This window comes from Streptomyces chattanoogensis, from assembly GCF_001294335.1.
In the GTDB taxonomy this organism is placed as follows: domain Bacteria; phylum Actinomycetota; class Actinomycetes; order Streptomycetales; family Streptomycetaceae; genus Streptomyces; species Streptomyces chattanoogensis.
On the sequence record NZ_LGKG01000168.1, the window covers coordinates 1 to 40,409 of the forward strand.

The following is a 40,409-nucleotide window of genomic DNA, read 5'->3' on the forward strand; positions in this document are numbered from 1 at the left end:
GGCGCGCCCCCGCCCCCACCCCCCGTCACCCTGCCCTCCCCCCTTCGGGGGGAGGGCAGGGTGGGGGCGGGGGAGGGTGTGTGGGTGGGGTGGGGGGCGGAAGCTGCGATTCCGATCCGCATTCAGGCGGAAGCCACCGGTTCCCCGCATTCAGCCGCGGTTCCCCCCCCCGCCCCCGCCCTCAGCCGCTGCGCCGCCTCCGTACCGCGGCGGCGCCGCACAGGCCGAGGGCCAGCAGGGCGGCGGCGCCCGCGACGGTGGAGGCGGCGGTGACCGGGAGGCCGCCGCCCGCCACCGCACCGGCCTCGGCCGGGTCCTTGCGGGCACCCGCCTTCACCGAGGCGCCCTCCTGGACGGCGGCCTGTGGCCCGTATCCCCCGGCTTCGCCGCGCCTGTCGTACGCGGAACCGGGGAGCTTGTCGCCGTACGCCTTCGCCACCCGCTTCTGATAGGCGGCGACGGTGCTGCCGTGCGCGCCGACGGCCTTCCGGGCGTCCGCGTCCAGCGGCTCGACACGGTCGCCGCGCTGTACGTACCAGGCGTCGATCTGCGGCTCGTGGAAAACCGTCCCGGTCCCGCCCTTCGCGGCTCCGGCGGCGGCGTAACGGGTCTCGTCGTCACCGCTCGCGATGTTGACGACCTTCCAGGCGGCGCCCCGCCGCACCGTCCACACCGAGGCCGTCCGCCCGTCGGCGGCGACCGCCTTGCTGGCGAGGAACTCGAGGCGGGCGACGGGGACGCCGGCCTTGCCGCGGACGAAGTCCGGGGAGAGGACGTACACGGGGACCGCGGCGCCCTCGATGCGCGGTTTCCCGGGTGCGGCGGCACGGGCTCCACCGCGTTCGCGGGCGCCACCGGGCTCATGGGCGAAGAACCGGGCGAGCGTGTCCAGGGTCGCGGGGGCGCCGGCCGCCTCCCGGGCCGCGGTGATGCTTGCGCGGGGCGGGGCCTTGGGGGTCACGGGAGCGTCGGCGGCCTCGGCGGCGTACGGGGCGAGGCCGGTGAGAGCGGTGGCGAGCACCCCGGTGGCGGCGGCGCGGAGGATGCGCTTGGGCATGGCCTCAGGCTCCTATCCGGTAGAGGGAGTGCGTCCAGGAGAAGGAGCTGCCGTTCACGTAGTAGTCGTAGTCGCCCCAGTTGTAGCGGTTGTTGGAGCCCCAGGGGTCGCCCCAGTAGACCCGGTTGTCGGCCGTGTCGAAGCCGTAGATGACGTGCATGTGGCCGCCGCCGGAGGACCACTCGATGCGGGTCTCGATGGGCCGGTCGGCGTTGATCTCGGTCTGCACGGTGTCGTAGCGCAGATAGCCGGACACATAGGAGCCGGAGTTGATGCCCATCCAGTCGAAGGCGTTCTGCACATTGCCGAGCGTGGCCTGGTTGTTGGGGCAGGCGGTGTTCTGCGGGCGGCCGAAGGCGGCGTTGCAGAACTGGTTCTGGCTGTAGTTCCTGCCGTACCAGGACGCGATGGTGTTCCCGGAGCCGGCCCAGCACCAGTTGGTCTCTTCCTGGGCCTGCATCGAGATGTCGAGGCGGTTGGCGGCGGCCGCCTTGGTGGCGTGCGCCGGGGGCGTGTGCGCCGAGGCGGCAGCCTCGGGGAGCGTGGTGAGCGCCGTGAACGCGGCGAGGGTGAGCGCCGCTGCCGACAGCCGTCTGCGGCGCGCACGATGCGCATGGGGTGCACGGGTCATGGCGTTCCTCCCGATGAGGGGGGTGAGGGGGGTGAGAGGAGCGCATCCGGATGCTGATGAGGAGCATCAGGTGTTGTCGCCCGCAGGTCAACACGCTTCAATGCGAGGTGACATGGGGGTGTGGACGGACGGGCCCGGATGTGAACGGCCGGTGCCCGGCGTACTGCAGTGAACAGGCAGTCAGCGCGTGAGGCGTGCGATCCGGTTGTGAACGTTCACCCGCGCGCCGGAGGAATGAGGCAATGGCACAGAACACTCCCGGGACGCCCCCGCTCACCCCCGAGTCGGCCGAGCTGGCGCAGTTGCTGCGCACCGGCCCGTTCCATCTCGCCCTGCGCTGCGCGCTCACCGCCCGCGGGCTCGCGCTCACCCGCGTCCAGCACAAGCTCGCCCAGCGCGGCATCAAGGTCGGCGTGACCAGTCTGAGCTACTGGCAGCAGGGCGCCCGGCGCCCGCAGCGCCCCGAGTCGCTGCGGGCGGTGCGTGCCCTGGAGGAGGTCCTGGAGCTGCCCGCGGGCTCGCTGCACCGCCTCCTGGTGCCCGAGGGCGGCACCCGCCCCGAGGCCGAGCGCCCGGCCGCGCGCTCGTACCGCTCCCTGATGGCGCCCGCCGGCGTGCTGCAGCAGCTGTTCGCCGAGCTGGAGACCCCCGCGGACGGCGGGCTGCACACCGTCGGCCATCACGAACGCGTCCTGATCGGGCCGCGCCGCGAGCTGAGCGCCCGTGAATCGCTGCAGGTGGTCCGGGCGCACCGGGACGGCGTCGACCGTTATGTCGCCATCCACCGGGGCGACAAGGGCTGCGATCCCTCGCGGGTGCGGGTGGAGGCGGCGGAGAACTGCCGGCTGGGGCGGGTGCGCGGGGACGCGGACGCCGGGGTGGTGGTCGCCGAGCTGCTCTTCGACGTCCGGCTCCGGGCCGGTGACACCCATGTCTTCGGGTACGCCTTCGAGGACGGCAGCGGCGGCTCCAGCACGGAGTACGTCCGCGGCTTCAGCTTCGCGGGCGGCCAGTACGTCCTTCAGGTGCGCTTCGACGAGGCGGCGCTGCCGGTGCGCTGCCGCCGCTTCGCCCAGACCTCGGCACACGCCCCGCGCAGCGCCCAGCAGGAGCTCACGCTCAGCGGTACGCACCGGGGCGTCCACCTGGTGGAACAGGGCGTACGGCCCGGGATACTCGGCATCGGGTGGGATTGGGGATGAGGCAGTATCGGGTGGGATGGGGGATAAGACAGGCATCGGGTGGGACGGGGGATGAGGCGGCATCGGGTGGGACAGGGTGACGGGGCGGGCTCGGTGCCGGCTCAGCCCGCCATCAGCTTGCCGTCCTTGACCCGGACGGGGACCTCCTCCAGCGGGCGGGTCGCCGGGCCCTGGACGACCTTCCCGGTGGCCACCTCGAAGCGGCTGCCGTGCTGCGGGCAGACGCCCTGCTTCTTCTCGATCTTGTTCAGTACCGCGCCCATGTGCGTGCACACGGTGCTGAAGCACTTGAACTCGCCCTTGACGGGCTGCGAGACCAGCAGCCGCTGCTCGGCGTAGAGCCTGGCGCCGCCGACCGGCACGTCCGAGGCCGGGCCCAGTTCGGTGGGCGCGTCCGAGGCGGGCCGGGTGCCCGGCTTCTGCTGTCCCGTGCCACAGGCGGCGGCGAAGCAGACGGCACCCGCGAGCGCGGCCCCGCGCAGCACGGTCCGGCGGTCGGGGGACGCACTCATGTCGTAACTCCTGATCAGTGGGCGGCGCCGGCCCCCGACGATACCGGGGCGGCGTGCTCGCCGTGGCGGCGGTCCGCCCTGCCCCGCAGCAGCTCCTGCTCGAACTCCTCCAGGCTGCGTCCCTTGGCCTCCGGCGGCAGCCGCCGGACATCGCCGCACACATCCCCGGCGCACCGGTCAGCAGCAGCGGCTTGCGCCCCTTGCGGCCGTTCAGCCTCCCCAAGCTCTCGGCTCCGCTCGAGCGGGGCGGTACCCCCACCGCGGGCAGCGTCATCAGCATGTTCAGCAGGCCGATGCCGACATGGGCGAGGATCGCGCCGTCGGAGCCGAAGCCGATGTCCGTGAGCAGGGTCGGCGCGTAGGAGATGATCGTGTTGATGCCGACGAAGTTCTGGAAGAGGACCGGCAGCGTCCCGATCACGAACACCGCCCGCAGCCGGGGCGGGAGCAGCCGCCGCAGGGTCAGCGGCTCACGTTCCGCCCGCTCCGCGCGCTCGGTCTCGGCCAGCTCCTCGCCCGCCGCCCCGGCGTCGCCGCGCAGCCGCGTCACTACCGTGCGGGCCTGTGCGCTGCGGCCCTTGGCCACCAGCCGGCGCGGGCTCTGAGGCTGGGCGACGATGCCCAGCGCCAGGACGGCGGCCGGGACGGCGGCCAGGACGGCGGCCGGGACGGCGCCGAGGCCGATCATCCAGCGCCAGGCCTGTGCGTCGGCGAGCAGGTAGTCGGTGACCTACGCGACGAATATGCCGGCCGTGACCAGGAGCTGCATCAGGGACGTCAGACCGCCGCGGAGGTGCTTGGGTGCGAGTTCGGTCAGGCTCCTCACGACGTCGTGCGGGTGCGGCGTGCCGCGAAGGTAGCGTGTACGTAAACGCTTACGCAAGCGTTTACGCGTAGCCCTGGATGCTCGTACTGTGGTGGACTCGCGGGACGGCGGCCACAGGTGCCGCCGGCGACCGGCGCCATGGCGGCGCGGCGGCCCGGGGGAGGAAGAGACCGGATGACGACGATGGTGGACGTGGCACGGCGCGCGGGCGTCTCCGTGGCCACGGTCTCGCATGTGCTGAACGGGACCCGGCCGGTGCGCCCCGGCACCCGCGCCGCGGTGCTCGCCGCCATCGACGAACTGGGCTACACCCACAACACCCTCGCCCGGTCGCTGGTCACCGCCCGCACCCGCTCCATCGGCCTCGCGGTCTCCGCGATCAGCAACCCGTACTTCACCGAGATCCTCCAGGGCGTCGAGGCCGGCGCCCTGGAGGCCGGCTACAGCCTGCTGATCGCCGATCCGCACGACGACCCGCGGCATGAGCGCAGGGTCGTCCAGCTGCTCCACGAGCGGAGGGTGGACGGCATGATCGTCGCACCGTCCGCGGAGCCCGCGGAGACGGTCGGCTATCTGGCCCGGCGCGGGGTGCCCACCGTCTTCCTGGACCGGCTGGTCGACGACGCGCAGGGACAGGCGGGCGACGGCCGGGCGGGCCACGACCAGGTGTGCGCCGAGAGCACCGGCCCGGTACGCCAACTGGTAGGGCATCTCGCCGACTTGGGGCACACCCGGATCGGCCTGGTGGCCGGGCTGCCGGGCCTGAGTACGACCACCGAACGGGTCCGGGGCTATCGCGAGGGCCTGCGCGCCCGGGGCCTGGCGTTCGCCCCCGAGCTGCTGGCCGGCGGCAGCTCCGAGGCGGAGGGCGCCCAGGACGCCACCGGCCGTCTGCTCGCCGCGCCCGAGCCGCCCACCGCGGTCATCACCGCCAACAACGCGATGACCATCGGCGCCCTCCGGGCCCTGCGCGAGCGCGGTCTGGAGGTCCCCCGCGACATCGCGCTGGCCTGCTTCGACGACTTCTCCTGGGCCGATCTCTTCGCGCCCCGGCTGACCGCGATCGCCCAGCCCAGCAAGGAGATCGGGGCCACGGCGGTCCGGCTGCTGCTGGAGCGCCTGGAGGAGCCGGACCGGCCGTCCCGTACCGTCCGGCTGCCCTGCACCTTTGTGCACCGTACGTCGTGCGGCTGCCCCGAACCCGTGCCGGCCACCGCCCCGGCCGCCTCCCCAGCTGCCCAGGAAAGGAACCACACCCCGTGATCGTCGTCGCCGGCGAGGCGCTGATCGACCTCGTCCCCAGCCCCCAGGAACCTTCCGGAAACGGCGGGCTGCCCGCCCTGCTGCCGCGGCGCGGCGGCGGTCCGTACAACACCGCGGTCGCCCTGGGGCGGCTGGGCTCGCCCACCGCCTTCTGCTCACGGATCTCGACCGACACCTTCGGCGAGGCGCTGCTGGACGGGCTGCGGACCGGCGGCGTGGACATCTCTCTGGTGCAGCGCGGGGGCGAGCCGACCACGCTCGCGGTGGCGGACATCAGCCCCGACGGTTCGGCCGGATACGGCTTCTATGCGGACGGCACGGCCGACCGGCTCTTCGCCCTGCCGGACGCGCTGCCGGACGCGGCCCGCGCGCTCTCGCTGGGCACCTGTTCGCTGGTGCTGGAGCCGGGGGCGAGCGCGTACGAGGCGCTGCTGCGGCGGGAGGCCGGGCGCGGGGTGTGCACGGCGCTCGATCCCAACATCCGGCCCGGTCTGATCCCGGACGCGGAGGCCTACCGGGACCGTTTCCGCTCGTGGCTGCCGTATCTGACGCTGCTGAAGCTGTCGGAGGAGGACGCGGGGTGGCTGGCGGGTGCGGAGCCGGACGCCGGCCGGGCGGTGGTCACCGCCGCGGCCAGGGGATGGCTGGGGCAGGGCCCCGCGGCGATCGTGATCACCCGGGGCGGCGACGGTCTGACGGTGCTGACGCCGGACGGCGGTGAGGTGACCGTGCCGGGGCGCCGGGTCGAGGTGGTCGACACCATCGGCGCGGGCGACACGGTCAATGCCGCGCTGCTGCACCGGCTGGACGTCCATGACGCCCTCACCCGCGAGGCCGTCGCCGCGCTCGGCCCGGACGACTGGCGCGACATCCTCGGCTTCGCCGCCCGCGCCGCCGCCGTCACCTGCTCCCGCGCGGGCGCCGAGCCGCCGTACGCCGCGGAGGTCACCGGCTAGGCCTGCCCGGCGGATCGGGGCCGGAAAGGCCGCGGCGTCCGGTGCTCCCCCACGCCTTGAGGGCACGGGGAGGTCCCCCCTCGCGTCGCTCCGTCCCGGCTCGTTCCTTGATCCCCGGAAGCCGAGCCGCATCGGCAGGCGCCGGAGCGGCCTGACAGCGGAGCTATGGGGACAGGCCTGGCCGGGCGCCTCCGGCTGCGGCGGGCGCGGAGGCACGGACGGCCGGATTTCCGCCGTACGCCCCTCCGCGCCGCTCGGCGTCAGGACGCCCCTCGCGTCAGGACAGCCGACGGGCCCGCGCCGCCGCCTTCTTGGCCACGGCCTTCTTCGCCGCTGCCGTCTTGGCGGCGTTGACATCGGTCGAATTCGCCTTGGCGACGGTCTTCTTCGCGGTCTTCCGCGCCCCTGCCTTCCTCGCCGGCGCGGGGATCTTGACCGATCCCACGACCGGCGCGGCATCGCTGACCCGGTCGCCGAGGATCTCCCGCAGGAACTTGCCGGTGTGGCTGGCGGGAACCGACGCGATCTCCTCCGGCGTGCCCTCGGCGACGACCAGGCCGCCGCCGCTGCCGCCCTCGGGGCCCATGTCGATGATCCAGTCGGCGGTCTTGATCACATCGAGGTTGTGCTCGATGACGATCACGGAGTTGCCCTTGTCGACCAGCCCGGACAGCACGGAGATCAGCTTGCTGATGTCCTCGAAGTGCAGACCGGTGGTCGGCTCGTCCAGGACGTAGACGGTCCGCCCCGTCGACCGCTTCTGCAGCTCACTGGCCAGCTTCACCCGCTGTGCCTCGCCGCCGGAGAGGGTCGGCGCGGACTGGCCGAGGCGGACGTATCCGAGGCCGACCTCGTGCAGGGTCTTCAGATGCCGGGAGATGGTGGGCACCGCCTCGAAGAACTCCAGCGCCTCCTCGATCGGCATGTCCAGCACCTCGGCGATGGACTTGCCCTTGTAGTGCACCTCGAGCGTTTCGCGGTTGTAGCGCGCGCCGTGGCAGACCTCGCACGGGACGTACACATCCGGCAGGAAGTTCATCTCGATCTTGATGGTGCCGTCGCCGGAGCAGTTCTCGCAGCGGCCGCCCTTGACGTTGAAGGAGAAGCGCCCCGGCAGATAGCCGCGGACCTTGGCCTCCATCGTCTCCGCGAACAGCTTGCGGACATGGTCGAAGACGCCGGTGTACGTCGCCGGGTTGGAGCGCGGGGTACGGCCGATGGGCGACTGGTCGACGTGGACGACCTTGTCGACGAGGTCGTCGCCGTCGACGCGGGTGTGCCGTCCGGGGACCGACTTGGCGCCGTTCAGCTCGCGCGCCAGGTGGGTGTAGAGGATGTCGTTGACCAGCGTCGACTTGCCGGAGCCGGAGACGCCGGTGACGGCGGTGAGCACCCCGAGCGGGAAGGAGACGTCGATGTCCTGGAGGTTGTTCTCCTTCGCGCCGTGCACCGTCAGCCGGCGGGCGGGGTCGGCGGGCCGGCGGATGTCGGGCGTCGCGATGGCCCGCTTGCCGGCCAGATACTGCCCGGTGACGGACTCCTTGTTGGCGAGCAGCTCCTTCAGCGGGCCGCTGTGGACGACCTTGCCGCCGTGCTCACCGGCGCCGGGGCCGATGTCGACGACCCAGTCGGCGGTCTTGATGGTGTCCTCGTCGTGCTCGACCACGATCAGGGTGTTGCCGAGGTCGCGCAGCCGGACCAGGGTTTCGATCAGCCGGTGGTTGTCGCGCTGGTGCAGGCCGATCGAGGGCTCGTCCAGGACGTAGAGCACGCCCACCAGGCCGGAGCCGATCTGGGTGGCAAGCCGGATGCGCTGGGCCTCGCCGCCGGAGAGGGTGCCCGCGGCACGGTTGAGCGAGAGGTAGTCCAGGCCGACGTCGACCAGGAACTTCAGCCGTTCGTTGACCTCCTTGAGGACCCGCTCGGCGATCTTCTTCTCGCGGGCGTTGAGGGTGAGCTGCCGCAGGAAGTCGGCGCAGTCGCTGATCGACATGGCCGCGACCTCGGCGATGGAGCGCTCCTGCACCGTGACCGCGAGCACGATCGGCTTGAGCCGGGTGCCCTCACAGGTGGGGCAGGGCACCTCGCGCATATAGCCCTCGAAGCGCTCCCGGCTGCTGTCGCTCTCGGCCTCGCTGTGCCGCCGCTTGACGAACGGCACGGCGCCCTCGAAGGGGGTGGTGTAGGCGCGCTGGCGGCCGTAGCGGTTGCGGTAGCGCACCTCGATCTGGGTCTTGTGGCCGTGCAGCAGGGCCTTCTTGGCGCGGGCGGGGAGGCCGGCCCAGGGGATGTCCGTACGGAATCCGAGGGCGTCGGCCAGGGCGTCGACCAGGCGGCCGAAGTAGTCCTTGGTGTGGCCGCCGGACCAGGGGTGGATGGCGCCGTCGTCGAGGGAGCGCTCCTCGTCGGGGACGATCAGCTCGGGGTCGACCTCCATGCGCGTGCCGATGCCGGTGCAGTCCGGGCAGGCGCCGAAGGGGGAGTTGAAGGAGAACGAGCGCGGCTCGAGCTCCTCGAAGGAGAGGTCGTCGTGGGCGCAGTACAGATGCTCGGAGTACATCCGCTCGCGCTGCGGGTCGTCCGGGTCGAGGTCGACGAAGTCGAGGATGACCATGCCGCCGGACAGGCCCAGGGCGGTCTCGACGGAGTCGGTCAGCCGCCGCTTGGCGCTCTCCTTGACGGTGAGGCGGTCGACGACCACCTCGATGGTGTGCTTCTCCTGCTTCTTCAGCTTCGGCGGCTCGGTGAGATGGACGGTCTCGCCGTCCACCCGGGCGCGGCTGTAGCCCTTGGTCTGGAGGTCGGCGAAGAGGTCGACGAATTCGCCCTTGCGCTCGCGCACCAGCGGGGAGAGCACCTGGAAGCGGCTGCCCTCGGGCAGCTCGAGGACCTTGTCGACGATGGCCTGCGGCGACTGCCGGGCGATCGGCCGCCCGCACGCGGGACAGTGCGGCTTGCCGATACGGGCGAAGAGGAGGCGGAGATAGTCGTAGACCTCGGTGATCGTGCCGACCGTGGAGCGGGGGTTGCGGGACGTCGACTTCTGGTCGATCGAGACCGCGGGGGACAGGCCCTCGATGAAGTCCACATCGGGCTTGTCCATCTGCCCGAGGAACTGCCGGGCGTAGGAGGAGAGCGACTCGACATAGCGCCGCTGCCCCTCGGCGAAGATCGTGTCGAAGGCGAGCGAGGACTTGCCCGACCCGGAGAGCCCCGTGAAGACGATGAGGGAGTCGCGGGGGAGGTCGAGCGAGACGTTGCGGAGGTTGTGCTCGCGAGCGCCACGGACGATGAGACGGTCGGCCACGCCGGTCGGCACCTTTCTTGGAGAGGGGCGGGAGCCGCGGCTCTGCGTCCGCCGCTCGGTGCGAGCAGAGGCGGCGGAGCGGAGCGGAGCCCCCGCCCCAGGGTATGGGGACCGCCGCGGCACTGTCTTTGTGATGCCATAACGAGCCTATAGCACGTGCATTCGATTTACGGTACGCGCAAGCTCTCTTCACCCGAACGTGTGGCGGCCCCGCAGCCTTCCCGCCCTGGGCCCGGCCCCGCCCCGGCCCTGGCGCGGCTAGCTCTCCTCGCTCTCCTCGCCGCCGGCTTCCGCCGCCCCGGCCGCAGGCGCCCCGTCGGCCGGAGCCGGGGCCCTCGAGGCGCCGTCCTCTGCCGCCGCGGGCTTCTCGCGGCGCTTGCGCGCCAGCTCCGCGGCGCGCCGGTCGGAATACAGCCGCATATCCGCTTCCGCCTTGAGTTCGAAGTCCCGCACCGTGACCTCCCGGAGTCTCGTGGCCACTCCGGCGCTCCCCGGAGCCGCCGGACGCCCGCGCCCGGCCCCATCCCGCCGAGGCCGTCGAAGGAGCCGCCGGCGGTTGCCCGGACCCGTACGCATCAGGCTACTGCGCGCGGCGCCGCACCACCCGGCTCGCACCCGCCCGCCCTCAGCCCCCGCCCGGCAGCGCCCGTTCCAGCGCATCGAAGGTCCGCCGCAGCACCGCTTCCTGGTCGGCGGCCACCTCGTCGGCCGGGTCGCCCGCGAGCTGCCGGACCGCGGCACCGGCGTAGGCGACGCGGTACGCCGCGACGATCAGCGCGGCCGCCAGCCGGGCGCCCCCTGGGTAGCCCTCCTCCCCCGCGGCCTCGCCGAGCAGCCCGGCCAGGGTGTTCTCGATCTCCTCGACCGCCTCGCGGCCCCGCGCGCGCAGCGCCGGCGAATCCAGGACGGTCTGCCAGAAGTACGCGAACCCCTCCCCCACCCCGCCCAGCGGATGCCGCCGGGCCAGCAGACCGAAGGCGAGCCGGCGGAGCGCGGCGAGCGGCGTCTCGTCCGCCCCGCGCTCCCGGACCGCGCGGGTGACCAGCTCGTGGGCCTCCGGGATCCGGTCGAGGAAGAGGTCCTCCTTGCGCGGGAAGTAGTTGAACACCGTCATCGTGGACACCTCGGCGGCGCGCGCGACCTCGGCGACGGTGACGTTGTCGAAGCCGCGCTCGATGAACAGCAGCGTGGCCTCGCCGGAGATCCGCTGCCGGGTCCGCAGCTTCTTGCGCTCACGCAGCGTCAGCCGCCCGTCCTCCTCGCCGTACCCGGTGTCCTCGGCGTATCCGGTGCCCTCGGCGTATCCGGTCCCCTCCCCCGCACGCCCGGCCTCCCGGGCGCCCCCGGTCCCTTCGCCGCCCCGCCCGTTCTTTCCCATGCCAGTTCCGCTCCTCCTCATGCCAGGATTTTATCCGCAACAAATTTTTAGTGACTACATTTATGTGTCACACTCCCTCCCATGAGCCATGACGCAGACGTAGTGGTGGCAGGGGGCGGCCCGGTGGGGCTGATGCTCGCCTGCGAACTCGCACTGGCAGACGTGACGGTCGTCGTCCTGGAGCGGCTGACCGAGGTGGATACGACGATCAAGGCGGGGGCGATCAACTCCCCCAGCGCGGAGGCCTTCTACCGGCGCGGGATGCTGCCCGACCTGGTGGAGGTGCAGAGCACCGCCATCGAGAAGTTCAGCGCGTTCCTGCGGCAGCGGCAGGCCGCGGGCGCCTCCGGGGTGAAACCGCCGCCGAAGTTCGCCGGTCATTTCGCGGGGATCATGCTGCGCGGCGACCTCCTGGACGAGTCGGACCCGGACTTCGGCGACACCGGCCCGGCCGGGGACGTCGGCCTGATACCCCAGGAGGCCCTGGAGCGGCTGCTCGCCGCCCGCGCCGCCCGCCTGGGCGTCGAGCTGCGCCGCGGTGTGACGCTGACCGGCTTCGACGCGGGCGAGGACGGCGTGGCGGTCCACACCTCGGACGGCACGCTGCACACCGGCTGGCTGGTGGGCTGCGACGGCGGCCGCAGCACGGTCCGCCGGCTCGCCGGTTTCCCGTTCCCCGGTACGGACCCCGAGATCACCGGCCACCAGGCCATCGTCGAGCTGACCGGCGCCGAGGCCCTGGGGGCGGGCTGGAACTGGACGGACACCGGGACCTATGTACACGGCCCGATGCCGGGCCGGATCCTCACCGTGGAGTTCGACGGGCCGCCCGCGGACCGCCAGGCGCCCATCACCGCAGAGGATTTGCAGGCCTCGCTGCGCCGGGTCTCCGGCGTCCCGGACGTCACCGTCACCAAGGTGCTCTCGGCGACCCGCTTCACGGACAACGCCCGCCAGGTGCCCGACTACCGCCGGGGCCGGGTGCTGCTGGCCGGTGACGCGGCGCATGTGCACTCGCCGTTCGGCGGCCAGGGGGTCAACCTCGGCATCGGCGACGCGATGAACCTGGGCTGGAAGCTGGCCGCCACCGTCAAGGGCTGGGCGCCGGAGGGCCTGCTGGACACCTACACCGCCGAGCGGCACCCCATCGGCGCATGGGTGCTGGAGTGGACCCGCGCCCAAGTGGCGCTGATGCGTCCGGAGTCGCATGCCCGCGCGCTGCGCACGGTGATCTCGGAGCTGGCCGGCACGGCCGACGCCACCACCTTCTTCGCCAAGAAGATCTCCGGAGTCTGGCAGCGCTACGACCTGCCGGGCAGCCATCCGCTGACCGGCGCCAGCGCGCCCGACCTGGAACTGTCCGACGGCACCCGGCTGGGCGGCCGACTGCAGGGCGGAGGAGGCCTGTTGCTCGATCTCGCCGACGATCGCGGGCTGCGCGAACGCGCCGCCGGGTACGGCGGCCGGGTACGGGTGCACACTGCCGCCTGCCCGGAGCGGCCCGGCCTCCGCGCGCTGCTGGTGCGCCCGGACGGCTGCACCGCCTGGGCGGCCGACGACGGGGACACGCCGGCCGGGCTGGACGCCGCGCTGCGCCGGTGGTTCGGGGCCCCGGACGGCGCGGCAGCCTGACACCAGGGGCGGGCGGCGCGCATATCCCGGTCGCCCGCCCGCCCCTCCCCCTTCACCCGCGTACGCCCCGGACAGCGCCGGCCGACTCCCCAACCGCGCCCGGTGGCGCTAGCTTCGGAGCATGACCCACACCCCGCCGGACTTCCCGCGCGACACCGCCGCCGTCCGTGAGGCCACCGACCGGCTCCTGGTCTCGGCCGGCAAACTGGACGACGAGGCGATCGCCGAACCGTCCCTGCTCCCCGGCTGGACCCGCGGCCACGTCCTCGCCCATCTCGCCCGTAACGCGGACGCCCTGAGCAATCTCCTCACCTGGGCGCGTACGGACGTGCGCACACCCATGTACGCGAGCGACACCGCCCGCGACGCCGACATCGAGCGGGACGCCGACCGCCCGCTGGCGGATCACGTCAAGGACCTGCAGGAGAGCGCCGCCCGCTTCGACGCGGCGGCCGGGGCACTGCCGGACGGCCGGTGGGCGTACCGGGTCGAGATGCGCAACGGCGTCACCGAGCGCGCCGACCGCCTGGCGCTGCGCCGGCTGGCCGAGATCGAGCTGCACCACATCGACCTCGGTGTCGGCTACACCCTCGACCGGCTGCCGGCCTTCTTCACCGAGGCCTATCTGGACTTCCTGGCCGCGGTGAAGTTCGCCGGGCACCGGGATCTGCCCGCCCTGGAGCTGGTGACCCCCGACGGCAGCCGCAGGCGCACGGGGCGTACGGACGGCGACGCCGCGCCGGTGGTGGTGACGGGTGCCGCGGCGGACCTGGTCGGCTGGCTGACCGGACGCGCCGACGGCGGCGGACTCGACACCGCGGGCTCCCCCCTGCCCGGCGTCCCGCCGCTCTAGAGTGATCCCATGATGGCCTACAGCGGAGCAGTCAAGGTCGGCGGACCGGCCGACGTGCACGAGCTGACCGACCTGATGATCTCGAAGGTCGCGGTCGGCCCGATGAACAACAACGCCTATCTGCTGCGGTGCCGGGCCACCGACGAGCAGCTGCTGATCGACGCCGCCGCCGAACCGCACACTCTTCTGTCGCTGATCGGCGACAGCGGCATCGCCTCCGTGGTCACCACGCACCGGCACGGTGACCACTGGGGCGCGCTGCGCGAGGTGGTCGATGCGACGGGCGCGCGGACGTACGCGGGGCGCCACGACGCCGAGGGGATCCCCGTCCCCACGGACGTCCTGGTCGAGGACGGCGACACGATCACGGTCGGCCGCGTCGAACTGACCGCTCGCCACCTGGTCGGCCACACCCCGGGCAGCATCGCCCTGGTCTACGACGACCCGCACGGCGCCCCGCATCTGTTCACCGGCGACTGCCTCTTCCCCGGGGGCGTCGGCAACACCTGGGGCGATGCGGAGAACTTCGCCAGCCTGATCGACGGTGTCCAGACCAAGCTCTTCGACCGGCTGCCGGACGAGACCTGGGTCTATCCGGGCCACGGCGACGACACCACGCTCGGCGCGGAGCGTCCGCATCTCGCGGAATGGCGCGAGCGCGGCTGGTAGCCCGGCAGCCGTACGGGGCCGGCGGCGGCCTCAGACGCGCACGTCCTCCCCGGCCGCCGCCTCCGCCGCCGCCTGCTTCTTCGACGCGAGCAGGCTGGTGACCGTCGTGACGACGAGGACGGCGCAGATCACACCCAGCGACACCGGAATGCTGATTTCCGGAACGGCCACACCGGATTCGTGCAGCGCGTGCAGTACCAGCTTCACGCCGATGAACCCCAGGATGACCGACAGGCCGTACGAGAGGTGCACCAGCTTCTTGAGCAGCCCGCCGATGAGGAAGTAGAGCTGCCGCAGGCCCATCAGGGCGAAGGCGTTGGCGGTGAAGACGATGTACGGGTCCTGGGTGAGGCCGAAGATCGCCGGGATGGAGTCCAGGGCGAAGAGGACGTCGGTGGTGCCGATCGCCAGCATGACGATCAGCATCGGCGTCATCAGCCGCCTGCCGTTCTCCACGATGAACAGCTTGGTGCCGTGGTACGTGCCGGTCGACGGGAAGCGCTTCTCGACCAGCTTCAGGAAGCGGTTCTCCTCGAACTCCTCGTCCTGGTCCTCGGCGCGCGCCTCCTGGATGAGCTTCCACGCGGTCCAGATCAGGAACGCGCCGAAGAGGTAGAACGCCCAGGAGAAGTTGGCGATGATCGCGGCGCCCGCGCCGATGAACCCGGCCCGCAGGACCAGCGCGATCAGCACCCCGACCATCAGCACCCGCTGCTGGTACTTCGCCGGGACCGCGAACTTGCCCATGATCAGCACGAAGACGAAGAGGTTGTCGACGCTCAGCGACTTCTCGGTGATGAAGCCCGCGAAGAATTCGCCGGCGGGCGCGCCGCCGCCGAAGACCAGCAGTCCGAGGCCGAACAGCGCGGCGAGCGCGATCCAGACGCCGGTCCAGATACCGGCCTCCTTGAGGGAGACCTCGTGCGGTTTACGGCCGCCGATGAAGAAATCGGCGGTGATCAGGGCGCACAGACCGAGGATGGTCAGCACCCACAGGGTCAGGGAAACGTCCACTGCTCCTCCGGCAGAGTCGTACGGCACTCACAGCGTCGTCGCTGCCGGAGGTCTCTTCCGCCCGGCGGACGCCGGGCCGGCGCCCCGGGACCGGGTCGGGCCGATCGGTCCGTGATGACGGGTACGCCGCAGCGGGAATACTCCCCTCCGCACCAAGAAGCGTAAAGGAAAGCCAAGGAATAGTAAAGGAAAGGGTAAAACTCCTGGTCTGACAGGGAGCGAAGAGGGGCGATGGGGGTGACGGGCAAGGGACCGGGGCGGCGGGGTGCGCGGGTGACGGATCAGTGGCGGTGCGCGGGGCGGGCCTGGGCGAGGCGGCCGAGGACCTCGCGCAGGACCCGGCTGCCCTGGGGGGCGAGCGACGGCTCATAGGTCCAGGCGTGGCCGACCCAGGGGTCGGCGAGGTGCGCGTCGGGCACCGGGGTGATCCGCAGCAGGGACCGCCACAGCGGGTCGAGGACCGGGCCGTACTCCTGGGCCTGGGCGCGGTCGGCGACCATCAGCAGATGCACCCCGACCGCGGGGCCCTCGTCGGCGAGGTAGCGCAGCCGGGTGACGGCGCGGTCGTCGAAGCCGTGCGGGAAGTCGTGCACGATCAGCAGCTGTTCGGCGGTGTCGATGTCCGGCGGCAGGGAATCGGCCGCGCGGTTGCGCACCGCCATCTGGACGAGATCCACCCGCCGGGTCAGCGCCTCCAGGACCTGGGTGACCCCCTGGGCACCGGCCGCCGGGGGCTCGCGCAGGGCGCCGGTCTCCAGCAGCGGGGCGAGCGCGGACACGGCCGTGCCGCCGGGATCCACGACCTGGACGGCGAACGTGCCGGCCGGGTGGACGGCGAGCAGCCGGGCGGCGACCGCGACGGCGGTGTCCAGGGCGAGACGGCGCACCTCCGCCTCGTCCGGCGGGCCGTCGGTGAGCGCGCTGCCCAGCTCGCGGCGGCCGAACTCCCGCTCGGGGCCGGGGCCATGGGCGTAGCCGGCCGGTCCGCTGTCGATCCACAGCCCGCGCTCCAGGGGGAGCCGGACGAGCATGGGGATGCGCAGGTCCAGGACCTCCGGGAGATGCAGATCGCCCAGGCGGAGCCCCATCGGGGGCTCCAGCGGGACGTGGTAGCCCTGCCATACGGGGGCGCTCCAGCGGGCGAAGGCGGGCGGCAGCGCGGGCTCGACGACCTCCGACTCGGCAGCGAGCTGGGCGAGGTCGCGGTCGAGGGCGGCACGGGCCTGGGTGATCAGCGCGGCGTGCTTGTCGCGGGCGGTGGCGCGGGCGACGTCGGCGGCCGTGCCGAGGCGGTCGCGCGGATCGGCGAGGGCCTTGTCGAGCTCCTGCTCCAGGCGCGACTCGGCGAAGTCGCAGGCACTGCGGTAGGCGGCCACCGAGCGGGCCAGGTCCTCGAACATCCCCCAGACCTGGTTGTAGAGCCGCTCCTCCATGCTCCACCCGGCGGCGTCGCCCGCAACGGGGGCCGGCGGGGCATCCGACGGGGCGGCCGCGGGGGCCGGGGCCTTCGCCGTACGCCGCTTGGGGTGGCGGTAGTCGATGGGGCCGCCGGCCGCCGGGGCGGCAGTGTCCGCAGGGGCGGCGGTGTCAGGGGTGTGGGAGTCCGCCGGGGCGGCGGCGTCCGCGGGGGCCGTCGCGGGCCCCTCGGCGCGGCCGGCCGCCACAGGGGACTGCACCGCCCGGGCCTGCCCGAGGCTGACCGCCTCCTCGATCTCCGCCGCCAGCTCGGCGGCCTGCGCCAGCCCCTGGTCGCGCAGCATCGCCGCCAGGCCGTCGGCGTAGCCCTGGCCCACCGCGCGCACCTTCCAGGCGCCCTGCCGCCGGTACAGCTCGACGGCGACGACGGCGGTCTCGGCGCCCAGTCCGGTGATGGTGTAGCCGGCGAGCTGGGTGCCGTCGAGGCCGGTGACCGCGACCCTCGGCGCGGCCGCCGCGCCGAACCCGGTCAGGGAGCCGGTCCCGGTGGCCAGCGCCAGCAGCACGCTCACCCGGTGGACGGATTCGGCCAGCGCGTCGAGGTCCACCGCGACGCGGTGCTCGGAGGCGGCCTGGCGGGGGACCTCGATGCCGGTGCGGCGGGGCGCCCCCGGGTGGGCCACCGCCTCGGTGCCGGACAGCCTGCCCTGGTCGTCGCCGAGGGTGACCCCGGCCATGACGGGCCCGCCCGCGCTGATACGGATCTCCACACGGGTTCGGTCCAGTGGATGGTTCTGCCCACGGACCAGCTCGGCCGTCATCGTTGTTCCCCCTGGTTGGCGTACGTCCGGGCCGGCCCCGGGCGCGGTGCCCGGGGGACGGCGGCGGCGCGGCCCGGTGCGCGCTGCCGCTGCGGTGCGGTGGTTACAGGTGCGGCACCATGGCGGGCACCAGGTCCTGGAAGGTGCGGCCGTTGGTGGGCGCGCCGATGGCGGTCATCGCCCAGCCGTTGCCCGCGCGGTGCACCTTGGTCATGACCTGTGCGGTGTACTGGCCGCCGCCCGTGAGGGTGTAGCGGGCCAGCTCCTGGCCGTTGGTCTCGTCGACCAGCCGGCAGAAGGCGTCCTGGACCTCGGCGAAGGTCTGCCCGGTGAAGGAGTTGACGGTGAACACGATCTGGTCGATGTGCACCGGCACCCGTGCCAGGTCGACCAGGATCGCCTCGTCGTCGCCGCCCTGCCCGGCGCCGCCGACCCGGTTGTCGCCGGTGTGCCGCACCGAGCCGTCGTCGCTGACCAGGTGCTGGAAGAACACCACGTCGACGGGCTTCTTGTCGGCGAACAGCACGGCCGAGGCGTCGAGGTCGATCTCGTTGGTGCGCCGCCCGAACAGCCCGCGCCGCGGGGCCGAACGCCAGCCCAGCCCCATCCGCACCGCGGTCAGGGTGCCTCCGTCGGACTTCTGCAGGCTGATTCCCTGCCCCTTGGACAAATTGACCGACACGCGCCGTCCCCTCTCCGTACTTCTCCGCCCGCTTTTCCGGCGGTGCCCCCGACCCTACGCACGACGGCCCGCCAAGGGCGCGTCAGCCCCGCCTTTTGTGGCGTTTCTGCAACACACCGCGCCCGCGCCGACGTGCGGCGACGCCCGTCACTTCACCCCGGCCTCCCTCATCTGCCGCAGCTCCTTCTTCAGTTCACCGACCTCGTCGCGGAGCCGGGCGGCGACCTCGAACTGCAGCTCCGCCGCGGCAGCCCGCATCCGCTCCGTCATCTCCTCGATGAGCTCGGCCAGTTCGGCGGCCGGCCGGTCCGTCGGCACCGCTGCGGCCCTGCCGCCCTTGCCGGCCTTGCCCTTCGCCCCGAGCGCGGGAACGGGCGCCTTGGCGCCCTTGCCGCCGGCGCCCTCCGGGGGCTTGCGGTAGTCCGTGCCGAGCAGCTCCTGGGTGTCGATCTCCTCCCGGACGATCGTCGCCACGATGTCGCCGATCTTCTTGCGCAGCGGCTGCGGGTCGATGCCGTTCGCCTTGTTGTACGCGAGCTGCTTCTCCCGGCGGCGGTTGGTCTCCTCGATGGCCTTCTCCATCGCCCGAGTGGTCTTGTCGGCGTACATGTGCACCTGGCCGGAGACGTTACGGGCGGCGCGTCCGATCGTCTGGATCAGGGACGTACCGGAGCGCAGGAAGCCCTCCTTGTCGGCGTCGAGAATGGCCACCAGGGACACCTCGGGGAGGTCGAGGCCCTCCCTCAGCAGGTTGATGCCGACCAGGACGTCGTACTCACCCGACCGCAGCTCGCGCAGCAGCTCCACGCGCCGCAGGGTGTCCACGTCGCTGTGCAGGTAGCGGACCTGGATGCCGAGCTCGAGGAAGTAGTCCGTGAGGTCCTCGGCCATCTTCTTGGTGAGCGTGGTGACCAGGACGCGCTCGTCCTTCTCCGTGCGCGTGCGGATCTCGTGCACCAGATCGTCGATCTGCCCCTCGGTGGGCTTGACCACCACTTCCGGGTCGACCAGGCCGGTCGGGCGGATGATCTGCTCCACGAAGCCGTCGCCGCGGGAGAGCTCGTAGGGGCCCGGGGTCGCGGAGAGATAGACGGTCTGGCCGATGCGCTCGAGGAACTCCTCCCACTTCAGCGGCCGGTTGTCCAGGGCCGACGGCAGGCGGAAGCCGTGATCCACGAGGGTGCGCTTGCGGGAGGCGTCGCCCTCGTACATGGCGCCGATCTGCGGGACGGTGACATGCGACTCGTCGATGACCAGCAGGAAGTCGTCCGGGAAGTAGTCGATGAGGGTGTTGGGCGCCGAGCCGGGCTCGCGGCCGTCCATGTGCATCGAGTAGTTCTCGATGCCCGAGCAGGAGCCGATCTGCCGCATCATCTCGATGTCGTACGTGGTGCGCATGCGCAGCCGCTGGGCCTCCAGCTGCTTGCCCTGCTTCTCCAGCTCGGCGAGGCGGTCCGCCAGCTCGGCCTCGATCCCGGTGATGGCCCGCTCCATGCGCTCCGGGCCGGCGATGTAGTGGCTGGCCGGGAAGACGTACAGCTCCTGGTCCTCGCTGATCACCTCGCCGGTGAGCGGGTGGAGCGTGGACAGCGCCTCGATCTCGTCGCCGAACATCTCGATCCGGACGGCCAGCTCCTCGTAGACCGGGAAGATCTCGATGGTGTCGCCGCGGACCCGGAAGGTGCCGCGGGTGAAGGCGACGTCGTTGCGGGTGTACTGGATGTCGACGAAGCGGCGCAGCAGCTGGTCGCGGTCGAATTCGTCGCCGACCTTCAGCGGCACCATCCGGTCGACGTACTCCTGCGGCGTGCCCAGGCCGTAGATGCAGGACACCGAGGCGACCACGACGACGTCCCGCCGGGTGAGCAGGGAGTTCGTCGCGGAGTGGCGCAGCCGTTCGACCTCCTCGTTGATGGAGGAGTCCTTCTCGATGTAGGTGTCGGACTGCGGGACGTACGCCTCGGGCTGGTAGTAGTCGTAGTAGGAGACGAAGTACTCGACGGCGTTGTTCGGCAGCAGCTCGCGGAATTCGTTGGCGAGCTGGGCCGCGAGGGTCTTGTTGGGCGCCATGACGAGTGTGGGGCGCTGCAGCTTCTCGATCATCCACGCGGTGGTCGCCGACTTGCCGGTGCCGGTCGCGCCCAGCAGGACGACGTCCTTCTCACCCCCGCGGATGCGCCGTTCCAGCTCGGCGATGGCCGTCGGCTGGTCGCCACTGGGCTGGTAGGAGCTGACGACCTCGAAAGGCGCCACCGTGCGTTCGATCTTCGATACGGGCCGCATGAGACCCACCGTACGACCCCGCACTGACAACCGGCGGACAAACCCTCCGACCAGCGGATTCGCGCGAATGGCCGCAGCCCGGCCGGGAAGCTCCCGGACCGGCTCCGGCCGGTCCGCCGCGGGCGCCGCCGGTCCCCGGCGGGCCGGGGTCCGGGGCCGGGTCCGGCGGGTCTGACCTCGTCCGGTCCGCCGCGGAGCCCGGACGCCGGGCCGGGCCGGGCCGGGACAGGTCCGGCAGCGCGGGGCAAAACCGGTCACCAGCACGACGGGTGACACGGCATCGGCCGAGATGCGCACCGGCCAGGGCTCCGGCAAGTTGGACGCGTCGGGCGCACGTCTGCTGCACGGCAGTTACGGGCATCCTGCATCTACGGCGCTCACACGGAATACCGGCCACTTCTCCTTCAGTCCCCGGCCATCCTCCGACCACCTCCCGCTACGGCCCGGCTGCGAGCCTCCTGCCCGTATGACCGGTGCACGTCATTTCAGGTCAGCACACGTCCCCGACGTCACGAGGAGTCCGTATGCGTATTCGCCCCGTCGCCACCGCGCTCGCCGGTGCGTTCCTCGGTCTGTCCGCGGTCGTTCTCCCCGGCACGCCCGCGCAGGCCGCGGCCAACGGGCACCGGACCGTGGCCGTCGCCCACCGCGGCGCCCCGACACACGCCCCCGAGAACACCCTGGCCTCCATCGACGCGGCCCGCCGCCTCGGCGACCTCTGGGTCGAGAACGACGTCCAGCGCACCAAGGACGGCGAGCTGGTCATCCTGCACGACAACTCACTGGCCCGGACCACCGACGTCGAGCAGGTCTTCCCCGACCGCAAACCCTGGAACGTCAAGGACTTCACCCTCGACGAGATCGAGAAGCTGGACGCGGGCAGCTGGTTCAGCCCGGAGTTCGAGGGCGAACGGGTGCCGACCCTCGAGGAGTACATGGACGAGGTCGAGGAGAACGGCCAGCGGCTCCTGCTGGAGCTCAAATCGCCGGAGCTCTACCCCGGCATCGAGCTGCAGACCCTGACGGAGCTGCGCCGCGACGGCTGGCTGGACCGGAGCCACGTCAAGCGCCGGCTGATCGTCCAGAGCTTCAACGCCGACGCCGTCAGGACCGTCCACGCCCTCCGGCCGGACGTCAAGACGGGCTTCCTCGGCACTCCGGCGGTCGCCGACCTCCCCACGTACGCCGAGTTCTGCGACCAGATCAACCCCAACTACACGACGGTGACGCCCGGCTACGTCGAGGCCGTCCACGGGCTGAAGGGCCCGCACGACCGGCGGCTGCAGCTCTACACCTGGACCGTCGACGACGGCGCCAAGGCGGTCAGCCTCGCCCGAATGGGTGCCGACGGCATCATCAGCAACAAGGCCGACGAGATCCGCGACGCGCTGGAGACCAGCGGCGGCTGAGCGTTCCGGACGGCGGGCGGGCAGGGCGGACGGCTTCGGCGGCGGCGCCCTGCCCGCCCGCCGTCCCCCGGCCGGGCCGTGATCCGGCCGCATTGTCGGTGGCGGGTCCTACTCTGATCGTGTGACGAATTCTGCGCAGGACGCCGCCCCCGCGGAGGGCACGGCCCGCCGCGACTGGGCCTGGACGCGGACGCCGGCCCCCATCGGTCCGCTGCTGCTCGCCGCGACCCGCGAGGGTCTGGTCCAGGTGGTCTTCCATGCCGACGAGCGGACGAGCCGCCGCGCGCTGACCCGACTGGAGCAGTGCTTCGGCGGGCCGCCGGTCCCGGAGATACCTCATCTGGCGACGGCCACCGCCGAGCTCGCCGCCTATTTCGCCGGGGAGCTGCGGTCCTTCACGGTCCCGCTGGACTGGTCGCTGTCGTCCGGCTTCAACGCCCGGGTGCTGCACGCCCTGGCCGACGGCGTCCCGTACGGCAGCGTGGCCGGCTATCAGGACCTCGCGGACCGCGTCGGGGAGCCCGGCGCCGCCCGCGCGGTGGGCGCGGCGATGGGCTCCAATCCGCTGCCGGTCGTGGTTCCGTGCCATCGGGTCGTGGCCAGCGACGGCGGTATCGGGGGCTTCGGCGGCGGCCTGGAGACCAAACGGCTGCTGCTGGCCTTGGAGGGTGTGCTGCCCGCACCGCTGTTCTGACCGCGTTCCGCGCGGATCCCCGTCCCCCACGTCCCCTCCCCCGCCGGCTCACCGCCGGCGTCCGGCTCCTCGAAGGGCAGTGCCATGTCCCGTCAGATCGCCCTGCTCCGCGGCATCAACGTCGGCGGCCACAACTCCTTCCCCAAGGCGAAGCAGCTGGCGCTGGCCGAGTCGCTGGGTTTCCGGGACGTCTCCGTCCTGCTGGGGACCGGCAACCTCGTCTTCACGGACCCCGGGACGCCGCCCGAGGAGACTGCGCGGCTGCTGCACCACCGGATCGCCGCCGATCTCGGCCTGGACGTGCCGGTCGTCGTCCGCACCCGCGACGAGCTGGCCGCCGCCATCGCCGCCAACCCGTTCCCACAGGCCGTGCCGGATCCCAAGAGCCTGCACGTCACGTTCCTGTCAGCGGCGCCGACGGACACCTCACGGCTGGCTGCCCTCGACGAGGCCGCGTTCGCGCCCGACCGGTTCCGGCTGATCGGGCGCGAACTGTACCTGTGGTGCCCGGGCGGCATCGGCCGCTCCAAGCTCGCCGAGCGGGTGAGCCGCGCCCCGCTCGGGGTGACGGCGACGGCCCGTAACTGGAACACCGTCACCAAGCTGCTCGCGCTGGCGGACGGCTGACGGCACCGGCGAGCCCGGTGGTCAGCGCCAGCCGTAGCGCTCGCGCAGCCGGTTGACGACCAGGTTGAAGCGGCCCCGGTCCAGTGCGCAGGCCTCGCGCCGCATCCCGGCCGGGTGCACCCGCAGCACCCGGTCCACCGCCACCCACGAGTCACGCCCCGCACGGTCCCAGGGGCCCGCCCCGATGGGGACCCACTCCCGGTCGTTGTTGTGCCGCTTGCTGGACAGCTGCACGGCCAGCAGGGTGCCGGCGCGCTCGCGGGCGACGACGAGCACCGGCCGGTCCTTGCCGCGGCCGTCGTTCTCCTCGTAGGGCACCCAGGTCCACACGATCTCGCCGGGGTCCGGGTCGCCGTCGTGGTCGGGGGCGTAGGTGGTCGTGACGGTGCCGACGGAGCGCGGCGGGGCCTCCACGGTCGCGGTGGGGCCGTGGCGGCCGGGCAGCGCGGCGGAGTCGTCGGATGCGGGGACAGGGGTGGATGACGTGGTCATGACCTCACGCTATCCGCCCTCGTCAGCGGGGTGGGAGGCGGTCCCCGACCGGCGCCCGGCGGTCCGTTGTCAGTGGTGGGCCCTACGGTTTTCAGCAGCGGGGAAACGGTCGCAGGGACCGTCCCGGGGAGGGGAGTTCGCCATGTCCGAGACGACGTCCGGGACGCTGCCGGGAGCGGCATCCGACAGCACGACGTATCTGGAGCTGTCCCAGGACGGCGGCGGCGCCCACAAGTTCTACGAGGTGACGGTTTCGGGCACGGCCGTCTCGGTGCGCTACGGCCGGATCGGCGCGGCCGGCCAGCAGCAGACCTCGGCCTTCCCCACGCGGGAGAAGGCGCAGGCCGCGGCCGCCAGGAAGATCGGCGAGAAGGTGCGCAAGGGCTATGCGCCGGCGGTCCGCGGGCAGCGCGCCGCCCGGCCTGTGACGCACCGTCAGGTCACCTCCGCCCCGTCGACGGCGCGCGCCGTCGCACCGGTGCTGTGGCGGTTCCGTACGGGCGCCTCGGCGTTCGGCATCCATGTCGCCGAGGACCGCTGCTGGGTGGGGAACCAGAACGGCGATGTCTTCACCCTCGGCCACGACGGCGAGGTGCTCGCCCGCTATCAGCTCCCCGACGGCGTCAAGTGCCTGGTGGCGGACGATTTCTGGATCTACGCCGGCTGCGACGACGGCACGGTCTACGACCTGTCCTCGAAACTGCCGTTCGCCGCCTACGACATCGCGCCCGATGTCGACATCTTCTGGCTCGACATCCGCGAGGGAATCCTCAACGTCGCGGACCGCAGCGGCGGACTGACCGTCATCGACCACGAGGACGAGTACCAGTGGTCGCGGCGCAGCGCGGGCCGGCACGCCTGGATGGTGCGGCGCGACGAGCACGCCGTCTACCACGGCCATCACCGCGGCGTGACCGCCTATCGCGCCGACGGCAGCGGCGAGTTGTGGCACACCCCGACCACGGGCGCGGTGCTGTTCGGCTGGCAGGAGGACCACGCGGTGTACGCCGGCACGGACAAGCGGGTCGTCCAGCGGCTGGCGAAGGACACCGGCGCCGTGGAGGCCACCTACGCCTGCGACACGGTCGTCTACTCCTGTGCCACCGCACTCGACGGCCGCTATGTCTTCGCCGGGGACTCGGCCTCCTCGGTGTACTGCTTCGCCGCCGACGGCACCCGGCTGTGGAAGCTGGGCACGGGCGGCGGCTCGGCGCTGTCGATGCAGTATCTGGACGAGAAGCTGTACATGGTGACCACCGACGGCTCCCTGGTGTGCGTGGATGCGAGCGATGCGGCCATCGCCGCCGCCCGTTCGGGAACGGTCCCGGTCGCCCGGGACGTCAAGTCGGCCGCCGCGCTGCCCACCTACACCCCGTCCGCGACGGTGCGGACGGTGACGTCGGCCGCGGCCTCCGGCATCGTGGTGGAGTGCGTCCAGGAGGGCGGCCGGCTGCGGGTCCATGTGGTCTCCGAGGGCTATGAGCCGTCCTGGAACGTCCAGTTCCCCCGCCACATACGCCGCGCCGGCGCGCGCTATGCCGTCGAGGACCTGTCGCCGGCCGCGGGCGGTTTCTACCGCGTCCGCGGCGAGATCCGGCAGATCGTCTGACGCCCCGGGACGCATCCGGCAGCGGTCAGCCCAGCCCGGACCAGGCGGGCCGGCGGGGGTCATCGGCCCGTACGACGACATCCGCCGTCTCCTCGGGCCGCGTCTCGTCCTCGTAGCGCGCGAACGCGGGCAGTGTCCAGCGCTGGTCCTGCGGCGTACGGCGGGCCAGCGCGGCGGGCGACAGTTTCAGGTGCACACAGAGATCGAGGGGGAACCAGTGGCCGAGCAGGAAAGGGCCGTGCAGCAACAGGACGCCGCCGGGCGGCAGTTCCACGTATCCGCTGCGGGTGGCGCGGTCCGCGACCGGGTCCCACAGGTCCGGGAGCACCCGCCCGGTGCCGCCCGGGTCCAGCGGCTGGAACACCTCGCGCCACAGGGCCCGCCGGTCGAACCACTCGTCGTGGAAGGCGTCGGGGTCCTCGCGGCCGTACTCCAGCCGCAGGGAGGCGGGGCGCAGAAAGCCGAAGGCGCCGGCCTTGTGCACCGCCCGCCCCCGGATCCGCAGCGCCTCGGCGAGCCGCCCGGCCAGTGCGTCCGGCGCGGCGGCCGGAGCCCCGTCGACGGCGATCCGCAGCCAGGGGCTCCCGTCCTTCGCCGTCATCGCGGCGATGTGCCCGGCGAGCGCGTCGGTCAGCCGTTCCCAGGTGATCGCTTCGAGCCGCACCCTGCCATTGTGCCCGGCCGGGGGTCAGGCTCCGTCCGCGGACGGGCGGGCGGCTCCGCGGCGGCTGAGTTCTGCCGCCGCCTCCTTCGTCGCCTCGACGACGCCCTCCGGCGGCTGCGGCATCACGGACTTGGGCTTGAGCAGCAGGGCCGAGCCCATGATGGAGCCGTCCCATATGATCGGCGCCGCGCAGGAGTTCCAGCCGGCCATGCATTCCTCGTAGCCGAGGGCATGGCCGAGGTCGCGGACCTCCGCCAGGGATGCCAGCAGCGCGTCGTTGTCCCGGTAGACGCCGGGTCCCGCCTGGTCGGGCACGGGCTCGGCAAGCACCCGCTGCTGCAGCACCTGCGGCAGGTAGGCGAGGATCGTCCGGCCCGAGGCACCGGTGCGCAGCGATCGGGTCACGGACAGCACATCGCGGGGCGTCATCCCCAGCTCCGCGAGGTCGGAGTCGCCGACGGCCATGTCGACGCACTGACGCTGCGCGCCGGAGAACGGCGCCACCATGTAGAGGAACGCCAGCCCGCCGTCGGTGGCCTCGCGCAGCCGGCGCAGCACCGTCTGCGTGATGTCGCCGTCGAGGCGGTGGTCGAGCGCGGTGAAGGCGAGCTGGGCGGCCGAGGTCCGCAGCCGGTAGAGGCCGCGGTCCACCCGTTCGAAGATGCGCTGGTAGATGCCGGACTGCAGGATGCGGTAGACGACGGAGTCGTCCAGGCCGGTGAACTCCGCTATCTCGCCCGGCCCGTGGGCGTATCCGCCCAGTTCGGCGAAGGCCGTCTGGACGAGGAAGACCCGCTCGGCATGGCCGGATCCCGACGTCCTCGGCGCCGCGGCCGGCGTGCCGTCGGCGGCCTGGCGCGGCTTCCTGGCGCGGCCGGGGGTGCGCTGCGTCCGGGCCGGGGTGCCCGGTGCGGAGGGGGAGGCGGCCGAAGCCACGGCTCCCGACGCTGTGGTGCTCTTGCCCGTCATGTGCTCTCTCCCCTGGCAGTGATCCGCGCCCGTAGGCGCACGGCATATGTGCGAGCCGGGCCTGCGGCCGCTCGCGGTCCCCGCTGCTGCCCGGGCGGACGGCTCCGGGGTGCCCTCCCGGAGCCGTGGTGCCCGCCGTGCGCCCTGGACTACCGGGTGACGTCCAGGGTGAGCTTCCCGGTCGGGGTGCGCGCGGCCAGATCGTGGTGCGCCCGAGCCGCCTCACCGAGAGCGTAGGCGGTGCCGGTCAGCGGCCGCAGCCGGCCGTCGGCCACCGCGTCGAACAGCGCCCGCATGGAGGTGGGCAGGGCCGTCCGGTCCGCGTAGAGCTGCGGCAGCCAGAAGCCCGAGAGCGTGATGGAGCGCTCCATCAGGTCCCGGGCCGGGACGCTCGTCTGCTCGCCGCCGGCGAAGCCGTACACCGCCAGCCGGCCGCGCGGGGCGACGGCGGCGAGGGTCCGCGTGAAGGTCACCCCGCCGGTCATCTCCAGCGCCGCTTGCACGGGGCCGCCCGCCGCTGCCACGATGCGCTCCGTCAGGTCCTCTGCCGTGGAGTCGACCACCGCGTGGGCACCCAGTTCCGCCGCCAGCTTGCGCTTGTCCTCGGAACCGGCGAGGGCGATGACCCTGGCCCCGGCGTGCGCGGCGAGCTGGACGGCGAGCGAGCCGACACCGCCGGCCGCGGCCGGGACGACGACGCTCTCGCCCTCGGTGATGCGCAGCGAGGTGAACAGCAGATGCCAGGCGCTGTTGCCCTGGAGGGCGAGCGCGACGGCCTGTTCGTCGGTGACGGCGTCGGGCACGTCCCAGGTGACCCGGCGGTGCAGCAGCGCCCGTTCCGCGTAGCCGCCGCCGCGGGTCAGCCCGACGACGCGGCGTCCGCCGTCCACGGTGCCCACGACCTCGTTGCCCGGGATGTAGGGCAGTTCGACGGGCGCGAGGTAGGTGTTGTCCCGTACGTGCACATCCGCATAGTTGATGCCGGCCAGCGTCACGTCCACCAGCGAGTGGCCGCCGCGGGGTCCGGGCTCGGGCACGTCCTCCAGCCGCAGCACGTCCGGGCCGCCGAATTCTCGCATCACGATCGCGCGCACGACTCTCCCTCGGATTCTTCGGTGCGGTGCCCGCACAGGGTAGGCACGGCACCCGCCGCCCCGGGATCACCCGATCAATTCGCGCCAACCATCCGGCCGTTCGCGCGCCGTCCCACCGCCCCCGGCGCCGCATATCCGGCGGTTTTCTCGCGACACGAGAAGGCGATGGCACACTTTCCACCGGTTGTGTCGTTTTTACGCGAGATCTACCCAGCGGTATCCCCGGGGTGGCTCCTACTCATCTCTTGTTCCAAACCCGCTACCGGAAGTGATCGCCGCCGCCTACGATCCGGAAATGTGCCCGCCGTCGGCCGGATACGACGGCCGCGCCCCACGGACGGCGCGCGTTGTGCGAGGCAGTCGCGCCAGTCCGCCCCACCTGGTGACACGGGCGGGTGGCGGAAGGTGCGGCCCTGTGTGCGGCGGGGCGGGCACGGCCTGAGGGGGAGTCATGATGGGGAAATCGGGGGGCGGCAGGCCGGCGTCCGCGCCGGCCTGCCGGGACCTTCAACGGGCACTGCCGCCGCTGCCGGCACCACTGCGCCTCCTGCGGGCCGCCTGCGCCACCCTGCCCGCTTCGGTGACGGCCTCGCTCACGGCCGCCACCGACGCGGTTGTCGCCGCCGCCCGCCGGCACTCCCGTATGCACGCGGCACCGCCCTTTCTCGAGGCGACCCGCTACCGCCGGGACACCGCACGCCCCCGCCGAGAAAGGCATTGCCCATGAACGCGCCGAGCAGTACGGGCCCCGCGGGGCTCCAGTTCACCCACCCGTATCTCGCCGTCGTCCTGGGCGGGGGGTTCTCGGGGATGCTCGCGGCCGCGGCGCTGTCCGGGTACGCCGATGTCGTCGTCGTCGAGCGGGACCGGCTGCCGCGCACCCCCGCGCTGCCCACCGACCTGCCGCAGGCCCGGCACGCCCATCTGCTCTCGGCGGACGGCGCCCGCACCGTGGAGGCGCTGCTGCCCGGGGTGATCGAGGGGTGGCTGGCCGGGGGCGCGCGGCCCATGCCGCTGCCGTCCGCGCCCGCGGGCCCCGCCCCGCAGGGCCGGTTATCCCAACGGTCCGCGCAGTGTGTGATCGCCTGTTCCCGGGATCTGCTCGACCGGGTCGTCCGCGAGCAGGTGCCGGCCCTCGAGGGGGTCGGGGTCCTCGACGGGACGGAGGCCGAGGAGCTGACCGGCACGGCGGAGCACATCACCGGGGTGCGCGTCCGGGACACCGTCACCGGCCGGGCCCGCCGGCTGGACGCCGACCTGGTCATCGACGCCACCGGCCGGCACTCCACCACGCCCGCCCGGCTGGCCGCGCTGGGCCTGCCCGAGGTCCGCGAGGAGATCGCCGACTGCGGCATCGTCGCCGCCACCCGTATCTTCCGGGCCCCGCCGGGCACGGAGAACTGCCCGGTGATCACCGCCCGTTCGCACCCCGGGGGCCACCGGGACCCCGGCCGGACGGCGACGCTGATCCCCATCGAGGGCGGCCGCTGGCTGGTCACGCTCACCGGCGCCGGAGCCGGCCGGCCCTCCGAACACGCCGACCGGTTCGTGCCGTTCGCCCGTGGCATACCCCACTCCGTCATCGGCGACCTGATAGCCGACGCCGAGCCGCTGAGCGAGGTCCGGCTGACCCGCGACACCGCAGGCCGGCTGCGGCGCTACGACCAGCTGCGGTCCTGGCCCACCGGTTTCGCCGTGCTGGGCGGCGCGGTGGCCGGGTTCACGCCCGACTACGGCCAGAGCATGGCCGTCGCCGCCCACGGCGCCCTCGCGCTGCGCGAGGCGCTGCACCGGCGGGGGCTGGACGATCCGGGGCTCGCCCGTGCCGTGCAGCAGTCCCTCGCGCGTATCACCCAGGCGCCCTGGGAACAGACCGCGGACCAGGCACAGCCCGCCGCCGGGCGCCGGCCGTCCGCGGCCGGGCGGTTCGTCCGCGACGCCGTCAACGGCGTGTTCGGCACCGCCCTCGGCCGCCCCCCGGTCTGCCGCGCCTATGTCGATGCGGTCCGGCCCGCCACGTCCACCGCCCGCTTCACGCGCCGGTCCGCCTCGGTCCCCCTGCCGGCGGCGCCGCCGGCCGGCCCCCGCAAACCGGCCGACCGCTGACGGATCCGGGGGCGGCCCTCCGCCCCCGGGAAAATCCGTTCGCCCGGCGCTCCTGCCTCGATCACAGTGGTGACGGAGCGCCGCACCGGGCGGCGCGGTACCACCGCCGTGCCACCACGGTGAAGAGGAACGGGGATTTTGCATGTCGACGCTGCGCGTCACGGTCGAGCACGTGACGGTTCATGAGCATCCCAACGCCGATGCGCTGGAGCTCGCCCAGGTCGGTCTCTATCGCGCCGTGGTCGCCAAGGGGGCCTACCGCACCGGCGACTTCGCCCTGTACATCCCCGAGCAGGCCGTTCTCCCGCAGGAGTTGGTGGCCGAGCTGGGGCTGACCGGCAAGCTGGCCGGCTCCGCGGCCGACCGGGTCAAGGCGATCCGGCTGCGCGGCGAGCTGTCGCAGGGCGTCGTCTGCCGGCCCCGGGCACTGGACGGTACGGACCTGGCGCGCGCGGCCGCGGACGGCACCGACTTCGCCGGGGTGCTCGGGATCGTGAAATGGGTGCCGCCGGTGCCGGTTTCGATGGGCGGCGAGGTGGAGCCGGCGCCCGGTCTGCTGCCGTGGATCGACATCGAGAACCTCAAGCGCTATCCGGAGGTGTTCCCCGAGGGCGAGCCGGTGGCGGTCACGGAGAAGGTGCACGGCACCGCGTGCTGTCTGACCTACAGCGCCGGGGACGGCCGCGTCCAGGTGACGTCCAAGGGGCTGGGGGCGCAGCGGCTGGCCCTGGTGGAGGATCCGAAGAACCTGTACTGGCGGGCGGTGCGCGCCCATGGCGCGGCCGGGGTCGCGGCGGAGCTGGCCCGGGAGCTGGGGGCGTCGCGGGTCGGTGTCTTCGGCGAGGTGTACGGCGACGGCGTACAGGATCTGGGCTATGGCGCGGACAGCCGGCGCGGTGAGCCCGCGTACGCCGTGTTCGATGTCGCGGTGGAGGCCGGCGGGCAGGTGCGCTGGCTGGCGCCGGAGGAGCTGGCGCAGGTGCTGGACGGGCGGCTTCCGGTGGTGCCGACGCTGTTCACCGGTCCGTACGACGCGCGGCGGGTGATGGAGCTGGCCGAGGGGCGCGAGACGGTGTCCGGGCGTGCGGTGCACATCCGGGAGGGGGTGGTGGTGCGTCCGCTCGCCGACCGCTACAGCCCGGTGGTGGGCGGCCGCGCCATCGCCAAGGTGGTCGGCGGCGCGTATCTGACGCGCAAGGGCGGCACGGAGTACGAGTAGCGGCGCGCCGCCCGGGCCGCCGGGGTCTCAGGCCTCGGCGGCCCGGCCCAGGAGGCGTTGGGCGAGGACGAGAGGGGCTCCGGGGTCCCGGGTCGGCGCGGGGGTCTTGGTCCGGTGGGTGGGCAGGCGCTCGACCGTCGTCGCGCCGCTGCCGGATTCCAGGGCGGGGGCGTAGCCCGCCGCGCGCAGGGCCGCCAGGGTGTCGGCGGGCGGGCGGGCGCTGACCAGGACGGTGGGGGCGATGGCCCGCAGTCCGAGGTCGCGCAGGGTGCGGTGGGCGGCCAGCTCCTTGACCAGGGTTTCGTCGTCGGAGCGGACGCAGCAGGCGGCGGGCACGACGCGCATCCGGCCGTGGGTGCGGGCGGTGTCCTGGACGAGGTAGCGGAGCGGCTGCGGCAGGGCGCCGGCTGCCGAGGCGGCGGCGAGGTCGTCCAGGAGGGTGTCGGCGGTGCGGCCGGTGTCCAGGGCGCGGCGCACGGAGGCGGGGGTGAAGCGCCAGGTGACGGCGTGGCCTTCGGACTCCCGGTCGGCCGCGGCGGCGAGGAGTCCGTCGAGCGCGGCGGAGGGGCGGCCGGGGACGACGGCGGTCAGGTCGGCCTGGAAGTGGGCCTGTTCGAGGAGCGGCGGCAGCAGGTCCCGCAGTGGTTCGCCGAGGGTCTGGGGGTCGGCGAGGAGGGCGCGGCCCAGGGGCGTGAGGGTGCCGTGGGCGGTGAGGCCCAGGCAGGCGGCTTCGTGGAGGGTGTGGGCGGCGCGGTCCTCGGCCGGCGGCTGCCGGGTGACGGCGAGGGGGCGGTACCAGTCCGCTGCGGCGAGCAGGTCCCGTAGCTCTTCCTGCTCGGGGGAGGGCAGGGACGGCAGTGGTGCCCCGGCACCGAGGGGGACGGTGGCCAGCGCGGCCAGAAGGGCGTGCCGCAGGGCGGGGGCGTGCCGGTCGTGGCCCCGTACGAGCGCGGTCGGGGTCTCGCCGAAGGGGGTGTGGGTGGGGATGGCCCACAGGGCGGACCAGGCGGCCAGTACGGGGGCGAGACGCTCGCCCGGCGGACGGGCGAGCCAGTCGTCGTAGGCGGCGGTGGGGAGGGCGGTGATGCCCGACGGGGTGCGGGTCAGCGCGATCAGACCGGCGGCGAGGGCGAGGTCGAGGAGGAGCCGGGTGTGGGGTTCGGTGGCGCCGGCCGCCTTGGCCAGCCGTTTGATCTCACGGATCGTCAGCCCGCCCGATTTGCGCAGCGCGGCGGGCTGCGTCGCCAGGGAGGCCAGGAGGCGCTCCAGGGTGGCGGCGAGGGTGGCGGCGGCGGCTCGTGATTCGTCGAGCAGGGACTGTGCGGTGAGCGTCGTTCGCCCGGTGCCGGGCGCGGGGCCGGGGGCGGCCGGCGGGGCGGGCTGCGGCGCGCTCCCGGCGAAGGGGCCGAGGTCGTGTGCGGCCAGGAGCTGCGGGGTCCGCGGCGGGACCACGATGGCGCCGTCGTCGGCCGGCGCGGCCAGGCCGTCGTCGTACAGGGCGTGCAGGGCACGCTCGGCGGCCGTCCGCTCGGGGCCGGGGCCGGTGGCGCCGAGGGCGGCGTAGACGTCCTCGGGCGGGACGGGTTCGCTGGCCAGGTGGGCGAAGGACAGCCGGTGGGCCATCAGGGACTGGTAGTCGGCGCCCGGGGCGGGGGCGGCGGGGCCCGCGGCGGCGCGTCCGGCGCGCTCCTGGCTGATCCGGGCCGCGGCGGCGAGCACCTGCAGCCGGGGGTGGTCGAGGTGGATCACCAGCTGGTGGAGGACCTCGTACGACCACAACGCGCTCGCCAGGCCGCGGAGTTCGGTGGGTGCGGGGCGGCGGGCGAGCGGCTCGGCGTGGCGGGTGAGGAGAACGGCGAGCTGCTCCGGGGTGCGCCGGGCGAGGGACCGGGTGAGTGTGTCGAGGCCTTCCACGGGGTTGAGGTTAGTCATGGGTCGTGAGGCCGGTCGTCGGTCCTGGGGTTGGTCGTCCGTCGTGGAGTTCGTCATCGGTCTTGGGGTGGTCATCGCGCGAGCAGGGTGGTCAGGGCGCCCACGGGATCGGGGTCGGCCGGCCCGGTGGGCCACCAGTCCTCGGCGCCCGGTTCGGATTCGTAGGGATACCAGCGGTGGTCGTGGCCGAAGCGCAGCTGGATGCCGCGCTCGGGGTCGGTGAGGTGGTTGTGGCGCGGGCGCAGGGCCGGGAGGTCCGCGGCGATCAGGGCGCTGCGGGCCCGGTCGAAGTCGCCGGCCGGGGGGTTCCAGGTGGTGTCGAGGAGGGCGAGGCCTTCGGGGCCGCCCTGCCGCCAGGCGGCGACGGAACGGGCAACGTCGGTCGCCGTACGGCCGGTGGCGGCGGCCAGGTCGCGGAACAAGGCCCGGGTGGCGGCGGTCAGGCCCGCGGTGGGGTGGGCGGTGGCCGCCAGGCGGATGGCGTCGTCCCAGGGGGGCAGCTCCGGGAACGGGCCGCGGAGGGGCGCCCGTTCGCCGCCGGGGGCGGGAGTCCTGGCGGCGGATACGCAGGCGTGGGCGCGGGCCGCGGCGTCGGCGGCCAGGAATTCCAGGGCGGCCGGGTCGAAGGGGAGGCCGTCGGCATCCGGGAGGGCCGGCGGGCGGCCGGGGTGGTCCGGCAGCGGCGGGGGCGGCGGCAGCGGCGGGCGGAGCCGGTCGGCGAGGGCGTCCCGGGCGGGGACACCACGGGGAGCCGGGGGTGCCGCCGCGGTGGGCCCGCCGGTGGCGGGAGCCTCGGGGCCCGGGCTGCCGGTGCGGCTCTCCCTGGCCGTATGCGTGGCGTTGCGGCGGGAGAGTTCGTCCAGCAGCTCCCGTTCGCCGCGGCCGCGCATCAGCAGCAGGACGAAGGGGTCCGTGTCCAGGAGGCGGGCCACCTGGAAGCAGAGCGCGGCGGCGTGTTTGCAGGGCCGGCCGTGGTCGGGGCAGGAGCAGCGGGGGACGAGATCGCCCGGCCCCGGGAGGAGGCGTACGTCCCCTTCGGCGAGGGCGCTGGGCAGCTTTTTGGCCAGCAGGGCGGCGAGCCGTCCGGGGTCCGCGGCGATGGCGCCGAGCAGGGTCTCCCATTCCTGGTCGGAGAGGGTCCGCAGGCGGATTTCGGCGCTGTAGGGGCGGGGGCGGCTGCCCCGTACGGTGGCGATGATGCGGCCCGGCGTGACGTTGATGGTGTCGACATGGCCGTCGCGCGCATAGGTGCGGCCGCGGGCGAGCCGGGCGCTGTCGAGGGCGGTGGTCTCCAGCGCGTCCAGCCAGGCGCTGCCCCACCAGGATTCGGCGAACAGCCCGCGGGCTCCGCTGCGGGGCGGCAGCGGCGGGAACGTCCGCGAGCGGTCCGCCCGCGCGCTCCGGTCGGCGGCGGCGCGCCCGGAGGCCGCGGGCCGTCCCCGGAGGCCGGATGTGCTCATACGGCCCTCCTCAGGGAGACCAGGTCGGCCAGCTCGGCATCGGACAGTTCGGTGAGCGCGGTCTCGCCGCCGGAGAGCACCGCGTCGGCGAGGGCCCTCTTGGCGGTGAGGAGCTGGGCGATGTTGTCCTCGACGGTGCCCTCGGCGATCAGCCGGTGCACCTGGACGGGCTGGGTCTGGCCGATGCGGTAGGCGCGGTCGGTGGCCTGCTCCTCCACCGCCGGGTTCCACCAGCGGTCGTAGTGGATCACATGTCCCGCGCGGGTGAGGTTGAGGCCGGTGCCCGCCGCCTTGAGGGACAGCAGGAAGACCGGGGCGTGGCCGGACTGGAACCGGTCGACCATCCTGTCCCGTTCGGCGACCGGCGTGCCGCCGTGCAGCAGCTGGGCCTTGATGCCGCGGTTGGCCAGGTGCCGTTCGAGCAGCCGGGCCATCCCCACGTACTGGGTGAACACCAGGGTGGCGCCGCCCTCGGCCAGGATGGTGTCCAGGAGTTCGTCGAGGAGTTCCAGCTTCCCGGAGCGGGCGGCGAGGCCGGGCGCGGTCTCCTTGAGGTACTGCGCGGGGTGGTTGCAGATCTGTTTGAGGGCCGTGAGCAGCTTCATCACCAGGCCGCGCCGTGCGATGCCCTCGGCGGTTCCGATCCGGTCGAGCGCCTCGCGGACCACGGCCTGGTACAGCGCGGCCTGTTCGCGTCCGAGCGCCACCGGGTGGTCGGTCTCCGTCTTGGGCGGCAGTTCCGGTGCGATGCCCGGGTCGGATTTCCTGCGGCGCAGGATGAACGGCCGCACCAGCCTGGCCAGGCGCTCGGCCGCCGCCGGGTCCTCCCCGCCCTCGACCTCGCGGGCATGCAGCGCGCGGAAGGTCTTGAGGGGGCCCAGGAGGCCCGGGGTCGTCCAGTCCAGGAGGGCCCACAGCTCGGAGAGGTTGTTCTCCACCGGTGTGCCGGTGAGGGCGATCCGGGCCGGTGCCTTGATGCTGCGCAGCGCCCTGGCCGTGGAGGAGCGCGGATTCTTCACATGCTGTGCCTCGTCGGCGACCACCCATGCCCAGTCGTGCGCGGCCAGCCGTCCGGCGCTGCTGCGCATCGTCCCGTAGGTCGTCAGGACGAAGCCGCCGTCCAGGCCGTCGAGGCTGCGGCCGGTGCCGTGGAAGCGGTGTACGGGTGTGCCGGGGGCGAAACGCTCGATCTCGCGCTGCCAGTTGCCGAGCAGGGACGCCGGGCAGACGACGAGGACCGGCGCGGCGGGCCTCCGGTGCCGGTGGAGGGCGATGACCGTGAGGGTCTTGCCCAGCCCCATGTCGTCGGCGAGGCAGCCGCCGAGGCCGAGCGAGATCATGGTGTCGAGCCAGGCCGTGCCCCGTAGCTGGTAGTCGCGCAGGGTCGCGCGCAGGCCCGGCGGCTGGGGCAGCGGCGCCGCCGGGGCGGTGAGGCGGCCGCGCAGCGCCGCGAGGGCGCCCAGGGGCACCACCTCGACCTCTTCGCCGTCCACCTCCGCGGTGCCGCCCAGCGTCGCGGCGAGGGCGTCGGCCGGTTCCAGGTAGCCCAGTTCGCGCTTACGGGCCTTGCGTACGAGGGCGGGATCGACCAGGACCCACTGGTCGCGCAGCCGGACGACGGGGCGGTGGGCCTCGGCGAGGGCGTCCATCTCCGCCTCGGTCAGCGGTTCGCCGTCCATCGCCATCTGCCAGCGGAACTCCAGGAGCTGGCCGGTGTCGAAGAATCCGAAGCCGTCCGCCGCCGGACCGGGCGCTGGGCGCAGCACCGCCGCGGCGGTCAGGCCGCGGGCCAGTTCCCTGGGCCAGTGGACGGCGACCCCGGCGGCGGCCAGCCGGGGCGCGGCCGGACCGAGCAGGTCGTACAACTCGTCCTCGGCGACGGGCAGGACGTCGGGGACCGGCCGGTCCAGGAGGCGGGTGAGCGGGTCCCAGACGCGGGCCGCCCGGCGCAGCGCGAGCAGGGTGTCGACGCGGGACCGCGGCCCGAAGTGGTCGGGGCCCTCGTCCTCCCACAGCAGACGGGCGTCGGCGACGAGCGTGGGGTCGGTGAGGCTGTGCACCTGGAGGACGGCGGCCGCCGCACTGCGCTCCTCGGCGCCTTCCCCGGCGTCCTCCCTGCGGTCGAAGACCGTGTGCGGGGAGAGGTCGAGGCGCAGGGAGAGCCGTACGCCCGCGTCGATACCGGCCGCGGCCTCGGCAGCCCACTCCCGGGCGCCGGGCAGCCGCTGCGGCGCGCTCGCCGCGAACGGGGCGCCGGCCACGAGCTCGGCCCCGGCCGTACGGGGCAGGGTGTCGGCGACCGCGTCGACGAAGAGCCGGACCAGCGCCGCCGGGTCGGGCAGGCGGAGCGGGCGGCTGCCGGGGACCGGGACCGCGTACGCCTCGCCGGGCATGGCCGCGGCGATGGCCCGGAGGTGCGCGATGTCGTCGGGATCCAGGGGACCGGCGCGCCATGCGTCGGTGTCGTCGGCCGTCAGGCCGGGCAGGAGCCTGCCGCGCGCGGCGAGATGCAGGGCGTGCAGTGCGGCTGCGCCCCAGCAGGCGGCGGCAGGATGGGCGGCCGGGTCGTGCCGGGCCCGGACCAGCCGCGGCACCGCCTCGGCAAGGGGCAGCAGCACCGCGGGAACCGTACGGCTGCGGGCGCCGTTGCCGTGCCGCCGGGCGACGGTCAGCTCCGAGGGCTCGCCGCCCCGTGCTTCGTCCCCGTCGGGGAGCGGGCCGCCATCGGGCCGCCAGAGCGCCACCTTCCCGGCACGCGGCGGCAGACCGGGAAGGAAGGTCACCGCACAGCGGGCCGGGCCGGCATCTTCGCCCGGCCCGGCCGCGGCCGGCGCCGCGGCGTCCGCCCGCGCCGCCGCCCCCGTCTCCCACCGCCTCGCCATGCCGTCCTCTCGTCCCGTCGTTCGACTGCCCTGTCGTACCGCCGCGCGCTTGCCCCGCGCACGCCGCCGCAACTGCCCGGCCGCCCGCGCCCGGCTCGTTTCCAAGCCCCCGACCTGCGAGTCTACGATCGCGCCCGGTGCGCCTCCCCCGCCGCCGTACCGGCTCCGCCAGTCCCGCGGCGGTTGCCCGCGCGGTGCCGGCGTGCTGATGAAGGTGTCGTGCTGCGGGCTGATGCCCCATGCCGACGTGAAGCTCATAACTCTCCGCTCCCCCGTGATGAGCCGACCGCCGCCGGATGCACCCCGCCGACGCTGCCTGAGACCGATGGAAACACACGGCACTGACAACGCGGTCGGCCGCGCGCTCTCCCCACTTCTCTCGCAGGTCAAGGCCCTTGCACCCGCCCGGACCCGGCAGTCGGGCGGCGTCTGCCGACCTCCCGGACCAGCCCCGGACGAAAGTTATCCACAGGCGGGAAATCACTTCCCCACCCCGCCGCGAAAGCCGCTACAGTCAGTCACGTCATCACGCTCAGTGATCGACTGATCTCATCGAGGAGGCCTCATGCACACCCCCACTCCCGAGCAGACCGCCGCGGCCGACGCCTTCCGCGCCGGCACGCATCTCGTGATGCAGGCCGGCGCCGGTACGGGCAAGACCACCACCCTCGCGATGCTCGCGCACGCGGCACAGCGGCGGGGGCGGCTCGGCCGGTACATCGCCTTCAACAGAGCCATCGCGCGCGACGCCGCCAGGAAATTCCCCGCCCAGGTGACCTGCGGGACCGCCCACTCCCTCGCCTACACCGCAGTCGGCAGGAACTACCGGGCACGGGTGAACGCCCCCAGGCAAGCCGGCTGGCGGACGGGCGCGGCCCTCGGGATCGACGACGGCATGACGGTGCGCATCGGCGCACGCAAGGTCAACAACAAGGCACTCTCCTATACGGCCCTGCGCACGGTCACCCGTTTCTGCCAGTCGGCCGACAGCGCCATCGCACGCCACCACGTCCCGCCCTTACGCGGTGCCGAATCCGAAGCCCTGCACGATCAGCTCGCCGACCTCGTCCTGCCGTACGCCCGCAAGGCCTGGGCCGATCTTCAGCACCGGGACCGCGGAGTGGTCCGCTTCGAACACGACCACTACCTCAAGATGTGGGCGCTGCAAGAGCCCGTGATCCCGGCGGACTTCCTGCTCCTCGACGAAGCGCAGGACACCAACCCCGTCGTCGAGCAGGTCTTCTCGGCCCAGCGCGACCACGCCCAGCTGGTGCTGGTGGGCGACTCCGCCCAGGCCATCTACGGCTGGCGCGGGGCACACGATGTCATGACGGGATTCGACGGAGAACAGCTCACCCTCTCCCGCTCCTTCCGCTTCGGGCCCGCGCTGGCGGCGGAGGCCAACCGCTGGCTGGCCATCGTCGGCGCACCCATCAGGCTGACGGGATCACCACAGCTGGCGACGGAGTTGCGGACGCTGCCCGCCCCGGAGGCGATTCTGTGCAGGTCGAACGCCGGGGCCATGGTGGAGGTGATACGGCAGCTGGCGGCACACCGCAGGGTCGCCCTCGCCGGTGGCGACGAGGCCTTGAGCGCACTGGCACGGGCCGCGCACGACCTCGAGGCGGGACGGCGTACGGCGCATCCCGAGCTGATGCTCTTCGAGTCCTGGCCGGAGCTCCGCGAATACGCGGAACACGACCCCGCCGGACGGGACCTGCTCCCGCTGGTGGAGCTCGTCGACGAGCACGGCACGGCCGCCCTCCGGCGCGCCCTGGGCCGGCTCTCCCCCGAGGATTCCGCCGAAGTGACGGTGTCCACGGCCCACCGGGCCAAAGGCCGGGAATGGCCGGGCGTGCGCATCGCGGACGATTTCACGGGCCCCGACGATCTCGACGACCACGCCGAGGACGGGACCCCGCTCCCCGGCCCGATCGATACCGACGAGGCTCGCCTGGCGTACGTGGCGGTGACCCGCGCCCGCCTCCGGCTCGACATCGGCGGCCTCTCCTGGATCAACGGCCATCCGGCAGGCGACCCGTGCCCCGGCCCGGCAAAGCCTCCCGGACGCCGGACATCCGGCCCCCGGGAGGAGTGACTGGCCTGTCGATCGGGAGGATCCTGGAGGTGGGAGATGGGCACCGATGCGTACGGGAAATGAGCCGGTTCAGGCACGCAGTCCGCTGAAGATCCGCTGTGGGCTGGCGTTGTGGGGGCTGCTGTGGGCCACCGCCGGAGCCGTCGCCTTCGTCGCGGCCGGCCGGCCGGAGTGGGCAGCGGCGTGCGCGGCCGTGGCGGCGCTGGCCGCCGCGGACCTGGCCATCGTGATACGGCACATCCGCCAGGGACCGCATTACCAGCCGGGCAAGGACATACCGCCCTACGAGCCCGACCACGGCCGGAACGACGTCTTGCGCCGCTGGAACAGCAACGGCCGCAAGCGCGACATCCGGCCGTAGCTCCACCGCGGGCAGAGGCCCGGGCGGCGCCTCGGTGGCGCGCGGCGCCGCGGCCGTGCGGTGCACCCGGTGCGGGGCCGTAGACGGACGGCTCGGAATGCGGTGCGGGTCCGTACGCGGCACGAGTCCGTACGCGGCGCGCATCCATACGCGGCGCGCATCCGTACATGGTGCGGCCCCGCGCGCGGTGACAGTCGAGCCGTACGGCGGGACGGCATGAGGCGCGCCTGACCGTGTTCACGAGCGGCGGCGAGGGGGAGGGGCGGGGGCTGTCTCTTATACACATCTCCG

The 40,409-nt window shown here is 73.4% G+C and carries 32 protein-coding genes and 1 pseudogene; 14 read left to right on the forward strand and 19 right to left on the reverse strand.

Annotated features, from left to right (window positions below):
* Positions 1-181: 181 nt before the first annotated feature.
* Positions 182-1,057, reverse strand: a complete 876-nt coding sequence (locus tag ADL29_RS31695; RefSeq protein ID WP_053926991.1) for a hypothetical protein — start codon at positions 1,055-1,057, stop codon at positions 182-184.
* Positions 1,058-1,061: 4 nt separating this feature from the next.
* Positions 1,062-1,688, reverse strand: coding sequence for a papain-like cysteine protease family protein (locus ADL29_RS31700; RefSeq protein ID WP_053926992.1), 627 nt, complete (start codon positions 1,686-1,688; stop codon positions 1,062-1,064).
* Positions 1,689-1,930: 242 nt separating this feature from the next.
* Here ADL29_RS31700 and ADL29_RS31705 point away from each other — a divergent pair, with 242 nt between their 5' ends.
* A complete protein-coding gene (locus ADL29_RS31705) occupies positions 1,931-2,890 on the forward strand; it encodes a hypothetical protein (protein ID WP_053926993.1) in 960 nt (319 codons plus the stop codon).
* Positions 2,891-2,991: 101 nt separating this feature from the next.
* Here ADL29_RS31705 and ADL29_RS31710 read toward each other — a convergent pair whose 3' ends face one another.
* From ADL29_RS31710 to ADL29_RS45660, 3 genes and pseudogenes are all read right to left on the reverse strand, one after another.
* Entirely contained in the window at positions 2,992-3,402 is a 411-nt protein-coding gene (locus tag ADL29_RS31710; protein WP_053926994.1) for a Rieske (2Fe-2S) protein, read from the reverse strand.
* Positions 3,403-3,416: 14 nt separating this feature from the next.
* Positions 3,417-3,563, reverse strand: a complete 147-nt coding sequence (locus ADL29_RS43790) for a hypothetical protein (protein ID WP_157878622.1) — start codon at positions 3,561-3,563, stop codon at positions 3,417-3,419.
* Positions 3,564-3,610: 47 nt separating this feature from the next.
* Positions 3,611-4,090, reverse strand: a pseudogene (locus tag ADL29_RS45660) (MFS transporter); the annotation flags it as partial.
* A gap of 312 nt (positions 4,091-4,402) precedes the next feature.
* Here ADL29_RS45660 and ADL29_RS31720 point away from each other — a divergent pair.
* A complete protein-coding gene (locus ADL29_RS31720; RefSeq protein ID WP_053926996.1) occupies positions 4,403-5,491 on the forward strand; it encodes a LacI family DNA-binding transcriptional regulator in 1,089 nt (362 codons plus the stop codon).
* Positions 5,488-6,447, forward strand: a complete 960-nt coding sequence (locus ADL29_RS31725) for a carbohydrate kinase family protein (RefSeq protein ID WP_053926997.1) — start codon at positions 5,488-5,490, stop codon at positions 6,445-6,447. Before ADL29_RS31720 ends, ADL29_RS31725 begins: the two co-directional genes overlap by 4 nt.
* A 277-nt stretch (positions 6,448-6,724) precedes the next feature.
* On the opposite strand, the gene uvrA is transcribed toward ADL29_RS31725, so the two are convergent.
* From uvrA to ADL29_RS31740, 3 genes are all read right to left on the reverse strand, one after another.
* Positions 6,725-9,754, reverse strand: coding sequence for an excinuclease ABC subunit UvrA (uvrA, locus tag ADL29_RS31730; protein ID WP_053927014.1), 3,030 nt, complete (start codon positions 9,752-9,754; stop codon positions 6,725-6,727).
* A 258-nt stretch (positions 9,755-10,012) separates the two neighbouring features.
* Positions 10,013-10,234 carry a hypothetical protein gene (locus ADL29_RS31735; RefSeq protein WP_053926998.1) on the reverse strand — a complete coding sequence of 74 codons (222 nt, stop codon included), beginning with the start codon at positions 10,232-10,234 and terminating at the stop codon, positions 10,013-10,015.
* A 145-nt stretch (positions 10,235-10,379) separates the two neighbouring features.
* Entirely contained in the window at positions 10,380-11,132 is a 753-nt protein-coding gene (locus ADL29_RS31740) for a TetR/AcrR family transcriptional regulator (RefSeq protein ID WP_078971437.1), read from the reverse strand.
* Between the two features lie 81 nt (positions 11,133-11,213).
* Here ADL29_RS31740 and ADL29_RS31745 point away from each other — a divergent pair, with 81 nt between their 5' ends.
* From ADL29_RS31745 to ADL29_RS31755, 3 genes are all read left to right on the forward strand, one after another.
* The gene (locus tag ADL29_RS31745; protein WP_053926999.1) at positions 11,214-12,764 is read left to right on the forward strand and encodes an FAD-dependent monooxygenase; all 1,551 of its coding nucleotides are present in this window, start codon (positions 11,214-11,216) and stop codon (positions 12,762-12,764) included.
* Positions 12,765-12,885: 121 nt separating this feature from the next.
* Positions 12,886-13,617 (forward strand): maleylpyruvate isomerase family mycothiol-dependent enzyme, encoded by a 732-nt coding sequence (locus tag ADL29_RS31750; RefSeq protein ID WP_053927000.1) that lies wholly within the window; start codon positions 12,886-12,888, stop codon positions 13,615-13,617.
* 12 nt (positions 13,618-13,629) lie between these two features.
* Positions 13,630-14,286, forward strand: a complete 657-nt coding sequence (locus ADL29_RS31755) for an MBL fold metallo-hydrolase (RefSeq protein ID WP_053927016.1) — start codon at positions 13,630-13,632, stop codon at positions 14,284-14,286.
* Between the two features lie 30 nt (positions 14,287-14,316).
* Here ADL29_RS31755 and ADL29_RS31760 read toward each other — a convergent pair whose 3' ends face one another.
* From ADL29_RS31760 to uvrB, 4 genes are all read right to left on the reverse strand, one after another.
* Complete coding sequence (locus tag ADL29_RS31760) at positions 14,317-15,300, reverse strand: TerC family protein (RefSeq protein WP_053927001.1); 984 nt, start codon at positions 15,298-15,300, stop codon at positions 14,317-14,319.
* 281 nt (positions 15,301-15,581) lie between these two features.
* The gene (locus ADL29_RS31765; RefSeq protein WP_053927002.1) at positions 15,582-17,537 is read right to left on the reverse strand and encodes a TerD family protein; all 1,956 of its coding nucleotides are present in this window, start codon (positions 17,535-17,537) and stop codon (positions 15,582-15,584) included.
* A 103-nt stretch (positions 17,538-17,640) separates the two neighbouring features.
* Complete coding sequence (locus tag ADL29_RS31770; protein ID WP_053927003.1) at positions 17,641-18,219, reverse strand: TerD family protein; 579 nt, start codon at positions 18,217-18,219, stop codon at positions 17,641-17,643.
* Positions 18,220-18,366: 147 nt separating this feature from the next.
* Positions 18,367-20,502: an excinuclease ABC subunit UvrB gene (gene uvrB, locus ADL29_RS31775; protein ID WP_053927004.1), complete on the reverse strand. Its 2,136-nt coding sequence runs from the start codon at positions 20,500-20,502 to the stop codon at positions 18,367-18,369.
* 524 nt (positions 20,503-21,026) lie between these two features.
* Between uvrB and ADL29_RS31780 the strand changes: the two genes are divergently transcribed.
* From ADL29_RS31780 to ADL29_RS31790, 3 genes are all read left to right on the forward strand, one after another.
* Positions 21,027-21,911: a glycerophosphodiester phosphodiesterase gene (locus ADL29_RS31780; RefSeq protein ID WP_046928590.1), complete on the forward strand. Its 885-nt coding sequence runs from the start codon at positions 21,027-21,029 to the stop codon at positions 21,909-21,911.
* A gap of 121 nt (positions 21,912-22,032) precedes the next feature.
* Complete coding sequence (locus tag ADL29_RS31785; protein ID WP_078971438.1) at positions 22,033-22,605, forward strand: methylated-DNA--[protein]-cysteine S-methyltransferase; 573 nt, start codon at positions 22,033-22,035, stop codon at positions 22,603-22,605.
* Positions 22,606-22,689: 84 nt separating this feature from the next.
* A complete protein-coding gene (locus tag ADL29_RS31790; protein WP_053927005.1) occupies positions 22,690-23,232 on the forward strand; it encodes a DUF1697 domain-containing protein in 543 nt (180 codons plus the stop codon).
* A 21-nt stretch (positions 23,233-23,253) separates the two neighbouring features.
* Here ADL29_RS31790 and ADL29_RS31795 read toward each other — a convergent pair whose 3' ends face one another.
* A complete protein-coding gene (locus ADL29_RS31795) occupies positions 23,254-23,724 on the reverse strand; it encodes a type II toxin-antitoxin system PemK/MazF family toxin (RefSeq protein ID WP_046928588.1) in 471 nt (156 codons plus the stop codon).
* Between the two features lie 142 nt (positions 23,725-23,866).
* Here ADL29_RS31795 and ADL29_RS31800 point away from each other — a divergent pair, with 142 nt between their 5' ends.
* Entirely contained in the window at positions 23,867-25,333 is a 1,467-nt protein-coding gene (locus ADL29_RS31800; protein ID WP_053927006.1) for a WGR domain-containing protein, read from the forward strand.
* Between the two features lie 25 nt (positions 25,334-25,358).
* Here ADL29_RS31800 and ADL29_RS31805 read toward each other — a convergent pair whose 3' ends face one another.
* The 3 genes from ADL29_RS31805 to ADL29_RS31815 all read right to left on the reverse strand — a co-directional run bounded on the left by ADL29_RS31805 (position 25,359) and on the right by ADL29_RS31815 (position 28,060).
* Positions 25,359-25,997, reverse strand: a complete 639-nt coding sequence (locus ADL29_RS31805) for a nucleoside/nucleotide kinase family protein (protein WP_046928586.1) — start codon at positions 25,995-25,997, stop codon at positions 25,359-25,361.
* A 24-nt stretch (positions 25,998-26,021) separates the two neighbouring features.
* Positions 26,022-26,966, reverse strand: a complete 945-nt coding sequence (locus tag ADL29_RS31810; protein WP_107095138.1) for an IclR family transcriptional regulator domain-containing protein — start codon at positions 26,964-26,966, stop codon at positions 26,022-26,024.
* Between the two features lie 149 nt (positions 26,967-27,115).
* The gene (locus ADL29_RS31815; protein WP_053927007.1) at positions 27,116-28,060 is read right to left on the reverse strand and encodes a quinone oxidoreductase family protein; all 945 of its coding nucleotides are present in this window, start codon (positions 28,058-28,060) and stop codon (positions 27,116-27,118) included.
* A 723-nt stretch (positions 28,061-28,783) separates the two neighbouring features.
* Here ADL29_RS31815 and ADL29_RS31820 point away from each other — a divergent pair.
* Together ADL29_RS31820 and ADL29_RS31825 are read left to right on the forward strand one after the other, a co-directional pair.
* Positions 28,784-30,166, forward strand: coding sequence for an NAD(P)/FAD-dependent oxidoreductase (locus tag ADL29_RS31820; protein WP_053927008.1), 1,383 nt, complete (start codon positions 28,784-28,786; stop codon positions 30,164-30,166).
* Between the two features lie 142 nt (positions 30,167-30,308).
* Entirely contained in the window at positions 30,309-31,385 is a 1,077-nt protein-coding gene (locus ADL29_RS31825; protein WP_053927009.1) for an RNA ligase (ATP), read from the forward strand.
* Positions 31,386-31,412: 27 nt separating this feature from the next.
* Here ADL29_RS31825 and ADL29_RS31830 read toward each other — a convergent pair whose 3' ends face one another.
* The 3 genes from ADL29_RS31830 to ADL29_RS31840 form a co-directional block, all read right to left on the reverse strand.
* The gene (locus ADL29_RS31830) at positions 31,413-33,299 is read right to left on the reverse strand and encodes a helicase-associated domain-containing protein (protein ID WP_078971439.1); all 1,887 of its coding nucleotides are present in this window, start codon (positions 33,297-33,299) and stop codon (positions 31,413-31,415) included.
* Positions 33,300-33,388: 89 nt separating this feature from the next.
* On the reverse strand, positions 33,389-34,777 hold the full coding sequence (locus ADL29_RS31835; protein WP_053927011.1) for an SWIM zinc finger family protein: 1,389 nt from the start codon (positions 34,775-34,777) through the stop codon (positions 33,389-33,391).
* Positions 34,774-37,659: a DEAD/DEAH box helicase gene (locus ADL29_RS31840; RefSeq protein WP_078971440.1), complete on the reverse strand. Its 2,886-nt coding sequence runs from the start codon at positions 37,657-37,659 to the stop codon at positions 34,774-34,776. Before ADL29_RS31840 ends, ADL29_RS31835 begins: the two co-directional genes overlap by 4 nt.
* A 565-nt stretch (positions 37,660-38,224) precedes the next feature.
* Between ADL29_RS31840 and ADL29_RS31845 the strand changes: the two genes are divergently transcribed.
* Together ADL29_RS31845 and ADL29_RS31850 are read left to right on the forward strand one after the other, a co-directional pair.
* The gene (locus tag ADL29_RS31845) at positions 38,225-39,757 is read left to right on the forward strand and encodes a UvrD-helicase domain-containing protein (protein ID WP_053927012.1); all 1,533 of its coding nucleotides are present in this window, start codon (positions 38,225-38,227) and stop codon (positions 39,755-39,757) included.
* Between the two features lie 46 nt (positions 39,758-39,803).
* Entirely contained in the window at positions 39,804-40,118 is a 315-nt protein-coding gene (locus ADL29_RS31850; protein ID WP_053927013.1) for a DUF6343 family protein, read from the forward strand.
* Positions 40,119-40,409 lie beyond the last annotated feature (291 nt).

What these genes read in the sequence shown, in the direction of transcription:
- ADL29_RS31695 (WP_053926991.1), bottom strand. Translation starts at nt 1,057, where the DNA reads ATGCCCAAGCGCATCCTCCGCGCCGCCGCCACCGGGGTGCTCGCCACC.
- ADL29_RS31700 (WP_053926992.1), bottom strand. Translation starts at nt 1,688, where the DNA reads ATGACCCGTGCACCCCATGCGCATCGTGCGCGCCGCAGACGGCTGTCG.
- ADL29_RS31705 (WP_053926993.1), top strand. Translation starts at nt 1,931, where the DNA reads ATGGCACAGAACACTCCCGGGACGCCCCCGCTCACCCCCGAGTCGGCC.
- ADL29_RS31710 (WP_053926994.1), bottom strand. Translation starts at nt 3,402, where the DNA reads ATGAGTGCGTCCCCCGACCGCCGGACCGTGCTGCGCGGGGCCGCGCTC.
- ADL29_RS31720 (WP_053926996.1), top strand. Translation starts at nt 4,403, where the DNA reads ATGACGACGATGGTGGACGTGGCACGGCGCGCGGGCGTCTCCGTGGCC.
- ADL29_RS31740 (WP_078971437.1), bottom strand. Translation starts at nt 11,132, where the DNA reads ATGGGAAAGAACGGGCGGGGCGGCGAAGGGACCGGGGGCGCCCGGGAG.
- ADL29_RS31745 (WP_053926999.1), top strand. Translation starts at nt 11,214, where the DNA reads ATGAGCCATGACGCAGACGTAGTGGTGGCAGGGGGCGGCCCGGTGGGG.
- ADL29_RS31750 (WP_053927000.1), top strand. Translation starts at nt 12,886, where the DNA reads ATGACCCACACCCCGCCGGACTTCCCGCGCGACACCGCCGCCGTCCGT.
- ADL29_RS31755 (WP_053927016.1), top strand. Translation starts at nt 13,630, where the DNA reads ATGGCCTACAGCGGAGCAGTCAAGGTCGGCGGACCGGCCGACGTGCAC.
- ADL29_RS31765 (WP_053927002.1), bottom strand. Translation starts at nt 17,537, where the DNA reads ATGACGGCCGAGCTGGTCCGTGGGCAGAACCATCCACTGGACCGAACC.
- uvrB (WP_053927004.1), bottom strand. Translation starts at nt 20,502, where the DNA reads ATGCGGCCCGTATCGAAGATCGAACGCACGGTGGCGCCTTTCGAGGTC.
- ADL29_RS31780 (WP_046928590.1), top strand. Translation starts at nt 21,027, where the DNA reads ATGCGTATTCGCCCCGTCGCCACCGCGCTCGCCGGTGCGTTCCTCGGT.
- ADL29_RS31790 (WP_053927005.1), top strand. Translation starts at nt 22,690, where the DNA reads ATGTCCCGTCAGATCGCCCTGCTCCGCGGCATCAACGTCGGCGGCCAC.
- ADL29_RS31795 (WP_046928588.1), bottom strand. Translation starts at nt 23,724, where the DNA reads ATGACCACGTCATCCACCCCTGTCCCCGCATCCGACGACTCCGCCGCG.
- ADL29_RS31800 (WP_053927006.1), top strand. Translation starts at nt 23,867, where the DNA reads ATGTCCGAGACGACGTCCGGGACGCTGCCGGGAGCGGCATCCGACAGC.
- ADL29_RS31810 (WP_107095138.1), bottom strand. Translation starts at nt 26,966, where the DNA reads ATGACGGGCAAGAGCACCACAGCGTCGGGAGCCGTGGCTTCGGCCGCC.
- ADL29_RS31820 (WP_053927008.1), top strand. Translation starts at nt 28,784, where the DNA reads ATGAACGCGCCGAGCAGTACGGGCCCCGCGGGGCTCCAGTTCACCCAC.
- ADL29_RS31825 (WP_053927009.1), top strand. Translation starts at nt 30,309, where the DNA reads ATGTCGACGCTGCGCGTCACGGTCGAGCACGTGACGGTTCATGAGCAT.
- ADL29_RS31835 (WP_053927011.1), bottom strand. Translation starts at nt 34,777, where the DNA reads ATGAGCACATCCGGCCTCCGGGGACGGCCCGCGGCCTCCGGGCGCGCC.
- ADL29_RS31840 (WP_078971440.1), bottom strand. Translation starts at nt 37,659, where the DNA reads ATGGCGAGGCGGTGGGAGACGGGGGCGGCGGCGCGGGCGGACGCCGCG.
- ADL29_RS31845 (WP_053927012.1), top strand. Translation starts at nt 38,225, where the DNA reads ATGCACACCCCCACTCCCGAGCAGACCGCCGCGGCCGACGCCTTCCGC.
- ADL29_RS31850 (WP_053927013.1), top strand. Translation starts at nt 39,804, where the DNA reads ATGCGTACGGGAAATGAGCCGGTTCAGGCACGCAGTCCGCTGAAGATC.